This is a genomic window from Moraxella sp. DOX410 (assembly GCF_032248735.1).
GTDB classification, from domain to species: Bacteria; Pseudomonadota; Gammaproteobacteria; order Pseudomonadales; family Moraxellaceae; genus Faucicola; species Faucicola tetraodonis.
The window spans coordinates 574,321-631,991 of the sequence record NZ_CP135138.1; the positions used below are offsets into that span (position 1 = coordinate 574,321).

The 57,671-nt window shown below is 44.4% G+C and carries 56 protein-coding genes (1 of these 56 running past the window's edge); 36 read left to right on the plus strand and 20 right to left on the minus strand.

Features of this window, described 5'->3' with window-relative positions; all coding sequences use genetic code 11:
* Both RNZ41_RS02640 and RNZ41_RS02645 read right to left on the minus strand, forming a co-directional pair.
* Positions 1-157: the beginning of a WS/DGAT/MGAT family O-acyltransferase gene (locus RNZ41_RS02640; RefSeq protein ID WP_314027507.1), read on the minus strand. Its footprint begins 1,202 nt before the window's first position; only the first 157 of its 1,359 coding nucleotides appear in the window; its start codon is at positions 155-157; its stop codon lies beyond the left edge, outside the window.
* Between the two features lie 27 nt (positions 158-184).
* Positions 185-1,036 carry a thiazole synthase gene (locus RNZ41_RS02645; RefSeq protein ID WP_314027508.1) on the minus strand — a complete coding sequence of 284 codons (852 nt, stop codon included), beginning with the start codon at positions 1,034-1,036 and terminating at the stop codon, positions 185-187.
* A 173-nt stretch (positions 1,037-1,209) separates the two neighbouring features.
* On the opposite strand from RNZ41_RS02645, the gene gspE reads away from it, so the two are divergent.
* From gspE to RNZ41_RS02660, 3 genes are read left to right on the plus strand one after another with little or no spacing between them, the layout of a single operon-like run.
* On the plus strand, positions 1,210-2,715 hold the full coding sequence (gspE, locus tag RNZ41_RS02650) for a type II secretion system ATPase GspE (RefSeq protein WP_314027509.1): 1,506 nt from the start codon (positions 1,210-1,212) through the stop codon (positions 2,713-2,715).
* Positions 2,716-2,760: 45 nt separating this feature from the next.
* Positions 2,761-3,027, plus strand: a complete 267-nt coding sequence (locus tag RNZ41_RS02655; protein WP_076776833.1) for a BrnT family toxin — start codon at positions 2,761-2,763, stop codon at positions 3,025-3,027.
* Positions 3,017-3,217 carry a hypothetical protein gene (locus RNZ41_RS02660; protein WP_100270391.1) on the plus strand — a complete coding sequence of 67 codons (201 nt, stop codon included), beginning with the start codon at positions 3,017-3,019 and terminating at the stop codon, positions 3,215-3,217. Before RNZ41_RS02655 ends, RNZ41_RS02660 begins: the two co-directional genes overlap by 11 nt.
* A 10-nt stretch (positions 3,218-3,227) precedes the next feature.
* Here the strand turns inward: RNZ41_RS02660 and RNZ41_RS02665 are convergent, their stop codons facing one another.
* The 3 genes from RNZ41_RS02665 to RNZ41_RS02675 form a co-directional block, all read right to left on the minus strand.
* Positions 3,228-3,542 (minus strand): hypothetical protein, encoded by a 315-nt coding sequence (locus tag RNZ41_RS02665; RefSeq protein ID WP_219333418.1) that lies wholly within the window; start codon positions 3,540-3,542, stop codon positions 3,228-3,230.
* A gap of 4 nt (positions 3,543-3,546) precedes the next feature.
* On the minus strand, positions 3,547-5,013 hold the full coding sequence (miaB, locus tag RNZ41_RS02670) for a tRNA (N6-isopentenyl adenosine(37)-C2)-methylthiotransferase MiaB (protein ID WP_312115554.1): 1,467 nt from the start codon (positions 5,011-5,013) through the stop codon (positions 3,547-3,549).
* A 73-nt stretch (positions 5,014-5,086) separates the two neighbouring features.
* Positions 5,087-5,848, minus strand: coding sequence for a class I SAM-dependent methyltransferase (locus tag RNZ41_RS02675; protein WP_314027510.1), 762 nt, complete (start codon positions 5,846-5,848; stop codon positions 5,087-5,089).
* Between the two features lie 265 nt (positions 5,849-6,113).
* Between RNZ41_RS02675 and RNZ41_RS02680 the strand changes: the two genes are divergently transcribed.
* The 4 genes from RNZ41_RS02680 to RNZ41_RS02695 all read left to right on the plus strand — a co-directional run bounded on the left by RNZ41_RS02680 (position 6,114) and on the right by RNZ41_RS02695 (position 10,907).
* Positions 6,114-8,099 carry a lytic transglycosylase domain-containing protein gene (locus tag RNZ41_RS02680; RefSeq protein ID WP_314027511.1) on the plus strand — a complete coding sequence of 662 codons (1,986 nt, stop codon included), beginning with the start codon at positions 6,114-6,116 and terminating at the stop codon, positions 8,097-8,099.
* A 302-nt stretch (positions 8,100-8,401) separates the two neighbouring features.
* Complete coding sequence (locus RNZ41_RS02685; protein ID WP_314027512.1) at positions 8,402-9,193, plus strand: T2 family ribonuclease; 792 nt, start codon at positions 8,402-8,404, stop codon at positions 9,191-9,193.
* Between the two features lie 227 nt (positions 9,194-9,420).
* Positions 9,421-10,407 (plus strand): malate dehydrogenase, encoded by a 987-nt coding sequence (locus RNZ41_RS02690; protein WP_314027513.1) that lies wholly within the window; start codon positions 9,421-9,423, stop codon positions 10,405-10,407.
* Positions 10,408-10,643: 236 nt separating this feature from the next.
* Positions 10,644-10,907: a DUF2789 family protein gene (locus RNZ41_RS02695; protein WP_099808403.1), complete on the plus strand. Its 264-nt coding sequence runs from the start codon at positions 10,644-10,646 to the stop codon at positions 10,905-10,907.
* A 91-nt stretch (positions 10,908-10,998) separates the two neighbouring features.
* On the opposite strand, the gene htpX is transcribed toward RNZ41_RS02695, so the two are convergent.
* The 4 genes from htpX to RNZ41_RS02715 all read right to left on the minus strand — a co-directional run bounded on the left by htpX (position 10,999) and on the right by RNZ41_RS02715 (position 15,349).
* Positions 10,999-11,889: a protease HtpX gene (gene htpX, locus RNZ41_RS02700; RefSeq protein ID WP_314027514.1), complete on the minus strand. Its 891-nt coding sequence runs from the start codon at positions 11,887-11,889 to the stop codon at positions 10,999-11,001.
* A 170-nt stretch (positions 11,890-12,059) separates the two neighbouring features.
* On the minus strand, positions 12,060-12,824 hold the full coding sequence (locus RNZ41_RS02705; protein WP_050324724.1) for a lytic transglycosylase domain-containing protein: 765 nt from the start codon (positions 12,822-12,824) through the stop codon (positions 12,060-12,062).
* 765 nt (positions 12,825-13,589) lie between these two features.
* Positions 13,590-14,960, minus strand: a complete 1,371-nt coding sequence (gene hflX / locus RNZ41_RS02710) for a ribosome rescue GTPase HflX (protein WP_314027515.1) — start codon at positions 14,958-14,960, stop codon at positions 13,590-13,592.
* A gap of 182 nt (positions 14,961-15,142) precedes the next feature.
* Complete coding sequence (locus tag RNZ41_RS02715; RefSeq protein ID WP_138018593.1) at positions 15,143-15,349, minus strand: hypothetical protein; 207 nt, start codon at positions 15,347-15,349, stop codon at positions 15,143-15,145.
* A gap of 23 nt (positions 15,350-15,372) precedes the next feature.
* Between RNZ41_RS02715 and RNZ41_RS02720 the strand changes: the two genes are divergently transcribed.
* From RNZ41_RS02720 to RNZ41_RS02750, 7 genes are all read left to right on the plus strand, one after another.
* The gene (locus tag RNZ41_RS02720; RefSeq protein WP_314027516.1) at positions 15,373-16,368 is read left to right on the plus strand and encodes a GNAT family N-acetyltransferase; all 996 of its coding nucleotides are present in this window, start codon (positions 15,373-15,375) and stop codon (positions 16,366-16,368) included.
* A 188-nt stretch (positions 16,369-16,556) separates the two neighbouring features.
* On the plus strand, positions 16,557-17,435 hold the full coding sequence (locus RNZ41_RS02725; protein WP_314027517.1) for a lysophospholipid acyltransferase family protein: 879 nt from the start codon (positions 16,557-16,559) through the stop codon (positions 17,433-17,435).
* 450 nt (positions 17,436-17,885) lie between these two features.
* The gene (locus RNZ41_RS02730; RefSeq protein ID WP_007117205.1) at positions 17,886-18,248 is read left to right on the plus strand and encodes a roadblock/LC7 domain-containing protein; all 363 of its coding nucleotides are present in this window, start codon (positions 17,886-17,888) and stop codon (positions 18,246-18,248) included.
* A gap of 88 nt (positions 18,249-18,336) precedes the next feature.
* On the plus strand, positions 18,337-18,831 hold the full coding sequence (locus tag RNZ41_RS02735; protein WP_050324728.1) for a PAS domain-containing protein: 495 nt from the start codon (positions 18,337-18,339) through the stop codon (positions 18,829-18,831).
* Positions 18,831-19,577 carry a phosphate/phosphite/phosphonate ABC transporter substrate-binding protein gene (locus RNZ41_RS02740; protein ID WP_314027518.1) on the plus strand — a complete coding sequence of 249 codons (747 nt, stop codon included), beginning with the start codon at positions 18,831-18,833 and terminating at the stop codon, positions 19,575-19,577. Before RNZ41_RS02735 ends, RNZ41_RS02740 begins: the two co-directional genes overlap by 1 nt.
* Positions 19,578-19,783: 206 nt before the next feature.
* Positions 19,784-20,416: a hypothetical protein gene (locus RNZ41_RS02745; protein WP_314027519.1), complete on the plus strand. Its 633-nt coding sequence runs from the start codon at positions 19,784-19,786 to the stop codon at positions 20,414-20,416.
* Between the two features lie 91 nt (positions 20,417-20,507).
* Positions 20,508-21,185, plus strand: a complete 678-nt coding sequence (locus RNZ41_RS02750) for a hypothetical protein (RefSeq protein ID WP_314027520.1) — start codon at positions 20,508-20,510, stop codon at positions 21,183-21,185.
* Between the two features lie 78 nt (positions 21,186-21,263).
* On the opposite strand, the gene fkpB is transcribed toward RNZ41_RS02750, so the two are convergent.
* From fkpB to ribF, 4 genes are all read right to left on the minus strand, one after another.
* Entirely contained in the window at positions 21,264-21,758 is a 495-nt protein-coding gene (gene fkpB, locus RNZ41_RS02755) for an FKBP-type peptidyl-prolyl cis-trans isomerase (RefSeq protein WP_138018600.1), read from the minus strand.
* Between the two features lie 23 nt (positions 21,759-21,781).
* Positions 21,782-22,330 carry a signal peptidase II gene (gene lspA / locus RNZ41_RS02760; RefSeq protein ID WP_096489257.1) on the minus strand — a complete coding sequence of 183 codons (549 nt, stop codon included), beginning with the start codon at positions 22,328-22,330 and terminating at the stop codon, positions 21,782-21,784.
* The gene (gene ileS, locus RNZ41_RS02765) at positions 22,323-25,724 is read right to left on the minus strand and encodes an isoleucine--tRNA ligase, N-acetyltransferase domain-containing (protein WP_314027521.1); all 3,402 of its coding nucleotides are present in this window, start codon (positions 25,722-25,724) and stop codon (positions 22,323-22,325) included. Before ileS ends, lspA begins: the two co-directional genes overlap by 8 nt.
* A gap of 377 nt (positions 25,725-26,101) precedes the next feature.
* Complete coding sequence (gene ribF / locus RNZ41_RS02770; protein WP_314027522.1) at positions 26,102-27,115, minus strand: riboflavin biosynthesis protein RibF; 1,014 nt, start codon at positions 27,113-27,115, stop codon at positions 26,102-26,104.
* Between the two features lie 125 nt (positions 27,116-27,240).
* On the opposite strand from ribF, the gene RNZ41_RS02775 reads away from it, so the two are divergent.
* A complete protein-coding gene (locus RNZ41_RS02775) occupies positions 27,241-27,765 on the plus strand; it encodes a GNAT family N-acetyltransferase (RefSeq protein ID WP_314027523.1) in 525 nt (174 codons plus the stop codon).
* 70 nt (positions 27,766-27,835) lie between these two features.
* Here the strand turns inward: RNZ41_RS02775 and RNZ41_RS02780 are convergent, their stop codons facing one another.
* Positions 27,836-28,987 (minus strand): PilT/PilU family type 4a pilus ATPase, encoded by a 1,152-nt coding sequence (locus tag RNZ41_RS02780; protein WP_007117195.1) that lies wholly within the window; start codon positions 28,985-28,987, stop codon positions 27,836-27,838.
* A 49-nt stretch (positions 28,988-29,036) separates the two neighbouring features.
* Positions 29,037-30,086: a type IV pilus twitching motility protein PilT gene (locus RNZ41_RS02785; protein WP_007117194.1), complete on the minus strand. Its 1,050-nt coding sequence runs from the start codon at positions 30,084-30,086 to the stop codon at positions 29,037-29,039.
* A gap of 260 nt (positions 30,087-30,346) precedes the next feature.
* Between RNZ41_RS02785 and RNZ41_RS02790 the strand changes: the two genes are divergently transcribed.
* From RNZ41_RS02790 to RNZ41_RS02800, 3 genes are all read left to right on the plus strand, one after another.
* Positions 30,347-31,072, plus strand: coding sequence for a YggS family pyridoxal phosphate-dependent enzyme (locus RNZ41_RS02790; protein ID WP_314027524.1), 726 nt, complete (start codon positions 30,347-30,349; stop codon positions 31,070-31,072).
* A gap of 425 nt (positions 31,073-31,497) precedes the next feature.
* Positions 31,498-32,022: a C40 family peptidase gene (locus tag RNZ41_RS02795; RefSeq protein WP_312523359.1), complete on the plus strand. Its 525-nt coding sequence runs from the start codon at positions 31,498-31,500 to the stop codon at positions 32,020-32,022.
* Between the two features lie 337 nt (positions 32,023-32,359).
* Positions 32,360-33,709, plus strand: coding sequence for a GGDEF domain-containing protein (locus tag RNZ41_RS02800; RefSeq protein WP_007117190.1), 1,350 nt, complete (start codon positions 32,360-32,362; stop codon positions 33,707-33,709).
* A 34-nt stretch (positions 33,710-33,743) separates the two neighbouring features.
* On the opposite strand, the gene truD is transcribed toward RNZ41_RS02800, so the two are convergent.
* Positions 33,744-34,832 carry a tRNA pseudouridine(13) synthase TruD gene (gene truD / locus RNZ41_RS02805; RefSeq protein ID WP_314027525.1) on the minus strand — a complete coding sequence of 363 codons (1,089 nt, stop codon included), beginning with the start codon at positions 34,830-34,832 and terminating at the stop codon, positions 33,744-33,746.
* 161 nt (positions 34,833-34,993) lie between these two features.
* Here truD and RNZ41_RS02810 point away from each other — a divergent pair, with 161 nt between their 5' ends.
* Together RNZ41_RS02810 and RNZ41_RS02815 are read left to right on the plus strand one after the other, a co-directional pair.
* Complete coding sequence (locus RNZ41_RS02810) at positions 34,994-35,125, plus strand: hypothetical protein (RefSeq protein ID WP_314027526.1); 132 nt, start codon at positions 34,994-34,996, stop codon at positions 35,123-35,125.
* 44 nt (positions 35,126-35,169) lie between these two features.
* Positions 35,170-35,754, plus strand: coding sequence for a GNAT family N-acetyltransferase (locus RNZ41_RS02815; RefSeq protein WP_314027527.1), 585 nt, complete (start codon positions 35,170-35,172; stop codon positions 35,752-35,754).
* Positions 35,755-35,989: 235 nt separating this feature from the next.
* Here the strand turns inward: RNZ41_RS02815 and RNZ41_RS02820 are convergent, their stop codons facing one another.
* The gene (locus RNZ41_RS02820) at positions 35,990-37,285 is read right to left on the minus strand and encodes a glutamate-5-semialdehyde dehydrogenase (protein WP_172823581.1); all 1,296 of its coding nucleotides are present in this window, start codon (positions 37,283-37,285) and stop codon (positions 35,990-35,992) included.
* A 231-nt stretch (positions 37,286-37,516) separates the two neighbouring features.
* Here RNZ41_RS02820 and RNZ41_RS02825 point away from each other — a divergent pair, with 231 nt between their 5' ends.
* From RNZ41_RS02825 to RNZ41_RS02900, 16 genes are all read left to right on the plus strand, one after another.
* Entirely contained in the window at positions 37,517-38,311 is a 795-nt protein-coding gene (locus RNZ41_RS02825; protein WP_172460487.1) for an ABC transporter ATP-binding protein, read from the plus strand.
* Between the two features lie 255 nt (positions 38,312-38,566).
* A complete protein-coding gene (locus RNZ41_RS02830) occupies positions 38,567-39,373 on the plus strand; it encodes a transporter substrate-binding domain-containing protein (RefSeq protein ID WP_096489246.1) in 807 nt (268 codons plus the stop codon).
* A gap of 77 nt (positions 39,374-39,450) precedes the next feature.
* Positions 39,451-40,257 carry an ABC transporter substrate-binding protein gene (locus RNZ41_RS02835; RefSeq protein ID WP_314027528.1) on the plus strand — a complete coding sequence of 269 codons (807 nt, stop codon included), beginning with the start codon at positions 39,451-39,453 and terminating at the stop codon, positions 40,255-40,257.
* A 90-nt stretch (positions 40,258-40,347) separates the two neighbouring features.
* Entirely contained in the window at positions 40,348-41,268 is a 921-nt protein-coding gene (locus RNZ41_RS02840) for a transporter substrate-binding domain-containing protein (protein WP_312385983.1), read from the plus strand.
* 229 nt (positions 41,269-41,497) lie between these two features.
* Positions 41,498-42,217 (plus strand): ABC transporter permease, encoded by a 720-nt coding sequence (locus tag RNZ41_RS02845; RefSeq protein ID WP_007117180.1) that lies wholly within the window; start codon positions 41,498-41,500, stop codon positions 42,215-42,217.
* An 11-nt stretch (positions 42,218-42,228) separates the two neighbouring features.
* Entirely contained in the window at positions 42,229-42,954 is a 726-nt protein-coding gene (locus RNZ41_RS02850; protein ID WP_312539383.1) for an ABC transporter permease, read from the plus strand.
* 47 nt (positions 42,955-43,001) lie between these two features.
* The gene (locus tag RNZ41_RS02855) at positions 43,002-43,562 is read left to right on the plus strand and encodes a hypothetical protein (RefSeq protein ID WP_282841318.1); all 561 of its coding nucleotides are present in this window, start codon (positions 43,002-43,004) and stop codon (positions 43,560-43,562) included.
* Positions 43,563-43,612: 50 nt separating this feature from the next.
* Positions 43,613-44,674 carry a tRNA (adenosine(37)-N6)-threonylcarbamoyltransferase complex transferase subunit TsaD gene (gene tsaD / locus RNZ41_RS02860; protein ID WP_138018613.1) on the plus strand — a complete coding sequence of 354 codons (1,062 nt, stop codon included), beginning with the start codon at positions 43,613-43,615 and terminating at the stop codon, positions 44,672-44,674.
* A 20-nt stretch (positions 44,675-44,694) separates the two neighbouring features.
* Complete coding sequence (gene crcB, locus RNZ41_RS02865) at positions 44,695-45,057, plus strand: fluoride efflux transporter CrcB (protein ID WP_314027529.1); 363 nt, start codon at positions 44,695-44,697, stop codon at positions 45,055-45,057.
* Positions 45,058-45,439: 382 nt separating this feature from the next.
* Entirely contained in the window at positions 45,440-46,597 is a 1,158-nt protein-coding gene (pstS, locus tag RNZ41_RS02870; protein ID WP_314027530.1) for a phosphate ABC transporter substrate-binding protein PstS, read from the plus strand.
* A 140-nt stretch (positions 46,598-46,737) separates the two neighbouring features.
* Positions 46,738-47,688: a phosphate ABC transporter permease subunit PstC gene (pstC, locus tag RNZ41_RS02875; protein WP_036593090.1), complete on the plus strand. Its 951-nt coding sequence runs from the start codon at positions 46,738-46,740 to the stop codon at positions 47,686-47,688.
* Positions 47,689-47,705: 17 nt separating this feature from the next.
* Entirely contained in the window at positions 47,706-48,575 is an 870-nt protein-coding gene (gene pstA / locus RNZ41_RS02880) for a phosphate ABC transporter permease PstA (protein WP_095355920.1), read from the plus strand.
* Between the two features lie 61 nt (positions 48,576-48,636).
* Positions 48,637-49,392 carry a phosphate ABC transporter ATP-binding protein PstB gene (pstB, locus tag RNZ41_RS02885; RefSeq protein WP_219299031.1) on the plus strand — a complete coding sequence of 252 codons (756 nt, stop codon included), beginning with the start codon at positions 48,637-48,639 and terminating at the stop codon, positions 49,390-49,392.
* A 205-nt stretch (positions 49,393-49,597) separates the two neighbouring features.
* Complete coding sequence (gene efeO / locus RNZ41_RS02890; protein ID WP_314027531.1) at positions 49,598-50,500, plus strand: iron uptake system protein EfeO; 903 nt, start codon at positions 49,598-49,600, stop codon at positions 50,498-50,500.
* 79 nt (positions 50,501-50,579) lie between these two features.
* Positions 50,580-51,920 carry an iron uptake transporter deferrochelatase/peroxidase subunit gene (gene efeB, locus RNZ41_RS02895; RefSeq protein ID WP_159676588.1) on the plus strand — a complete coding sequence of 447 codons (1,341 nt, stop codon included), beginning with the start codon at positions 50,580-50,582 and terminating at the stop codon, positions 51,918-51,920.
* 51 nt (positions 51,921-51,971) lie between these two features.
* Positions 51,972-53,768 (plus strand): FTR1 family iron permease, encoded by a 1,797-nt coding sequence (locus RNZ41_RS02900; protein ID WP_314027532.1) that lies wholly within the window; start codon positions 51,972-51,974, stop codon positions 53,766-53,768.
* A gap of 124 nt (positions 53,769-53,892) precedes the next feature.
* Here the strand turns inward: RNZ41_RS02900 and rsfS are convergent, their stop codons facing one another.
* From rsfS to pta, 3 genes are all read right to left on the minus strand, one after another.
* The gene (gene rsfS / locus RNZ41_RS02905) at positions 53,893-54,294 is read right to left on the minus strand and encodes a ribosome silencing factor (RefSeq protein ID WP_050324756.1); all 402 of its coding nucleotides are present in this window, start codon (positions 54,292-54,294) and stop codon (positions 53,893-53,895) included.
* Positions 54,295-54,438: 144 nt separating this feature from the next.
* Positions 54,439-55,191: a nicotinate (nicotinamide) nucleotide adenylyltransferase gene (nadD, locus tag RNZ41_RS02910; protein ID WP_314027533.1), complete on the minus strand. Its 753-nt coding sequence runs from the start codon at positions 55,189-55,191 to the stop codon at positions 54,439-54,441.
* A gap of 294 nt (positions 55,192-55,485) precedes the next feature.
* Entirely contained in the window at positions 55,486-57,630 is a 2,145-nt protein-coding gene (gene pta, locus RNZ41_RS02915; RefSeq protein ID WP_314027534.1) for a phosphate acetyltransferase, read from the minus strand.
* Positions 57,631-57,671: the final 41 nt, after the last annotated feature.

Here is a 57,671-nt window from a genome sequence, read left to right on the forward strand (position 1 = left end):
GCGTCTTTTGCGTGACCATCTGCTGCACCAAATCACTGACAAAGGTATCGCTTGCGCCATCGGGAATCTCAAACAAGAACAGCCCACCAATGTGCATCGGCTGATTGCGATTTTCAAGTAAGATAAATAACTGGTCAATGGCGGTGAGCAGACGCATGGGATGTCCTTATCAATCAATAAAAAATTAGCGGAAAAAATAGCCAGTCTGTGGCGAGCTAGCTTGTGCCATATAACGTGCTGGCATACGACCCGCCAAGAAGGCTTCACGTCCAGCCATCACCGCATGTTTCATGGCAGACGCCATCAACACAGGGTTTTGTGCATGGGCAATCGCGGTGTTCATGAGCACACCATCACAGCCCAATTCTAAGGCAATGGCGGCATCACTGGCGGTACCGACGCCTGCATCCACCAAAACAGGCACTTGGGTTTGCTCAATGATGAGACTTAAAGTATGGCGATTGAGTAATCCCAAACCTGAGCCAATCAAACTGCCCAATGGCATAATCGCCACACAGCCCATGCTCTCTAGTTCTTTGGCAACAATTGGGTCATCTGAGGTATACACCATCACATCAAAGCCATCATCAATTAAGGTCTTAGCGGCTTTGACAGTTTCGATGACGTTGGGATACAAGTTTTTTTCATCGCCCAATACTTCAAGTTTGACAAGGTTGTGCCCATCCAACAATTCACGCGCTAACTGACAGGTACGAACGGCGCTAGCCGCGTCAAAACAGCCAGCGGTGTTAGGGAGAATGGTGTATTTTTCGGGAGAAATCACATCGAGTAGATTGGGTTCATCTTTTTTCTGCCCGATATTCACGCGGCGAATGGCGACAGTGACGATTTGGGCGCCACTGGCAGCGATGGCTTCGCCTGTTTGTGCCAAATCTGTATATTTGCCAGTACCGACAAGCAAACGAGAGGTAAACGTGCGCGAACCGATGTGTAGCGGGTCGTTTGCGGTTATCAGCGTATTTTGGCTTGAAGGATTTTGGGTCGCAGGATTTTGAGTTAAAGTGGTTTGGGTCATTGTCATCCCTTTTTAAATTTTGATTGTCATGGTTATCAATCAGTAAAAAATGCTTTAGTATAACAAAATATAGCCTGACTCAGGGTCTTTTTGTGCGCCTTGGTAGGATTTGTCTTGTTGATAAGCTACAATGGAACGCATCTTTTCTTGGCTTATTTCATTTGATAATCCCTATGCTAAATCCGATTGCCTTGCCGTATAGTTTTGCCAAACGTCATCAACTGCTGTTGCAATACTCGCAAGATTTGACTGCCCCGCCGACGTTGTTGATGACGGCGGATACCCCTATGGAAGCCATCAACGAAGCCAACCGTTTTGCCAGTCAAGCAGGGGTACCGCTGCCATTGAATTTTGCCATGGCGCAAAGTGACGATTTTGAAAGGCAGTTAGCCGCTGTCTATGCAGGCAATACAGGGGAATCTCAGCATATTGCCGCTGGGCTTGAAGACCATCCCGATTTGATGAGTCTGGCTGACAGTGTCCCTGAGACGGAAGACTTGATGGACCAAGAAGATGACGCGCCCATCATTCGCCTAATCAACGCGCTACTGTCCGAAGCTATCCGCCTAAACGCCTCAGATATTCACATCGAAACCTTTGAAAAACGCCTATCGGTACGCTTTCGGGTGGATGGGGTGCTTAAAGAAATCGTCAGTCCAAAACGGGAACTGTCACCACTACTGGTGTCGCGTATTAAAGTGATGGCAAAACTCGATATCGCTGAAAAACGGGTACCGCAAGATGGACGCATCTCATTACGTCTGGCTGGGCGAGAAGTGGATGTGCGGGTGTCGACCTTGCCATCAAATTTTGGTGAGCGTGTAGTGATGCGGCTTTTGGATAAACAAGCGGGTCGGTTAAATATGACCTATTTGGGTTTGTCAGACAGTGATTATAGCGAGCTTAAACGCTTAATTCATCGCCCGCATGGCATAATTCTTGTCACAGGTCCGACAGGTTCGGGCAAAACCACGACGCTGTACGCGGCTTTAACGGATTTGAACGATAACACCCGTAATATTTTGACCGCTGAAGACCCAATTGAATTTCAGCTAGATGGTATTGGGCAAACCCAAGTCAATAATAAAGTGGATATGACCTTTGCCCGTAGTTTGCGAGCCATGCTACGCCAAGACCCTGATGTGGTGATGGTGGGGGAGATTCGCGATTTAGAGACCGCAGAAATTGCGGTGCAAGCGTCACTCACAGGTCACTTGGTACTCTCGACCCTGCATACCAATACGGCGATTGGTGCGGTGACGCGGCTACAAGATATGGGGGTTGAGCCGTTTTTGCTGTCATCGAGCCTCATTGGCGTGGTGGCACAGCGACTAGTGCGCACCTTGTGTCCGCATTGTCATACATGGACAGCCGCCGATGGCTATCAAACGCAGATTTTTACTGAAATAGGTGAAGTCGGGGAGATTAAACTGCCAAAACCCGTGGGCTGCGAGAAATGCAATCACTCAGGATTTCGGGGACGTACTGCGATTTATGAAGTAGTGCCTGTCGATGACAAATTGCGACAACTGATTCATAGTCAAACAGCCGAATTTGAGTTAGAAGCGTATGCCCGCAGCAAAACACCGTCAATTCGTGCCGATGGACTCAAAAAAGTGTTGGCAGGGAAAACTACATTGGAAGAAGTATTACGTGTCACTAAAGAAAAAGAGATGTGATATATTTTTCTAGTGTTAATGAAAAAATGAATATAGGTCGCTAAATTGATACAAATAACTTTTGACCAAAATAAAGCTGAAAGTAATAAAATCAAACATGGTGTAAGTTTTGATGAAGCAAAAATTGCATTACTTGACCCGAATGCGCTAGTACGTGAAGATTTTGACCACGATGAACCAAGATTTGTATTATTAGGCATGGCAAATCGCTTGTTAGTTGTTGTCTATTGTTATGTGGATAATGATGATATGATTCGGTTAATATCTGCACGAAAAGCAACCAAAAACGAGGAAAAACAATATGCAAACTGAATACGATTTCTCAAATGCTCAAAGAGCGACACAAATTTCCCATCTTAATCGGTTGCGAGAACAACAGCATTTGCTGGATAAAGATGTGAGTGATTGGCTTGTAACCCAAGATGATGATACTAAAAAACATATCAGTGAAATGATTCGCCAAGTAATGGCAATTAAAATTCACACACAATCTACTGTTTAAATTATGTGTTTTAGTCACTGATGCAATGAATAACTTGCATTTTTTCAATTGACAAACGGATAAAGTTTTCGATTTTCTGACAGTGAGTGATAGATTGCTTATGGTTATTTTTCGCAAAATAGTCTGCCAAATTATTTAATTCAACGACCAGTGATTTAGCAACATTCGGATAAATCACTGGGTCATTATAGAAGTTATCTAGTAGCCAAGTAAGCGTTGAAAAGTTAGTGTTACCTTCGGCTAAACGTAAAATACGTTCGTCCTCATGCGAAATTTGACAATTAATTTTCTCATTGTCACAATCAAACCACATGTCAAATGCCATTATCTTAACCTAAAACCTCCACCAACTCACCTTCCACCAAATGCGGACTCATGGCTCGCGTGACTTTTACCATCACCAGTTTACCAATCAACGTGTCATCGCCTTTGAACAATACCGTTCGCGTATTATCTGCCGTTCCCATCAAAAATTCAGGATTGCGGTCGCCATGTTGCTCCACCAGCACACGCACGGTTTGACCCACCATGCCTTGGGTTTTTGCCCAAGTCGAATCGACAATCACCTTTTGAAACTCAGCCAAACGGGCTTTTTTGGTTGCTATATCGATATTGTCGGGCAAGTCTGACGCAGGCGTACCTGGACGCTTGGAGTAAATAAAGCTATACGAATGGTCAAAATCCAAATCTTTGGCAAGATTGAGCGTATCTTGGAAATCTTGGTCGGTTTCATTGGGAAACCCGATAATAAAATCGCTTGATAAATACATATCAGGGCGCACCGCGCGCAGTTTGCGGATTTGCTCAATGTAGATATCAATGGTGTGGTTACGCTTCATGGCAGCTAGGATAGCGTTGGAGCCACTTTGCACGGGTAGGTGCAGGTGGGATACCAGTTTTGGTATTTTGGCATACGCTTCAATGATATCATCGCTAAATTCCAGTGGATGGCTGGTGGTATAGCGAATACGCTCAATGCCGTCAACGTGCGCCACATAATGCAATAACTCACTAAAACGGCAAATTGTGCCATCGTGTTTTTCACCGCGGTAGCCATTGACGTTTTGCCCCAATAGCGTTACTTCACGTACCCCTTGGCTAGCAAGGCTGTCAATCTCGGCAAGTACATCATCGAGTGGGCGCGAGATTTCTTCGCCTCGGGTGTAAGGCACCACGCAAAATGAGCAGTATTTTGAGCAGCCTTCCATGATGGATACAAACGCCTTAAACCCTTCCACTTTGGACTCGGGTAAAAAGTCAAATTTTTCGATACTTGGGAAAGACACATCGACGACGCCGATACGGTTTTTGGGTTTGACATCCAGCTGTTTGGTGGATTGGTCATACAGTTCTGGCAGGCGATGCAGGGTTTGCGGTCCAAACACCATATCGACATGCGGGGCACGGCTTTGGATTTTATCACCTTCTTGTGACGCCACGCAGCCACCCACACCGATGACCAAATTCGGGTTTTTCTCTTTAAGCTTTTTCCAGCGTCCGAGTTCAGAAAATACTTTTTCTTGCGCTTTTTCACGAATCGAGCAGGTATTCATGAGCAGCACATCGGCTTCTTCAGGATTGTCCGTTAGCACCATGCCATGGGAGTCGCCTAGCACATCTGCCATTTTTTCAGAGTCATACACATTCATCTGACAGCCTTGGGTCTCGATAAACACGCGTTTGACACGAGTATCCGCTGGTAGCATGGTGGGTTCAACACTCGCCGCTAGCGTTGGCGTTACCAAATTTTGAGTTTTGGAAATCTGTGCTTTTGGGTCAAAAGTAGTAACTGTCATGACTACACCTAAATGTTTCGCCTAAAATAAACCCTCAATTATAACAGATTTTTTTGGCAAGATGCGGTAGTGATTATTTTGACAGCACTAAATAAATGACATCGGTGCTAAAATTGCCAGCCTCATCTATCTCAAAATATTGTCTAACAGGCGCGGCACAATTTTTTTGTAAGCCTCGTATCACTTGTATGCTGGTATCAGGGGTATGCATACGGGCGACCCAACTGTCAAAATTTAACGTCAGTTTTTGCATCTCGACAGTCGTCACGCTAAAGCCGGTGATTTCTGCAAAATACAACCACTCGGCAAGACTATAATCTTTGACATGACTGGGATCGCGGATGGTTTCAATGGTCTGTAAAAAATTATTGAGCACGGGGTTGCTATTGCCCAACACATCGACAATCACCACTTTGCCACCGTCAGCTAGGGCGCGATGCATCTCAAATAGCGCTTGTGGTACATTTTGCCAATGGTGCGCAGAATAGCGCGTGATAATGGCATCAAATTGCTGGTCGGCAAAGGGTAATTTTTCTGCTGTACCGATTTGTGTGGTGATATTGGTTAAGCCGCGTGCTTTGGCTTGGCTGGCGACAACTTCGGTCATCGTAGGGGTAATGTCATAAGCAATCACTGATGTGGCAACAGGAGCCACCTGATAACTGACGTGCCCACCGCCACAGCCCAAATCCAATATATGCGCAAGCTTGTGCGTCTCAATCAACTGCTTTATTTTGTCGAACTCAGCGCCTTGCGCATGGACAGCGCTATTGAGGTAGTTGTGGGATTTGTCTTGGTATTGTTGAATATTTAGGGCGTGTTGGGTATGGGTCATGGCTTATCGCATTTAGTTAGCTAATAATAAGCTTATCATAAGCCAAATAATATATAATTTATAGTTAATTAAGTTTAAAATTGGAAAACTATTGGTTATATAAAATACGCTGCAACATTTTTATACAATTAGTTGAGATTTGGGTAAATTTTTTTTAGTCGACAATCGTTATAATCGCTTCAGCAAGGTTAACCAATTTTTACATTACTTTTGTCATTTTTTGCCTATTTATCTTATTTCTTATTAAAGGTCTTACCAATATATTATGAAAAATCTCAAGCTTTCGATGATTTCATGCGGTGTGATTGCTGTTTTTGCAGAGTCTGCTTGTGCAAGTAGCTATTCTGTAGGGACGCCTAGCACGGCGGATAGTTATTTTAACCAAGCCGAACGTGAAGCTAGCCGTGGCAACTTATCGCAAATGGGCAACTATCAGCAAATGATGGCGGGTGGCAGTCTAGCCATGTATCCAGAATATTGGCAGCTTAATAAAGACTTAGACGCCGAGCCTGCATCAGCGATTGTGAGTTTTGCCAACCGTTATCCACAAACAGCGATGGCAGAAAAATTGGCAGCGGATTATGCGGAAACCAAAGCGCGGATGGGTGATTATGATGCGGTTAGACAAGTGGCGAGCTATGTAACCAATCCTGATGCCAGTGAAGCTTGTGCCATTGCGTTAGGCTTCAATCATGGTGGCGATAGCATGCGCGCTTATACCGAAAAAGGTAATGTTTGGCTCAACACGGATAAAAAACTGCCGCAGCTTTGCCAACAGTTGGCGACAGAGCTCAATGGCAATCGCATGGTTAGCAATGATGACCGTGAGCAGCGACTGTACCGTATGCTACGCACGGGCAACAATGGTGACATCGTGCAGCTTGCCAGCCGATTGGGCGTGCAGATGAGCTACAATCAGCTCATGAGCATCAGTAGCAGTCCCAATGCGTTTTTCTCACAAATCGGAAGTATGCCAGCGACCGCCAGCAATCGGTATTTATATTTATATGGCTTAGGGCAACTTGCCAAAAAATCTGTCAGTGAAGCGGCGATGCAGCTCAACTATGATGTGGGGCGAAACCCGCAGTTTTTTGATGCCAAAACTCGTCAATATGCCTACCGTACCTTGGGTGTGGCAAGGATGGGCGTCAATACCGATCAAGGGTTTAGTAGTGACGCGGTTGATTGGATGCAAAAAAGTCTGGGCGTACCATTTAATAATGAAGAAGCCGAAAACTATGCCCAAGCAGCGATACGCTATAGCCGATGGTCAGATTTGGCACAAGCCATTGGCGCAATGGACTATAAAAATCAGCAGCAACCGATATGGCAATATTGGCTTGCCAAAGCCTACAAATTGGGCGGCACTAACCAGCAGCGTCAACAAGCCAATCAGCTATTTAGTCAATTGGCGCAAACCAATGACTATTATGGACTGCTCTCCAAAGACCAACTGGGGCAGCGTTTTGACCGCTTACCGACCAATCCACCGGTGAGTAATAGTGATTACTCACGCCTCGCAAACGATAGTTTCTTTAATCGCGCATTTACCCTCTATAAACTTGCCGCCAATCCCAGCTATACCAACCGTGAATGGAACTGGGCGGTAAAAAAAGCACGAGACCGTGGTGATGAGACGATGATTTTGGCAGCGGCGCAAACCGCATCGGACATGGGATGGTATGACCGTGCTATCTACGCGTTGGAGTCTACCAAAACGATTCCAAATTCGGCACTGGCATTCCCAATGCCCCATCAGTCTAGTGTCGTGCAATACAGCCGCCAAGCGGGAATCGATCCTGCCTGGGCGTATGGCATCATGCGTCAAGAAAGCCGTTTTAATATCGGCGCGCGTTCGGGTGTTGGGGCGGGGGGGTTGATGCAAATCATGCCAGACACCGCGCGCTATATCGCACGTAAATTGGGCGAACCGTATGAACCATCTCGCGTCGCAGGGGGTGATACCAATATCCGCTATGGTACGTATTATATGGGCGATATTTTAAATAAATTGGGCGGTCAACCTGTATTAGCCACCGCGGGCTACAATGCAGGGCCAGGTAAGGCCAAAACTTGGCAACCTGAGAACGGTAGCCTAGCGGCCGATCAGTATGTTGAGACCATTCCTTATTCAGAAACGCGCAATTATGTCAAAGCCGTGATGGAAAATGCGACCAATTATGATGTGCTGCTTGGCGGCAGCAACCAACCGATTACTCAGCGTATGGGTACTATTGCTGCTAAATATTAAATTAATCTGAATTAAATAAACCTGCTAAATCCGCTAAAACAACAGCTAATTGATTGATAATAGTCAATAAATTACTGTTGTTTTTTAGTATATACAGGGTTTACAAATTCTGACCTAATCAGTATGATTTCAAAAAATTGACATGACTCATCAAGGTTAGTTGCAATGGGAAAAAATTAAGTTTTTTCAAGCAAAAAATTGATAGGTCAACAACCCCTGCTGTCACTTCTATTTTAAAAGCTCACTGTAAACGTTAAAACAACCTGCTTGTTTTTAATCACCAACTATTTGGTTTAATTGTTATGCTGTCATCTTGTCTAAAAACGTTACTCGATTTTACCAACTTGCACGCGGCATCACACGCCGTGAAATGGGCATTGTTACAGTTTCCATTACAGTTTAAAGATGATAAGGCGGCGGCAAATTTAGCTAGTTTAGTTATCAACTCAAGTCATCAAAAAAGGGCAAAGTTTAGCGGCTATTTGTCACTTGGCTACTTACTACTTGGCTGCTTGGCGGTGATGGGTACTATAGCAACCCCAGCTGCCCATGCCGACAGTGTTTTAGGGGTGGAATTATCCCCTGCTGTCTGCAAGCTCAACCCATACATGGGTAATCTTCGCCAATGTATCGAAGGCAATCCGATGACGGTGAATTTTTATCGGGTGGCGAACCAGTCTTGTAGTAATAGCCGCTACAGCATGTCGCCACTGCAAGAAAAGATCACCTCAAAAGTCATTCCAGACGGTAATATTCGCAAAAATATTTGGCAGCAGTATGGTCGCTGCAGTGGTCTAAGTACCCCTAATTATTTTCGCACCATTACCTCACTTGCCAGTCAATTAAAACTTCCAAAAGAACTCAGTAGCGGTCGCAGTTATCGATTCACGTCCAGTGGCTTGAGCCACCAATTATTATCTTTAAACCCTGGCATGAAGCCAAACTCGTTTAATTTTTTCTGTCAAAAAAATAGTGCAGGTCAATCTGTATTGACCTATATTAACGTGTGCTATGACAATAACGGACGGTTTGCCCAATGTGCCACCCGCTCTTACGCCTGTCCTAGTCAATTTTTGATTGATGGTAATTATTGAGGGATGGCGGTATCAATTTTTGCCTAGTTTTAAGCGTTTTTTATTTTGTTCTTTGCCTTACTTTAACCCATAATTGTCAAGCTCACCCGACAATTGACCCCATAAATTTATGGTCTTTGATGGTGACAAGTGATAAACTAGGCAAGCTTTTTTAGACAACTTTTTCTGCTTTTTTCACTGCCTTGCTTTTGCAAAGGATCTTGTACTTATCATAATAGGAGCTTTCAATGAAACAGCCTGTTCGTGTTGCGGTGACTGGTGCTGCTGGTCAAATCAGTTATTCATTATTATTTCGTATCGCATCGGGTGATATGTTAGGTAAAGACCAACCTGTCATTTTACAATTATTAGAAATCACACCAGCCTTAGAAGCTTTAAAAGGTATGGTAATGGAACTTGAAGATTGTGCATTCCCATTGCTAGCGGGCGTCGTACAAACTGACGACGCTAACGTTGCGTTCAAAGATGCGGACTATGCCCTACTGGTAGGTGCCCGTCCTCGTGGCCCAGGCATGGAGCGTAAAGATTTGCTCGAAGCCAACGCCGCCATCTTCTCTGCACAAGGTAAAGCCTTGAACGACAACGCTAGCCGTAATGTCAAAGTATTGGTTGTGGGTAACCCAGCCAACACCAACGCCTTAATCGCACAGCGCAATGCCCCAGACCTAGACCCACGTAACTTTACAGCGATGACACGTCTTGACCACAACCGTGGTATGGCGCAATTGGCTGAAGAAACTGAAACTACTGTGAATGACATCAAAAAAATGATCATTTGGGGTAACCACTCTTCAACCCAGTACCCAGATTTGACTTTCACTACGGTAAAAGCTCAACCTGCCCTAGAGCAAGTACAACGTGACTGGTACGAAGGTACTTATATCCCTAACGTACAACAACGTGGTGCTGCCATCATTAAAGCACGTGGTGCCTCATCAGCGGCATCTGCGGCAAACGCTGCCATTGCGCACATTCGTTCATGGGCACTAGGCACCGACGAGAATGATTGGGTATCTATGGGTGTTTACTCAAACGGTGAATATGGCATCCAAAAAGGTCTTATCTATTCATTCCCATGTACTTGCCAAAATGGCGACTGGAAAATTGTTGAAGGGCTAGACGTTTCATCGGCTTTCTCACAAGAAAAAATGAAAGCCACTGAAACTGAATTGGCTGAAGAGCGTGATGCAGTAAGCCATTTATTACCTAACTAATTAGGTTACAATCTTTTAACTTCACAAAAAAACCAGTCTCATTAGGCTGGTTTTTTTACATGAAATAACCACACTATACAATCAAATCACATTTTTTTTACTCAATTTTGGCTACAATGGTCTAACGGTAAGAATAACCCATGGCACTTTTTTGATAATTTTGAATAAAATGAGTGCTAAACAATAATGACATTACAATAACCATTGATACTTTTTAGAGTACTAGGAGAACCACAATGATGATAGATGGCGAAAGAAACATTAATATGTTGTTTGAGCAAATGGGCATGGACAGCGATGATGCATCCATTGAAGCTTTTATCCAAAATAACCAACTGCCACAGTCAGTAAAGCTTAGTGATGCGACCGTTTGGACTGATAACCAACGCAAATTTTTAAAAGAAGAATATCATGCAGATGCAGGTTGGATTGAAATTATCGATGAATTAAATACCCGTCTGCATAAAGATGCCATGGATGCGGCGAATCTAACCAAATAATTGACTTAGTCAGTTAATTTTTTGATACAAGATCAGCACTAAAAAACCCAATCAAACGATTGGGTTTTTTAGTGCTCAAATACTCAAATGTTTAGTTAGCCAATTTTTGTAAATGGGTAATACGGTCATCAAGGGAGGGATGGCTGGCAAATAACTGGGCAAAACTAAACCCTCCTTTACCTTCATTAATCGCAAAGGCTTTCATGCCTTGTGGCATATAGTCAGGATGCTGGCTGGCAGGTTTTAACGCTTCTAAGGCAGCAATCATGTTGTATTTACCTGCCAAACGCGCGCCTGCTTCATCCGCACGGTATTCACGGTAACGAGAGAACCACATGACCACCGCTTGTGCAGCAATACCAAACACAATATCTAATACCATACTGGTAATGTAATAGCCCATGCCAGGTGAATTGCTCTCGTTTTTAAAGACCGCCTGATCTACAAATAAACCCACAATACGCGCAAAGAACATCACAAAGCTGTTAACCACACCTTGAACAAGCGCTAAGGTCACCATATCACCATTGGCAACGTGACCAATTTCATGGGCAAGTACCGCTTCGACTTCTTCTTGGTTCATCGATTGTAGTAGCCCAGTCGATACCGCAACCAAAGCTTTGTTTTTATTCCAACCTGTCGCAAAGGCATTGGGTGATGGATTATCAAAGATACCCACTTCTGGCATATCAATATTGACGTTTTGCGCCAAACGGCGAACCGTTTCGACCAGCCAAACTTCCAACTGGGTAGCAGGCTGTTCAATAACTTGCGTACCTGTAGAGCGTTTGGCGAGCCATTTTGACATCAACAGCGATACAAAAGACCCTATCATACCGTAGATGAAACACATCACCAGCAGGCTAGTGGTGCCTGTGCCACCCAAATTGAACCCTAGCATTGGCGCGATGACGTTCATGACGATACCAAACACCACCATCACCGCTAGGTTAGTTAAAAGAAATAAGCCAATTCGTAACATGACGGTTTCCTAAAGACAATCAAACGATTAAATATACTTATCAACAATAAGTTGACTATGATATTTAATATAATAGCGTTTAATGCAACAAATTAAAGGGAAAAGTGGCATAAATTTGTAACATAAAAAAAGCCAGTATTAAACTGGCTTTGCGGTGATAGACACGCTTGCTAGCGGACGATAGTATAAGAGTTAGCGGAATTGTAGCTAACATTTTGAAAGCCATTGCTGCTAGTACTAGAGCGCAGATTGGGGTCATTGCGATATAAGTTGTTGTAGCGGCTTAATACACGTTGTACGTAGTCACGGGTTTCACGAAATGGGGGAATACCGCCGTATTTACTGACATTGCCTTCACCGGCATTATAGCTCGCTATCACATGCTGAACATTACCAAAACGGTTTTGTAAAAATTTCAAATACTTTGCCGCGCCTTCGATGTTCTCGGCAGGGTTCCAAGCGTTATACACACCAAACCGCCTAGCCGTCGCAGGCATTAATTGCATTAACCCCTGTGCCCCAACAGGTGAGCGCGCGTTGGGATTAAAACCTGATTCAGTATGCATCATCGCTTTCATCAATGCAGGGTCGACACCATGACGCAGCGCAGAAGCCACAATCATACTATCGTAGCTATTTTTGTTGCCACGTGCACTGGCAGCTACTGCAGCTTCATTGGCGCCCCAATTGCTATAACTATGCACATTGGTATCCGCGTAATAAGTCACTTTGACTTTTTTAGTAAAGTTTTGGAAATTATTTCCTGCAGGGCGGTTGTTGCTGACTACATTGGTCAACAGTACCTGACCGTTGCTATCTTTAAACACATACATATTGCCAGCGTTCGCTGCATCCATACTTGCCAAACCACCCAATGACAATAGGGAAGCCGATAGCAAATAGGGTAGGCGAGTTTTCTTTGCAAACAATACCATAAATATACCTATGTAAAATTTTTGACAATACGTCACGGTAAAGCACATGACTATAAAATTTGAAGTTAGCGTAATGCTTTAAACCGACATAAAAAGATAAAATTCGTTATGTTTCAATGACATTTGATAACAATATTATAAAACAATTGGCATGAAATATACCATAAATCTGTCAAAAACTGGTTAAAGTTTACAAAAAATCAGATAAGGGGAAATAAGGGAATAAATTGCCAAAAAACTTGTAGACCTTTTGGGTTGGATACGAAGGATTAGAAAAACAAGGGCTCAAAATTTTTAGCCATAAAAACTATCAAATTTTCAAGCCTTAAATCTTAAAAAAAAAGTAAAATTTTTTGCTTGCACTTTGCAAAAAACTATAACTCTATGATTTATATAAATAAAATAATTGGTTAAAAAATGACCAATTTAGAGATAACCTATAGCGATATGCGGTTTATTGTTGTCAAGTCATAAGTTATCCACATGGTTATCCACATAAATTGGGGAAAATAACCTAAATGTTTGATATTGATAAAAAATAAAATGAAATAACCCCCAAAATAACTGAAAAAAATCTGATAGCGCAACGGGCGACATGACAAAAGAATGACAAATTGACGAATATATTTTTAAGATTTAATCAACTTATGGTCAATAAGCGCAGTTTATCGCGTGGTATGGTCATTTATTCAGCCAAAAAAAACCTGCACCAACTTAAATTTTGATACAGGTCTACTATTGTTATATTGTTAAATGGCTAACAAGTTATGTCTCGTCGGCAGTATCCAATGGTTGCTGCTGTAGCAATTGTTCAAATGGCTCAAGCACTGGCGCAAGCAGTTTGGCTTGTTCTTGCGACAACACTTCCTCAGGTGCGATACCAAATTCACCCAACAACTGCTTAAGCTTGTCCACCGACATCATGGCAGTCAGTTTAGTTTGACCTGTTTCATCGTAGCTGAGGTCTTCAATCACTTCTAACTTATGCAGTTCGTGTTGCAATTGTCCAAAATTGGCGGGTAAGATTAATTCAAACCGCTGTAATTGACCCACCAATAGTTGCTGCACGGCAAGGGTGAGTTGCTCAATTCCTAATTGCTCATGGGCAGAGACATACACCCGATTGGGCTTGGCTTTATCACTATAACCGATATGCGGCGGCTCACCTGTGAGATCAATTTTATTAAACACATTTAGCACAGGCACTTGATTATCAATTTCCGCTAACACAGATTGTACTGCAGCGATTTGCTCATGCATGTCTTCACGGTGACTATCAATGACATGCAGCAACAAATCTGCCTCTAAGGTTTCTTCTAGCGTGGCATGGAAGGCTTCCACTAGCTCATGCGGCAAATGGCGGACAAAACCGACCGTGTCGACAAGTACCACCTTACCCACGCCCGACCATGACACACTCCGTAGCGTCGGGTCAAGCGTCGCAAATAGCTGATTGGCGGCATAGATGTTTTCATGGGTCAGGGTATTAAACAAGGTAGACTTACCCGCATTGGTATAACCGACCAGTGAAATTGTCGGTACTGATGATTTTTGGCGTTTGGCACGACCTTGTGCGCGGGTTTGTTTGACCTTATCAAGCTTGGCTTTGAGCTGCCCGACACGCACCTGTAACAAGCGTCTATCGGTTTCAAGCTGGGTTTCACCTGGGCCGCGCAGACCAATACCGCCTTTTTGGCGCTCCAAGTGCGTCCAGCCGCGTACCAAGCGAGTCGCTAAGTGATTAAGCTGGGCAAGCTCAACTTGCAGTTTACCTTCATACGTTCGAGCACGCTGGGCAAAAATATCCAAGATAAGACCCGTTCTATCAAGCACACGGCACTGCACCAAGCGCTCAATATTGCGCTCCTGCGATGGGGTCAAACTATGGTTAAAAATGACAATATCTGCCTCGTATTGCTTGACAAGTTCCCCGATTTCTTCAGCTTTACCCGTACCCACAAAGTATTTAGCGTCAGGCTTAGACCGCGTACCTGTGACCAAGGCTTGTTTTTGCGCCCCAGCCGAATCCACCAGCAATTCAAATTCTTCCAAATCGTCTGGGTCATTGAGATGGGTAATATTTAAATGGACCAAGATGGCTTTTTCACCACCTTCATAACGCTCAAAATACTCCAATGATTTATCCTTTCGTTGTGAGTGTAGAAATGTGTCTATATCTAAATATATTATCTAAGTCTATTAAGTTAAACATTCGCTTAAATAGTCGATAGCTGCGTTAGAAAAAGCGCTAGACACGATAGAGGGATTATGTATATCAATATAAGGTTTTTTTGCAGAACTTTTAGTCAAATTTACAATTAGTAACTTAAAACGGGGGTAAAGGCGCAGGTTTGGTCATGGTTTTGCCATGAAAACGTCATTGAAAAGACACGGGTGTCACGCATACTGACCTTATACAGACTGGCTGACCACCCAATCAGATGATGGCGGCTTTGTAGCTTTGACAATGAGTCAGTGACAAGCAAAGGCATTTTTCGCTCAGCAGCTAGCCAATGCCATAGCAAAAACCACCATAGGTAACAGTAAGATGACTGATTTTGTAGAAACTAATGTTGTAGAACAAAATAACCGCGCCAAATTATACGAAGATATCGCCACTTATCCTGTTGATAGTCTTTTTAATACCCAGTTTGTTGCGCAGTTGCTGGCACATAATTTTGCTGATATGCCAGTGGTAGAGACCCTAGCCCCGCTGGTCAAGCCAACGATTAGCCGCCCAAGTACCCGCCAACGCCCGTTATTTAAGTCAGTGATTATTAACGTGAGCGAGGATAAGTTTTCGCTACAAACCGAGCAGCATTTGCTCAATGCCCAGCGCCTACGCACTTTGACCTTTACCCAAGCGTTTTCAGTAAGTTTTGCGGGATTTCATCCAAGCTCAGAGCGGCCGCTAGATCGGGATGATTTTGATAATTATTGCACCCATGTGGTGGTGTATGACGAAACCAAGCAAGATAGCTTTGGGCAGCCACTCGCGGTGGCAACCACCCGATTATTGGATAAAAACGGCGCGATAAAAGCTGGGCAGTTTTATAGCGAGCATGAGTTTAGACTGGGTCGCTTGCTCGATGATTACCCGTATAATGTGCTAGAAATCGGTCGCACCTGTGTGCACCCAGATTACCGAGGTATTACCACAATTAATCATTTGTGGGAATCCATCGCGGCAGTCGCCAAAGCTTACAATGTCAATGCGTTTATGGGCTGTGCCTCAGTTCCGATGGAAGAGGGCAATGTGCAAAACTGGTTAGATCATCAGCTTGATAGTACCAAGTTAGATGTCAAAGTGACCCGTAAATTGCCAGAAGACAAATTATCCGCTATCGACTTGGCGCAAGTGGCTGATGTGGACTTGGCAAATCCGCAAAATTTCGCTTTGCCAGCGCTATTGAAAATGTATGTCAAAATGGGCTGTAGTCTTGGCGCAATGGCTTGTTATGACCCTGAGTTTGATTGTGCCGATGTGTTTGTTTGGTTGCCGTTTGAACAGGTCAAACCGCGCTATCAGCACTATTTGCACTAACTTGTTTATTGATAAAGGCAAAGATGCTAATCTTGACCAATATAAACCGGGTTTGGTTACTGTTATTGAGTGATTGATACTTACGGATTGCTATTGGGTTATTGCTAAAACTCAAACAGACCTAGTAAGCCGTGTGCCCAATAATTTGCTATACTACATCCACAATTTTTCACTCACATATTTACCTTATGCAAAAATCTGACTCTAACCTCGCCCCATCTGTGCTGACGATCAGCAGCCTACTAAGCGAAACGGCAAAACAACTGCGACAACCTGCTACCTACAGTAAAAAGAATTTGGCGACCCAGTGGCAACGTAGCAAGCGCGTTGTGAGCTTAATGGCTGCGATTCAAACAGGGGTTGGCTATGCGTGGCAGATTAGCCGCACACCGAATCCCGATAATCAGCAAATCATCCAACAGATTCAAAAATTCTGTAAAAAATCGCTTAAATCGTTAGGCATTGAGGTGATTGCACTTGAGCCAATACCGACACATCACGCGCTATGGGCGAGCAACCATATCTCTTGGCTCGATATCCCTGTGGTGGGTAGTATTGTACCGACCTTCTTTTTGTCCAAAGCCGAAATCGCGCATTGGCCGGTGATTGGTTGGATGGCGACCACCGCCCACACTTTATTTATCCAGCGCGGTTCGGGCGATACCAGCAAAATCAGTGAGCAGATGAGTGAGTTTTTATCACAAGGCTCACCCGTGGTTTTCTTCCCAGAAGCGACCACCACAGACGGTACAGCGATTAAACGTATTTATGGCAACTTGTTGCAGTCTGCGATGGACAGCCAAGTGCTCATTCAACCGATTGTGATTTGCTATGTCAACCAAGATGGCGAACTTGACCAAAACATTCCGTATTATGGCGATATTGGGTTGATAGATAGCGTCAAACGTGTACTCGATAACCGCCCTGCCAAAGCCTATGTGTTGCCGTTACCAGCCATTGACCCTGCGGGTAAAACCCGAAACGAAATTACCGCCATCTTGCAGCAGCGCATGGTGGATGGACTGGCGCGCTTGCATGGGCAAGTGCTTCACCCTAAACAGCCTTAATCGTTACGACTATAATTAAGTAGAAAAGCCAAGCTGCCATCACCTTGGCTTTTTTTTATCATGTGAATATCACAGACGCTCACTAAATTTTTTCAGTCAAATAGCATTGTAATAAAAGGTAAAAATTTCACCAAATCTGTTATTATGTACGTAACAAAACGTTATATGACAATCACTTGCGATTAAATACTCGCTACAGCGGTTAAACCGTTAACCTGCATCAATTACCCATGAGCCACGCTTAATCGAACCGTCACTGGACAACGTTTCTTATCTATTTTTTTGCACGACTATTTTATACGATTATTGTTGCACCGTTATTTTTACACTTTGCCCACCACAATGATGAATGAGTTTAATACCGATTGGATGAGCGCAAGCTTGTGGTTATTTTGCCCCGTAAATTTTTTCACTACCCCTCTAAATTTGTTTACTAAAAAGGTTCTTGATATGCGTACCGATATGTTCCAACAAATCTTAAATGACCTAAACAGCTCTTCAGCAGACGTAGAAGCCTCTGCGCTGATTTCAACCGATGGTTTGATGATTGCGTCAGCCTTGCCAGCGGGCATTGATGAAGACCGTGTCGGTGCGATGTCAGCCGCGCTACTATCGCTCGGTGACCGTGCAGGTCGAGAACTAGCGCGTGGCAGTATCGAGCGCGTCATGGTGCAAGGCGAAAAAGGCTATGTGATTATGTCGGCATCGGGTACAGAAGCGGTATTGACCATTTTGACCAAACCAAATGCCAAATTAGGTCTGGTGTTCTTGGATATGAAGCGTGCGGCTGAAGCCTTATCAAAACTTATCTAAAACTTATAAACATTAAAAAGTTTCCCCTTTTCAGCCAATCACTAATATTAGCAACCGTGACTCAATCAAAAATTTATAAGGAGAGGTAATGAAATCTGTACAATTACCCGATATGGACAAACCGGCGGGCGATGCCACAGCGCATCGTCTGACTTACTCAGATGGCTTAAGTCGTGTCGTTTATACCACCGAAAACGAGCTACCTTACCCAGATGGCAAACTTATCGTTTCACGCGTGGATTTAGATGGCATTATCACCCACGCCAATGACGCCTTCGTGGATATCAGTGGCTATAGCCGTGATGAATTAATTGGCGCGCCGCATCATATTTTGCGACATCCACAAATGCCAAAAGCCGCCTTTAAAGACTTGTGGCAAACAGTCGAAACAGGCAAAAAATGGCATGGCTATGTCAAAAACTTGTGCAAAGATGGCAGCTACTACTGGGTGTATGCGACAGCTGTGCCCAATATCCGCCATGGCGAAACGGTTGGCTATACGTCAGTACGACGCAAACCATCACGCAGCAAAATCGCACAAGCTGAAGCACTGTATCGCAAAATGCTAGAGGAGCAAGCCTAATGACAATTAATTTACTCATTGCGCCTGACTTCGCGCCTGAGCGTTTTGCAGGGTGGCATATGCTCAATACACTGCTACAAAAAAAATCCGGCATTCACATTCACTTACTGACACCCGCGTCTGCGCATGAACAAAACGACTTAATCCAAGCGCAAAACGTGGATATTATCTATGCCAATCCCTTTGACGCAGCGACAATGATTCGGGAGCAGGGTTATCGCGCCGTGGCTCGTCCACTGGGCAAATCTGATGAAATGGTGATTGCTGCAAAAGCCGATAGCGGCATTGTAGCACTTGATGATTTAAAAGTAGGCTGCACCATTGCCATGGCAGATAACCGTGATGTCAAATTGATTGGGCTTCGTCTGCTTGAAGCCGTGGATTTGTTAGAAGCTGACATTACTTGGAAAGTTACCGAGACTTACCAAGCCGCTGCGCGTAATTTGATTAAAGGCGAAGCTGATGCGGCATTCTTTTTATCTGAAGTTTATGATAGTTTGTCACGCTTGACTTTATCGCAGATGCAGGTATTGATTGAAAGTGATTTGAGCGATATCAGCCATGTGTTGCTGGTTAAAGAGAGTTTTGCCGACAGTGAGCCATTTATCGATGCCTTATTAAGCTTAAAAGACACCGCAGAGGGCGAACAAGTATTACAAGAACTGGGGATGAGCGACGGTTTTGAGCCGATGACCCAAGAAGACGGCGAGTTTATGATTGATTTGATGGATACCTTATTGGATTAATCGGTCAAGCTTGTCTTCTTGCCCAACAGCGCAATTCATGTTTAGATGAAGTTGCGCTTTTTTTATGCTGAAGCGTTTTGATTGCCATCGGGTTTAATAGTATAGTAGGGGATAAATGCGGCATTTTTTCACAGCAATAGTCATTAATACCTCACCCTTGTCACATAACTTTTTATATAATTAGGCTAATTTTTTGAGGAATCAGCATGTATTCATTGTCGAATCGTAATCGTAGAAAATTTCAAAAACATTGGCTTAATTTTCGTCTCTATAGTCGCCAAGTGATTGACCAACCGATGAATATGGATATCCATACCAGCCGCATCATGGCAGCGATGGAGCTTGATGAAAAAGAGCCGTTGCAAGGTGCATTAGCCGATATGTTTTATGGTTGTTGGTTTGACGTGCCCTATTTTGGTGACCGTATCCTCAACCAAGTCAGAGAAAAACTAACGCCAACACTGCTACAAGGGTTTGATCAATGCGTCAATCATGGTGAGTATGTGTTTAGCGTCAGCAATCTTGCCACGCGCTGGAGCGTATTGGTATCGCCTTCAATGAACACTTATCAACACCAACTACGTGTGTCCACTGATGACTCAAAAGTAGTGGCACAAATGACGATTGCTTCGCTATTAGATATCATGGAAGAAGAAGACGATCCAGAAGACCAAGCTGAGCAAATTGCCGAAATCGAGGAAGAGTTCTTTAACCATTGTGTTGTTTGTCATGACCGATTGGCATTTAGTATGGTTTGGTGGGAAATGTCAAAAAACAAATGGGATTTTAATGACAAATGGCTTGAGACCAAAGAATATTTTGCCAAGCAAGCTGCTTAACCTTAACCGAATCGATGAATGAGCTTTTGCATTCACCAACGCTATCATACAACATTACCTTCGCCGTCTATCAAAATTTAAGGAAAACACCATGCCAGAACAAAACGACACCTATGTAATTTTAACGCCTGCCGGGGTATTGCATAGTTTTTCAAGCGCCAATCCCTCAGAGCAGCAACTAGCCTTACAAGCGGTGCTCGCCCCTGAACAAAGTATGACGGCACGGGAATGGGGTGAGCGTTATAGTGACACTTGGCTAGATATGTTTATTGAAGAAGGTTGGATTGAAACCATTGAAAAGCGGGTGGTCGCTCCGCACGTGCAGCTAGATAATTTCTTAAAATATGTAGCAGCGAGCCTATCGGGTAGTCGCCGTGTCGTAATTGCATCAGATCAAGGCTTTTGTCTAGCAAAAATGGGCTTTACCCAGCAAGAAGCAGAGACGCTGTCGGTAGCCGCCGCCGATTTTTATGGCTTTTTAGAGCGCCAACAGCAGCGCGGTTGGGCGGTACATGGCTATGGGGTGTCATTTTTTACCAGTATTGATATGTTGATGCCCAATACCAGTATTGTGTTTTTATGGATCAACAAAACGGGCTATTTCTTGATTATTGAAGATGAGCCGCTCATCAATAACCGCGCTTTTGTGGAATTGGTGTGGGGTATTAAAGCGACGGGCGAACGTTTTGAGCAGCGTGCAAGACTGGCAGAACAATCAGACGCAAAAGAAGGTGATGCGGCAGACGATGATACCCAAACAGTTAATTGATAGACAATAAAAAACCGCTGAGAGTTAATCAGCGGTTTTTTATTAAAAGCTTCCATTTAGCTTAATGCCAGTTGAATATCAGCTTAGTGTGATACCTTTACTATCTTTTGGCGTCACTCTAAAAATCTGCACTTTAAACAGTATATTTTGACCTGCCAATGGATGGTTAAAATCCACTTTAATGGCATCTTCATTGACGTCATTGACCACACCCACGAGCGTGGTTTTGCCTTTATCTTCAAATTCCATCATGGTGCCGACTTCAGGCAGATTGCCCGTCACGGCAAACTGGGCGTGACTAAAAGTCTGTACGTTATCAGGGTTCCATTGACCAAACGCTTCGTCAGGCGACAGCGAGGCGGTGCGCGTGTCACCCGCTGTCAAGTTGATGAGTACCTTCTCAAACCCTTCAAGCAGGCTACCATCACCCACCACCAAGCGAACAGGTTCGCCACGCTCAAAGGTTGAGTCGATGACGGTGCCATTTTCTAAGCTGACCTCAAAATGCAAATCAACGGTTGAGTCTTGAGTGATGCGGGTTTGTTCATTTGGCGTAATAATGTCATGATTCATGCGGTTGTTCATCCATCTAAAAATTAAAGGGTGTTACGTTTGGATTCTAATAAAAACGCATCGATTAAAATCAACGCAACGCCAATATTAATCGCCACATCAGCTATATTAAAAATCGGGAAATGCCATGCATTGCCATAGTGCACATGCAAGAAGTCAATCACATAGCCCAAACGTACCCGATCAATCAAATTGCCCAAAGCGCCCGCCATCACCAATGACAAGCCCAACGCCAATAATTTGGCTTGTTGGGGTATTTTGCGTAGATACGCCATGATGCCAAGGGAAACAGCCAGTGCCAGTCCGCTAAACAGCCATTTTTGCCAGCCGCCTTTATCTGCCAAAAAACTAAACGCCGCGCCATGGTTGTGGGCAAGGGTAAAGTTAAAAATCGGCTCAATAATCGCCGTGGTTTGGTACAGCTGGTAGTTGTGCTCAAAGTACAACTTGGTGAGTTGGTCGACAATTATTGCTAAAACCGCAATACCATACCACATCATGGCTTTATTGCCGTTGATGGGTAGGGTAGTGGATGGATGAGTGGCAGCAGTCGTTGCCTGTGTATTAGGCATAATGACGCACCTCGCCTTGACCTTCGACATTCTCTACGCAGCGACCACAGATTTCTGGATGGGCAGGATTGATGCCGATATCCTCGCGAATGTGCCAACAGCGGATACATTTTTCACCCGTGGCAGGCTTGACCACTACCGCAACTTGGTTATTCGAATCAGTGGCTTCATCGGTATAGGTCACATCGCTTGGTTGGTTGGTTAATGCCGCTACATTGGCTTGGCTTGAAATCAACACAAATTTGAGTTCATCGCCTAATCGATTGAGTGAAGCCATGGTAGTATCTGGTGCATACACAGTGACATTAGCCGATAAATTGGCATTAATCACTTTGTCAGTGCGCGCAATTTCGTAGGCTTTGTTAACAGTTTCTTTGACATTCAAAATCGCTTGCCAATCCGATTCGCTCACGTCATCCAATACCACTGGCGGGAATTCATACCATTCTTCGGTAAAGATGTAGCCATTGCCATTGCTTGTATGGGGACCTTTTAAGATTTCCCACGCTTCTTGTGCGGTAAACGACAAAATCGGTGCAATCCAGCGCAGTAACGCATGGGCAATATGATAAATTGCAGTTTGTGCTGAGCGGCGCGCTTCACCATTGGCTTTGGTGGTGTATTGACGGTCTTTAATGATGTCTAAATAAAAACCGCCCAAATCTTGTGAACAAAACCCCACCACCGCTTGACACACTTGGTGAAAATCCATGTTGGTATAAGATTGGCGAATATCAGCTTGCACCGCCTCAGCGCGTTTTAAAATATACTTGTCAAGGCTGACCATATTGCTAGCATCCACCATGTCGGTGGCTGGGTCAAAGTCGTCTGTATTCGCCAGTAAAAAACGAATGGTGTTACGAATACGGCGATACATATCAGTGGTGCGCGCAAAGCCTTCAGTCGATACCGCCATCTCGTAACGGTAGTCACTTGAACCGACCCATAGACGCACGATATCAATACCATATTTATTGGCAAGTTCTTGCGGCTCAAAACCTTTGGTATTGCCTTTGGATTTTGATAATTTATAGCCTTTGGCATCTACGGTAAACCCGTGCGTCAACACTTGCTTGTACGGTGGACGACCATAAATCGCTTCACTCACCAAAAGCGACGACTGGAACCAACCCCGATGTTGGTCAGAGCCTTCAAGGTATAAATCCGCAGGATTGGCTAAGTCGGGACGATTGGCGAGCACGGCAAAATTGGTTGACCCTGAGTCAAACCACACGTCTAGCGTATCGGTCGATTTTTGATACGCTTTAGCATCATCCCCAATAAAGTCTTCAGCCGCGGCATCAAACCATGCTTCCACACCACCTTGCTCAATCACTTGCGCGACTTTTTCCATCAGCTCAGCCGTATTTGGGTGCAAATTGCCCGTGTCTTTATGGATAAAAAAGGCAATCGGCACGCCCCAAGTACGTTGGCGGCTGATACACCAATCTGGGCGACCATGCATCATCGATTCGATGCGATTTTGTCCCCAATTTGGCGTCCATACCACCTTTGGAATATCGGTCAACGCCTGCTCACGCAGACCTTGGCTTTCCATGTTGATAAACCATTGTGGCGTTGAACGGAAAATAATCGGCGTTTTGTGTCGCCAGCAATGCGGATAGCTGTGAGTAATCACGTCATGCTTGAGCAAATGGCCACTGGTTTTGAGCGTTTCGATAATTTTTGGTTGCGCTTTATAAATATGCTCGCCGACAAAAACTTTGGCTTCAGGCAAATACACGCCATTACCTGCGACTGGGTTTTCGGTAGGCAAGTGAAATTTTTGCCCGACCATATAGTCATCGACGCCGTGCGCGGGCGCAGTGTGTACCAAACCCGTACCGCTATCTGCCGTCACGTGGTCGCCTGTGATAATCGGCACTTGACGCTCGGCAATCAGTGGGTGCTGGGCTTTAAGTACAGTTAATGCATCGCCTTTCACGGTCGCCAACACATTGTATTCTTTGGCGTTAAACACACTCATTAAATGCGCAACTAAATTGTAAGCGACAATTAAATGGCTGATTTTTGCCTGTGGTTTTTCGCCTGCCATTTGATAAAACAAGCGCTCGCCCAAACCGTTGTCAGCGGTTTTTTGATAAGTTGCGCCAATTTTTTCTAACGCTTTAGCCGAACGCTGATTATCGGGGGCAACATGAAACCAAATCGTTTCTCGCTGCGGTTGGGCGTGACTTAGCATAACCGATTTAATTTCGGCATTTGCCCCTGAACCCCAATAATTACGGGTCAAAAAGGTATAGCCAATGGCAATCGAATTTTCTGCAACATTATCATCATAAAAACGGGTTGTGCCGATAATGTTATTGGTTTTTTTATCGACAATCGCAAAGGCTTTTTGCTCAACGGCTTTTTTGAAATACGGCTCAAATACGGCAGGTTCGTGGCGTTTTTCCGGTAACGATTCCCAAATCAAAGGGTCAGATGCACTTGCCTGTAAAGCGGTTTTATCGTCTTTGGTTAAACGGCGAAGTAAATAATTAGGCGTGTCTAGGGTGGTAGGAATAGCAAACGCTTGTTTGTTAAACGTGACTTTTACCACGGAGTACTCTAGCTCAGAGCTTGCGGTAATCGCCTGATTGGCAGGCAACGTCCAAGGCGTGGTAGTCCAAATCACCGCCTGTAAAGCGCCATCAATCGCTTTAGTCGCCGCTAATGCTTCACGGTTGACGATATCAAAACCGACATAAATCGCATCGGATTTTTTATCTTCATATTCCACTTCCGCTTCCGCGAGTGCCGAACCACAATCCAAGCACCAATTCACCGGCTTCATACCGCGAGTAATATGCCCTTTTTTGTAGATTTCTGCCAATGCGCGGACGGTATCAGCTTCTTGCTTGAAGTTCATGGTCAGATAAGGATTTTCCCAGTCACCCAATACGCCCAAGCGTTTAAAGTCGACCATTTGCAGGTCAATTTGGCTTTTGGCATAGTCACGGCAAGCGCCGCGAAACTCGGTTGACGTCACGATGGCGCCGTTTTTACTTTTGTCTTTATGGGGTTGACCCACTTTACCGACAATGCCTTCTACCTTTTGCTCAATCGGCAGCCCATGACAATCCCAACCCGGTACATACGGCGCGTCATAACCGTCAAGCGTCTTGTATTTGACAATCATGTCTTTAAGCACTTTATTCACCACGTGACCCAAGTGAATTTGACCGTTGGCATAAGGAGGGCCGTCATGCAATACATACTTTTCACGACCTTGGCGAGCGCTACGAATTTGGGCATACACATCGTCGGCAAACCATTGTTCTAGCCATTTAGGTTCGCGTTTGGCAAGGTCGCCACGCATGGGAAATACGGTATCGGCAAGGTTTAGGGTGTCTTTATAGTCGATTGATTGATTGTCAGTGTTGTCGGTCATGTAACTCTCGGTATTCTATAAAAAGTGCAAAAGGTAAAAAATTGATAACAGGGTATTATATGTTAAAATTGGCAGATTGACAAAGCGTGGTTTGGCTTATCTCATGCTTGATTTTGGTAAGTCTGTCATAAAAAAATTTCACTCACCAAAATAGCTATAAACGCTAAATATAGTTGAAAACGCTAAAGGATAGTTGGGAAAGGATACAATTTTCCATCAGCCTACAAGGGTTGCCCCACCTACTGTTAATGGCAAGTGGCAACGCAGGGTATAAGGAAGTGTAGGCAGGTTATTTTTGACCCTGCCGACTCAGAAAATTGGGTAAGCCTAGTATGTTGCTTAGGAGTAGCAGTGTAGATGCTGACACGCCAAAGTCATTAAGGGATTGATTTTGCAAAGGCTTGCTGCTCACGCCAGTCAAGTAAATCCACCACGTCTTGGGCAATGCCTTGTTTTAATGCGTCAAGCCCAGCATAATTTTTTTCCCCATGCAAAAAATGCAAAAACGTCACCGTCAGTTCTCTGCCGTACAAATCCCCATCAAACTTCGGAAAATTGACTTCCAGTCGCCATTCTACCCCATACTTATTTTTTAGCGCAGGGCGAGTACCCACATTGCAAGCGCCAAACAAACTGCCTTTGGTGAGTCCTTGCACGCCTGTTTGACTGTTTCTCCCCAGTGTTGATAAATCTGTGCCATCGGTAGCGGTCACCGATACCGCAAAAATCCCATGCAGGGCAGGCTTGATGCGGTTTAGGGCAATATTGGCGGTGGGAAAATCAAGTGTGCGACCGATTTTATCGCCATGTTCCACCATGCCAGTAATCGCATAATCTCGCCCTAGCAGATGCTTTGCCGTTGCCAAGTCCCCTTGCTGCAAACAGTGTCGAATGCGCGTTGAGCTGACACGCTCATCTTGATGCGCATGGTCGGTCACAGTATGCAAAATCTGCACAGGCAAGCCAAACGCACGCAAAAACTCACTATCGCCAGTGCGGTCATGCCCAAAGCGAAAATCATCGCCCAATACCAGATGCTTTACGTTTAATTTGACCAACATTTTGGCAAAATCGTGTGCCGATAAATTCCGAAAGTCATTATCAAAATTTGCCACAATCAAGCTATCGATACGATGTTCAGCAATCAATTGGGTTTTTTCTGCCAAATTGGTGAGCCTTGCAGGGGCGGTTTGCGGGCTAAAAAACTCACGCGGCTGTGGTTCAAATATCATCACCATACTGGCAAGTTGCTGAGATTTTGCCAAAGATTTGGCTTTATCCAGCATCGCTTGGTGACCCAAATGTACCCCATCAAAATTACCAATCGTCAGTACCGAATCAGGTAATAGGGTTGGACTTTTTAGCCAGTCAGATAAGTCAATCACGTTCATAGGCATCGCAAACTATCAATTTTATGAAATCGCTTATTATAAAGTAAAAATGTTGCTAACATACGCGCTAATAAGATTTTTCGGCAAATTTTAGCCGCATTTTTTGGTTCAATTTTGGAGTACCCATGTCTGCAGCGCATCACAACCTTTGTATTCGCCTAGCTGCGATTGATGATTTACCGCGCATCGTTGAAATTTATAACCAAAGTATTGCAGGTAAGCAAGCCACGGCAGATTTACAGCCTGTGAGCGTGGCAGATAGGCAAGCGTGGTTTGACGCTCATACAGGCAATCGTCCGTTGGTGGTTGCCCAAACTAGCTCCGAAACTAGTTTAGGTGAAATCATCGGTTGGGGTAGTTTATCTGATTTATACGCGCGTCCTGCCTATCATATCAGTACTGAAATCAGTATCTATGTGGCAGATGAAGCCAAAGGGCAAGGCGTGGGCAAGGCGTTGGTCAATTATTTAATCGAAGTTGCGCCAAGTTGTGGCGTGCAGCAAGTTGTTGCGCTGATTTTTGCCCATAACACACCAAGTCTTGAGATGTTTGGTAAGCTAGGATTTGAGCCATGGGGCAAGTTTAAGCAAGTTTGTGATATGAACGGATTTATTGCTGATGTGGTGATTTTGGGAAAAAGTGTAGCTTAGATAAACAAGGCGCATGTTGAGCCTTGTTTGTGTTACAAAATTATTGTTACTAGCAGACGATTACGTATTATTAGGATATTGCATTGTCATTGGCTGCGCTATTATCATCAGATTGCAGTGAGAGCTCCAGCTCGCTTTCCTCGGTTTTATTGGCCGATTTACTCTCTAGCTTAATAAGTAGGCGTAAATCGTTGGGTGAATCAGCGTGTTGGATGGCATCGCGGTAAGTGATGTCGCCATTTTCATACAAATCAAACAACGCTTGGTCAAAGGTTTGCATCCCAATTTCACGGGAACGTTTCATGACAGGCTTAATTTCGTGGATTTCCCCTTTACGGATGTAATCACCAATCAGTTGCGAATTGAGCAAAATTTCAATCGCAGGGCGGCGACCTTTGCCATCAGGGGTAGCAATCAATTGCTGCGCCACAATGGCTCGAAGGTTTAATGATAAATCCATCAAAATCTGCTCGTGATGTTTTGCTTCAAAGAAGTGAATAATACGCTCAAGCGCTTGGTTGGCATTGGTGGCGTGTAGGGTGGCAAACACCAAGTGTCCTGTTTCAGCATATTGAATGGCATAATCCATGGTTTCGCGGGTACGAATCTCGCCAATCAAAATCACATCAGGTGCTTGACGTAGGGCGTTTTTTAATCCTGCTTCAAATGACTTGGTATCAATGCCAACTTCGCGTTGGGTGATGATACAGCCTTTATGTTCATGCAGGTATTCAATCGGGTCTTCGATAGTAATGATATGACCGCGCGAATTCTCGTTGCGATACCCCATCATAGCTGCCAGTGTGGTAGATTTACCTGTACCTGTCGCGCCGACTAGTAGCACGATGCCGCGTTTTTTCATGGCAATTTCATTCAAAATCGGTGGTAGATTGAGTTGCTCTACCGTTGGGATTTTGGTTTCAATTTTACGTAGCACCATGCCCGCACAGTCTTTTTGGACAAAGGCAGAAACACGAAAGCGTGCGGTTTGGTTTTTGTCAACAATGGCAAACTGGCATTCTAGGGTGTCGTCAAACTCTTTGCTTTGAGCAGGCGTCATCACGCTTTTGACCAGCGTCATTGATTGCTCTGGGGTCAGCGCTGACTTGGTGACTGGCGCGATAGTACCATTGACTTTCATTGATATGGGCGCATCGGCGGTGATAAAAAGGTCGGAGCCGTTTTTTTGTATCATTAGCTGCAGTAATTTATCAAGATCCATAACGCGTCTCTCGCATTGGTTTTATAAGATTGTTTCTATCAAACAGTTATCACATAAAATTTTCAGGTTGTTTGGCATATTGGCGCGCCGATTCTTTGCTAATCACGCCCTTATTGACCAACTCACGAAGGCTTTGATCGAGTGTGGTCATACCATCGCCTGCACTGGTTTGGATGGCAGAGTACATTTGGGCGACTTTGTTTTCACGAATCAAGTTACGAATCGCAGGCGTGCCAATCATAATTTCATGCGCGGCGACACGACCACCCGCTTGGCGTTTGAGTAGCGATTGCGAGATAACCGCTTGCAGCGACTCAGATAACATCGCTCGAATCATGTCTTTTTCGGCGGCGGGGAACACGTCGACCACACGGTCAATGGTTTTGGCAGCAGATGAGGTATGCAATGTCCCAAATACCAAGTGTCCTGTTTCAGCAGCCGTCAATGCCAAGCGGATGGTCTCAAGGTCACGCATCTCACCGACAAGAATAACATCAGGGTCTTCACGTAGGGCAGAGCGCAGCGCAGCATCAAAGCTTAAGGTATCACGGTGGACTTCACGTTGGTTGATGAGGGATTTTTTTGATTGATGCACAAATTCAATCGGGTCTTCGATGGTTAAGATATGTTCTTTACGGGTTTCATTGATATAGTTAATCATCGCCGCAAGGGTTGTTGACTTACCCGAACCTGTTGGACCTGTGACCAGTACCACGCCGCGTTTGTAGTTAGAGATTTTCTCAAAAATCGGTCCCATACCAAGCTGCTCCATCGTCAATACCTCAGATGGAATAGTACGAAATACCGCACCTGCGCCCCGGTTTTGGTTAAAGGCATTGACACGAAAGCGCGCCACATTGGGAATTTCAAACGAAAAATCGGTTTCAAAAAACTCTTCATAATCGGCACGTTGTTTGTCGTTCATGATGTCATAAATCAAACTATGCACTTTTTGGTGATCAAGCGGTGGCATGTTGATTTTGGTAATTTCACCATCTACCCGAATCATCGGCGGTAAGCCTGCTGAAATGTGTAAGTCAGAGGCTTTATTTTTGAATGCAAAACGCAACAAATCGTCAATCGATAATTCCTTTGCCATGATAGCGAATCCTACAGGTGGGTAATGAAAATACAAAAGCAGCAATAGAAAAAAGCCGCGGGAAAAAAAGATAGTTATACTATAATCATCCGTCCACAAAAAAAACAGAAAAAACTGACTAGGCATCATAGTTTTTTGTTGATTTTAGCTTATGCTAAACTTAAATTTAAAAATCAGCGGCACCAGTGCGAAAAAAACCAAAAACATCATCTTAACTCGCAAACAGTCAGCCAACCCCCTATCAACAGGAAAAGTTAACCATGCAAACATTCGATGAACAACAGCCAGTGGCGACAAGCGCAACAGATGCTGAAAACCAAGCCTTGATAGCGCGTTGGCAACAGGTGAAAACTGACGTTGCTAGGCTCAATCCAACTGTCAAACTGCTTGCGGTATCCAAAACCAAACCCAACTGGATGATTCGCACGTTAGCGCAGCAAGGTCAGCAAGATTTTGGTGAAAACTATGTGCAAGAAGCGGTGGCAAAAATCGCAGCACTCAAAGACGTTACTGCCAACGAGCAGCCATTGGTGTGGCATTATATCGGTCATATCCAGCGTAACAAGACCAAAGAGTTGGCGGCGCATTTTGATTGGGTGCATGGGGTCGATCGCTTAATTATTGCCCAGCGTCTCAATGGGCAAAGGGGTGAACACCTTCCGCCACTCAATATCTGTATCGAAGTCAATATTGACGATGAAGCCAGTAAATCAGGCTGCCAGCCAAACCAGTTACCCGAATTGGTGACAGAGATTAGCCAATTACCCAACTTGCAATTACGCGGACTGATGATTATCCCTGCCAAAAATTCAGCCGCTGCCTTTGTCAAAACCCAGCAATTATTTGAGCAAAACAAGCGCTATCATGCGCATCCTGAGCAGTGGGATACTTTGTCAATGGGCATGAGCGGCGATATTGAACAAGCCATTGCCGCGGGCGCTACCATCGTTCGTATTGGCACCGCCATTTTTGGGGCGAGAGATTAGTGCGAATGATGGGGTAAAAAGACAGCAATTTAACAATTTTTAGCCTTTTTTGCTCAACTATTAAGCAGGGTCAGTTACACATTGCCCCTGCTTTTTTTACCTTGCACCAAAATAAATACGGGGTAATAGGTAGTTATTTAGCCCAATGTTGTGTTAAATCAACGATTTTCTTACCCAATTATTGCTGTATGCTTTCTATAAGCTTTCTGTAAGCAAATTAGCTTACATTGTAATATTTTTTAACATTTTCTGGATAAAAGATATCTACATTCGAAAAACTTTATTGGTATGATGGCGTTGTTTTACAGAATGTAACCAGTACAATAGTTATGTAATTTTTATCCGTATATCAACTTTTTAGCTTCTAGCAATCAATTTTGATATAGCCCATATACGGATAAAAGTTCTGAACGGATTAAAGCCCTATGAACTTTCTTCAAAAAACTTTATTAACCGCTCTACCTTGTGTCTTGTTCAGCCTAGCGCCAACCGCTGCCAATGCCGACAATGGTATCACAGAATATTTCGGTAGCTTTAACTCAAGCGTTTCTCAAAATCCAGAAGGTGGCTCAAAAGTAGATAGCCTCATTGCAAAAGCCAAAAACTTTATCGGCTTACCTTACCGTTGGGGTGGCACCAGCCCAGCCAGTGGTTTTGATTGTAGCGGCTTTATGCAATATGTTTATAAACAAACCGCCAACATCAATCTGCCACGCACCTCAGGCAGCATGGCGCAAGTTGGTGAACGTATTAACCGTAGTGAGTTAAAACCAGGCGATATGGTGTTTTTCTCTCAAGGTGGTGGTCGTATCTCTCATGTGGGCATGTACATCGGTGAAGGTCGTTTTATTCATTCACCATCAACCGGCAAAAGTATTTCTATTACAAGTTTAGATTCTGGCTATTGGGCAAATAAATTCGTGACAGCGCGCCGTGTATTGGACGCTTGAGTGTAATCAAGAACGTTACTATTAAAAAATATTGTTGAAAAAACCAATAAAGTTAAAACTCTGTAAAATGTTGATCAAGGTAAGCTTAGGCTTGCCTTTTTTATTTGGTCGAGGAAATTTTGATAAAAATAGATAAGTCAAGCCTCATTAAAAAAAATTAAACATTTACCCATTGGTTATTAATAAAGTATTAGAATGAAGCAACAATACCTTATATAATCTTTAGGGTAAGTTAAATGCAAACGACTAAAACTAATCAATGACTGACATAACCGGCTTGATTTGTTTAATGCGTAACGCCCTTTTTTAATAGATTTATTGATTTTGCAATAATCCTATGACCCAAACCGCCTTGCCAAGCTTTAAAGAACAATTGCAACAAACGCTAAAATTTTTTAGCTTTAAACCTTCGCTATATATCAATTCGCCAAGAGTCAACGATACCAATAAATTCATGCTGTTTATTATATTGGCGTTGGTTGAGACATTTTTTCATTTAATTTGGTATGCGACAGTTCTTGTCATCACATCGCCCCTAGATATCTTTCCTTTTGCTCAGACGTTCAATCAAATTTTTAATCGCGGCTTGATGATAAATATCACCTATTTGGGACTGGCGATGGTGTTGTTTTGCGGGTATTCACTATGGGTCATCACTCGCATTCCTGAACAGTCAAGACTTTGGCGAGAGTACCAAATCTTTTTTGTAATCATCTATTTGATTTATGAAAATCTTTTTATTGTCTGGATTGGCAACAACAGTGCGCTTGAAGGTGTAATGCTGATTAGTTCCACCGGTCTTGGGATGGTGCTATTAAGATGGCGACTGGTCTGGGTGTCGTTTGTCAGTTGTATTGTTGCGTTATTTATTTTTAATATGAGTAATAGCATGAATTGGTGGCAATTGCTGCCTAGGTTGTATCCAAGTTTAGCAGCGCGTAGTCATTGGCTTTGGGGATTGTCTTTTAGCTTTTTGGTAACCGCCAAGGCAACAGTCACGCTGTATTGTATTTTACAGGGCATGAAAGTCATGAACTTTCAGCGCCGCAAGATTTATGATTTGCTAGAAGCTGATGCGCTCACCAATATTGCCAATCGGCGTACCATTTATAGTTTTTTGAGTTATTTATGGCAACGTAAAAGCGATTGGAATACGCTTAGTGTGATTTATATTGATTTGGACAAATTTAAACATATCAATGATAAATATGGTCATGATGCGGGTGATGCGACGTTGATTTGTACCGCGAATACCTTAAAAAACTTCTTACCGACAGGGACGATGTTTGGACGCGTGGGTGGGGAAGAATTTTGCATCATCTTGCCTAATATGGGGATTGAGCAAGCCTACGATATGGCAGAGCAGCTGCGCCAGGCTTTTGAAAAGCAAGTGGTGAGATATGGCATCTTTGATACAGAAATTCAATTTACCGCAAGCTTAGGTATATCCAGCCTTTATCAAAATCATGGGAGAGATAGCGAGCGTGCGATTGATAATCGCAGTTTTATCGAATATATGCGCGAGTATATGCATAGTTTACCAACCATGCCTGCACTGCCACCTGCCCTTGAGCGCATTATCAAATTCTCCGATTTGGCAATGCAGCAAGCCAAAGCCAATGGTCGCAACTGTGTGGTCAAAGGTCAATGTTATTTATTGATGACGCCAATCAATCAGCATTCATAACTTAGCCTTTATAACCCAGCCTTTAACTGGGCTTTCATGACGTAGTCGTGAGTAGCGAGCTTGCAACAAGCGTATCAATCATCGTCGTTGCAAAACTGCCTGCCGGTAATTCAAAATCTAACACCAATGTCTCACCGTCTTGCCAAACCCATTGTAAGTTACTGGGCAGCATACGCAGGGAGCGGCGCTGCTGCTTTAAACCAAACTCAATCAGACCTTGACTTAGCTGCTGATAAATGGGATTGTCAGTGATGACTGATAGTTCTAATGCGTTAACCTTACCACTGCTTTTTAACTCACCCGCGCCCCACATGGGTGCAGTCAAATGGATATCGCCACTTTGTAGCCTTGATATCGTGGTATCATCTATATGCTGTGCCACAAAGATACTGTTTGAACCCGCCAAATTCATCACATCACCATCAAGCGGTTGGTTCCAAATGCCCAACGCGATACGTTTTGCCAAGATGGCATTGAATAATTCGCTACGCGCTGCCGACAGATACAGACTGATTTTATCTTGGTCAAATTTGCGATGAATTTTTTTACCCCTAATTGTATGATGGGTAAATAGTTCGATAGCGGCATCAATATTATTGGCATCTTGCCCAAAGCGCTGCTCGCCAAAATAATTGGGAACGCCTTGGGTTTTGATGGTCGCAAGTTGTTGCTCGATGGCAGCTTTCTCGCCCACTACGTTGCGTAGGGTGATGATAAACTGATTGGCCTCATGAGTACCGCGACCCAGTTTTTTATGATGCCAATGCTGTGCCAGTATTTCTAGGGTTTCATCGCTAGCTAATTTAGTTTGGACAAATTGCTCAAAGTTTTGTTCAGGGGCAATTTTTTTTGGCAAGCGAAGACTAAACCATTGCGTCGTCAGCGCATGACGATCTTTGAGACCCGAATATCCCACATCCTTGAGTGGGATGCCTGCCCATTGTGACAGCAACTTTGCCACAAAATTGGTATTCATTCGGGTTTTTTGAATATGAAGCCAAAGATGTTCGCCTGTATGGCTGCATTCAATGCCAAGTTTTTCATGGACAATAAAATCAGTGGGTTGTTGTTTATAAATAGCGGACTCAATCGCAGGGGTATAGGGTGAAGGCAGTTTTGGCATGCTAGTACTACTTGTAAAAGGTTTATTTTAACAAACGGATGATTGATAAACCACCTCGGTTACGGATTCGATTATAGCAGCGCTTAATTATAGCCATGCTTTATTGTCTTATGCTAATAGGTTAAAAATATGAAGGCAATGAAAATGAGATCAAATACGGCTTGAATGCCAAAGCAATTGCCAATAAAGTAACATTCAATCAACTGATCTTCAATAAAGTAACAGTGCTTAATTTAGGTGGGTTGGGTGCATTGGGTGGCAAAATCGGTCAGCTGACTTGGCAAAATGTTTAATGTATCCTATGTTTAGCGAATGTGAGTATAAAAAGAGAAAAAACATGAAAAACCCTGATAGCGATATCGATAAAAACGCTGTGCAATTACGCGTTGCCAGGCAACCAGACGTCGAAAATTTGGTAACTTTGCTCAATCGCTGTTACCGCTCAGATGAAGGCTGGACCAATGAAGCGGCTTTGATTGGCGGGATTCGTACCACGCCCGAGGAAATGACCGCCATGATAGACAACCCCAACGTTTATCTGTTCGTGTTTGAAAATCCGCACGATAGCGATGATTTGCTCGGGTGTATTTCTGTGGATTTCTCACCCATTAACCATCAGCCAGCGGCGTATATTGGCACTTTTGCGGTTCATCCTGCTATGCAAGGTAGAGGCATTGGCGATACCATGTTGTCTGCGGTAGAAACGTTTGCTATTAGACACGCCCACGCCAAAAACTTAACCCATTTACCTTTAACCCATCTATCTATGTCGATTTTAAGTCATCGACCAGAGCTGTTAAGTTATTATCAGCGCCGCGGTTATTCACTGACAGGGGAGAGGATGGCATTTCCTAGAGACGGCAACAATGGCGACCCCAAACGCGATGAGGTATTTTTAGAGTTTTTGCAAAAACCCATTTAAGCAAATAAAGCGTCCGTCAACACTCAATGGACAATTTAAACTGACCGAAGATAGCAAAGGCACACCGATGTTGACGGTTACCAGTGTAAATCAAATCAGTATCTTTAAAACTAGTATCTTTAAAACTAGTATCTTTAAAACTAGTATCTTTAAACCTGTAGCTGCGTAATTTGGCAGTTTAATAATTAAAAAAAAGCCCACATCAATCAGTGGGCTTTGTGGTGGTAACTAACGATTATTTTCTCACTTCCCCATGCCCAAACACAATCCATTTTTGCGATGTTAAACCTTCAAGACCGACAGGGCCGCGCGCATGGATTTTATCAGTAGAGATACCAATCTCTGCACCCAAACCATATTCAAATCCATCGGCAAAGCGGGTTGATGCATTGACCATCACGCTACTAGAATCAACTTCACGCATGAATGTTAACGATTTTGAGTAGTTTTCGGTGATAATCGCATCGGTATGGTGTGAGCCATGGGTATTGATATGGGCAATGGCTTCGTCGATATCGGCGACTACTTTAATCGCCAAAATTGGCGCCAAATATTCGGTATCCCAATCTGCCTCACTCGCCGCTGACAGATGAGCGGTTAATTCAGCGGTATCGCTCAAGATAGCTAAGGTTTTTGCACAGCCGCGTAATTGCATGGCACTGTCTGCAGCGACAATGGCGCTGGCGATTGGCGGCAAGGCTTGCGCAGCGATTTGGCTATCAATCAGCAGCGTTTCCATGGTATTACAAGTGCCGTAGCGGTGAGTTTTGGCATTGACGCAAATATCGGTTGCCATACTCAAGTTTGCATCGCGATCGATAAAGGTATGACAGTTACCATCTAGGTGCTTGATGACAGGGACGCGCGCTTCATTGCTGATACGCTCAATTAGGCTTTTACCACCTCGCGGTACAATCACATCGACATAGCGATTCATGGTGATGAGTTCCCCCACTGCCGCACGGTCGGTGGTTTCGACCACTTGCACGGCGGCCTCTGGCAAACCAACTGCCTGCAAACCCTGTTTGACACACGCAGCCAATGCTTGGTTAGAATAAAACGCTTCTGAACCCCCACGTAGGATAATCGCATTGCCAGATTTTAATGCCAAAGACGCAGCTTCAATCGTCACATTGGGGCGAGATTCATAAATCATCCCGACCACACCCAGCGGCACGCGCATTTTACCTAGCTGAATACCCGATGGACGAAAGGTCATATCCGTGACCTCGCCAATCGGGTCAGGTAACATGGCGACATCTTTTAGCCCTTGTAACATGCCTTCAAAACGCGCATCGGTGAGCGCTAATCGGTCAAGTAGGGCGTCATCCAGTCCTTTTTGTTGACCGTTTTGCATATCGGTGGCATTGGCAGCCAACACGTGTGATTTGGCTTGTTGCAGGGCGTCATAGATAGCGAGTAGGGCGCTATTTTTGAGCGCGGTGTCTGCTTTTGCCAAAATTGCTGAAGCAGCGCGCGCTTGCCGTCCCACGGTTTGCATATAATGTTTGGTATCAGTCATGGTTTGCATAGTCAGTCCCTAATATAATCATCGCTTCATCATAACAACTTCAATCCAAAAATGGAATTTAGAAAGTTTTGACAGACAAAAATTAATGGTTATGACTCAATCTAAAAACCAGTGCTAAAGACCGGCGCCATGAAATAAAGTTAAATGAGAGAAAAAGTTGCGTTTTAGTAGCGTTTTAAGCGAAAATAGACAGTTTTTTTTCACCTATCGTCAAATTTTGGATTGAATATCATGTCAGATGCTATGCCAAACTTACAGCGTCCTGTAGCCTTGCAACTTAACAATATCCACAAGAACTTTGGATCGCTTGAGGTACTAAAAGGTATATCGTTGACCGCTTATGATGGCGATGTCATCTCAATTTTGGGCTCGAGCGGTTCGGGTAAATCCACCTTGCTACGCTGTATAAATTTGCTTGAAAACCCCTCGCAAGGGGAGGTTTTCCTGGGCAGTGAAGCATTGGTACTAAAACCGAATAAATCAGGGGATTTGGTTGCCGCCAATCAGCGTCAGCTTGAGCAGTTTCGCTCAAAAATGGGTTTTGTGTTCCAAAACTTTAACCTATGGCCACACCGGACTATTTTGCAAAACATCATTGAGGGGCCGACCCAAGTCCTAAAAATCGCCAAAGACCAAGCCATCAGTGAAGCCGAAGTGCTACTAAAACGCGTAGGACTACTGGATAAAAAAGATGCTTACCCAGAAAACTTATCGGGTGGGCAACGCCAGCGTATCGCCATCGCTCGTGCGCTAGCGATGAAGCCCCAAGTATTGCTATTTGATGAGCCAACCTCTGCCCTCGACCCAGAATTGGTCAATGAAGTATTAGCGGTGATGAAATCGCTTGCTGAAGAAGGTCGCACCATGCTGATTGTGACCCATGAAATGCGTTTTGCGCGCGATGTATCAAGCCAAGTGGTGTTCTTGCATGAGGGACGTATCGAAGAAATAGGCACACCAGAGCAAGTATTTGACAATCCGCAATCAGCGCGGGTGAAAGACTTTATGGCAAGCCATCAAAAATAATCCAATCAGCCTATCAGCCGTCAATCGCCATGCGATTGGCGGTTTTGTAGTTTTAGGCATCAGAAAAAATTTATTTGATTTAATTGTTGCTGCAAACGTTTTTCACTTGCAAAAATGTTAATTTATGTTAATTTTAACTAAATTGTAAACTCGCATTTATTTTAGTCGCATTGATTTTAAATATTGAAATCGCTGAAAGCGAAACCTGATATTAAATCGCTTTTTACTCAAAAATTTCATTTGTAAGGAACATCCATGCAATCAACCTTGAATTCAACCTACTCAAAACTCGCCTTGGCAACGGTATGCGCAGTTAGCATGGGATTAACTGCCTGTCAAAAACCTGCTGAAAAAACAGAAGGTGCAGCCGCCAGCCAACCCGCTGCCAGTGCCAGCACAGGCAAAAAAATTCGTATTGCCACTGAAGGCGCCTACAAACCATTTAACTATACCAATGCCGATGGCACGTTAGGTGGTTATGACGTGGATGTTGCCAAAGCCTTGTGTGCCCAAGCGAAACTCGACTGCGAAATCGTAGCGCAAGATTGGGACGGTATTTTGCCAGGCTTGATGGCGAGAAAATACGACGCGGTTGCCGCGGGTATGTCAATTACCCCAGAGCGTTCAGCGCAAGTGGATTTCACCACGCCTTATTTTAAAAACACCATGGTTTGGGTCGCTGCCAAAGGTGGCAAATTCAACCCACAAGCGATTTCAGGGCTAAAAATTGGCGGTCAACGCTCAACCACCATGGCGCAGTACCTTCAAGATAAACTGAGCAAAACCAACGAAATCAAATTGTATGACAACTATGACAACGCCTACATTGACCTAAAATCAGGTCGTATCGATTCAGTGCTGTCTGAAAAAGTAACCGCTAGCGAATGGCTAAAACAAAACAGCAACTACCAACTCGTAGGCAGTGAGATGGATAATGGTGACAACATCGCAATGGCCATTCGTAAAGGCGATCCACTAAAAGCAGAATTTGACAAAGCCTTAGGTGCGCTACAAAGCAATGGCGAGTTGGCAAAATTACAAAAGCAACATTTTGGTAATTAATTGACGTTGCATCGAGCGATTTAATATTTACACAATAGATGTGGGTGACCCTCAAATTTTGACAAAAAGGTGTTGTTATGAAACAGTTATCGGTTTTGGGTGTATCGTCGTTAGCCATTTTGATGGGAGTAACCGCCTGTCAAAAACCTGCGGAAAAACCGGCAGACACGGCAGCAGCAAGTAGCGCTACCACGTCAGCAAACGCAGATATGCCACAGATTCGTATCGCTACCGAATCAAGCTTTGTCCCCTTTAGTTATAAAGATGCCAATGGCAAATTAATCGGCTTTGAGATTGATTTGGCAGATGCGTTATGTAGTGAAGCCAAACTCAAATGTGAAGTGATTTCCCAAGATTGGGATGGTCTGATTCCAGGACTACAAGCACAAAAATACCATGCCATCATGGCGGGGATGTCAGACACCGCAGAGCGTCGCCAAGTGGTGGCATTTAGCGACCCATACTTTACCAATAACCTCGTTGTGATTGGCAAAAAAGGGGTAGAAAAAGGCGCTGATGATCTAGCGGGCAAATCTGTGGGCGCGCAGCGTTCAACAACTGCCGCTGAGTACTTAGCCAAAAACTTCCCAAAAGCAACCCCAAAACTGTATGACACCCAAGATAATGCCTATCTTGACCTAGAATCGGGTCGTACGGATTTGATGATTTCTGACAGCGCCCCAGCTTTATCATGGTTAAAAACTGCCAAAGGTCAAGGCTTTGAAGTCAAAGGTCAACCGATCAATATTGATGACAAAATTGCCATTGCCCTTCGTCAAAATGATCCATTGATTGGCAAATTCAACACCGCACTGGCGGCGTTAAAAGCCAATGGTACTTACGATAAAATCAGCCAAAAATATTTTGCAGATTTGCCGAAATAAGCCGTTAAATAACTGATTAAGTGTTCGTTTTCTTACAACTCACAAGTAAAATTTTGTCATGTGTTAGACGTTAAAAATTAGGAGTATCAGGTGAAAGCAAATATTTCATTATTGGGTAGCTTGGCAGTGGCAGGTCTAGCGCTAGTGGGTTGTCAAAAACCTGCAGAAAAAACGGCGGCAACAACGGGTAGCACAGCCGCTTCTACAACGGCCAGTAGCAGCACTGAGACATCGAGCAGTATGGCAGGCAAAACCATTCGCATCGCCACCGAAGGCACCTATAAACCCTTTAGCATCACCAAAGCGGATGGCAGTTTGACAGGTTTTGATGTGGATTTTATTCGGGCCTTATGTGCAGAAATGAAAGCCAACTGTGAAATCAAGCCACAAGATTGGGATGGTTTATTACCAGGCTTGATGGCAAAAAAATATGACGTGGTAATTGATGCCATGTCTATCACCCCAGAGCGTCAAGCGCAGGTCGATTTTACCGACCCCTATTTTACCAATACGTTGGTATTTTTGACCAAACAAGGTAGTCCTATCAATCCGGATGACCCTGCCCAAATTGACAGCCATACAGTTGCGGCGCAGCGTTCAACGCTATCGACCCAGTGGATGGAAAAAAATCACCCAAAAGCCCAGCTAAACCTGTATGAAGGTTTGGACAATGCTTTTATGGACTTGGCAGCAGGGCGTTCGGATCTGATGATTTCGGATAAAGCCCCGGCCGCTTATTGGCTGACCACGCCAGAAGGTAAAGGGTTTGAAATCAAAGGTAAAGAGATTGATGTTAATGACAAAATGGGTATCATCGTCCGTAAAGGCGACCCACTGCGTTTAGAATTTAACAAAGCGATTGCCACGTTAAAATCAAATGGCACGTATGACAAAATCTATAACCAATATTTTGGTAATGCAACCACTACAACGGCGGCGGCAAGCAACGTGGCCGTTACGGTCTCTAGCAGTACAACGACCACGACGACTGTGGCAAGTACGAGCAAGTAACTCAACCAAGCGCTTGGGTTCAGTCAAAAACTGGGTGAAAAGTCACTCAGTTTTTTGTTTTTTTGATGGTTTTTGATAGGGCAATCACGTAAAATTGCACCCTGCAAAAAACAAAGCAAAAGGTTATATCCGTTATCACCTTTTGTCTATGCGCCGGTAAAACTGCGTTTTAAGCATTTTTTGGGTAATAGGTCAACAAACAGAGTTAAAAAGACAGGGTATCAATATTGTGTTAGATCTACAAGGTTTTGGGCAGCTATTATTAAGTGGCGCTTGGGTCACCATCAAACTGGCATTGACTAGTTTGGTCATTGGGCTGATTTTGGGATTATTGGGCGCGACTGCTAAGATGTCACGGTTTAAAGTGCTCAACGCCATCGCCACCGCTTACACCACGATTATCCGTGGTATTCCAGAACTGCTGTCAGTCATGTTTATTTACTTTGGCGGCTCGATGTTGATGGGGCTTATTCTATCGCAATTTGGCAATACGGGATATGTGGATGTCAGTCCGTTTTGGGCGGGGGTTACGGCGCTGTCTGTGGCATTTGGTGCGTATGCGACCGAAACTTTTCGTATGGCATTTCAAGAGATTCCAAAAGGTCAAGCCGAAGCGGCGCAAGCGATTGGCATGAAAAAATTTCAAATCCTTTGGCGAGTGACGTTGCCACAAGTCTGGCGTATTGCACTGCCAGGACTGGGTAATTTGTTTTTGGTACTGCTCAAAGATACCGCGTTGGTTTCTGTGGTCGGGCTTGAAGATATCATGCGCCACGCCAAAACGGCAGCGACTTCCACGCAAAGCCCGTTTACTTTTTATATGGCAGCAGCATTGTTGTACTTGAGTCTGACCGTCATCATCACCGGTGTGATTATGTGGTTAGAATGGGTCAATAACCCAGCAGAGCGTTATGCAAAACGCCTACAAAAAATTGGCATGGCAAAATAGGGGATTCATCAATGAACTGGAATTGGCAAATTATTATTGATAGTATCCCAAAACTGCTGCAAGGTAGTATTATCACCATTGAGCTTGTGGTGTTGTCGGGTTTATTGGGGTTTATATTGGCAGTGCCGCTAGCCTTGGCTAGGCTGTCGAAAAAACCTTGGGTACAGGCATTGCCGTTTGCGTATATTTTCTTTTTTCGGGGTACGCCGCTACTGGTGCAAATCTTTTTGATTTATTATGGATTGTCACAATTTAAATGGGTGACGGAGTCCGTGCTGTGGAAATCGGGTGTGTTAGCGAGCCCATTTTGGTGCGCTATCATCGCTTTTACCCTCAATACGGCAGCTTATATTGCCGAAATCATCCGCGGTGCTATCAAGTCAATACCCAAAGGCGAGAATGAAGCTGCCGACGCCATCGGCATGTCATATAGCCAAAAATTGCGCCGAATTATTTTTCCTCGCGCCTTTGGCATCATGCTGCCGGCTTATGGCAATGAAGTGATTTTTATGCTCAAAGGCAGTGCGCTGGCATCGACCATCACTTTGATGGATATCACCGGTGTGGCAACGACGATTATGTCAAAAACTTATACTGTTTTTGAATTGTTCTTTGCCTCAGGTATCATTTATTTGTTATTGTCTTGGCTATTGATTGGGATGTTTCGATTGGCTGAAAAACGCATCAATCGTCATCTGTCTTATCAGCCCATCAGTAATGGGGGCGTCACTGCCTAAGCTAGGCTAAGCTAGACAAAGAGTTTGGATATATTGGAGGCGTGCCAATGAAACAAGCAGTTATGATATCAAGTTTGCTGATAGGTGGGGTGTTACTCTCGGCTTGTCAACCTGCCAGTGATAACAAGCCACAGCAAAACAGCACAGCAAGTGCCACAGTAGCTAGTATTCAGAGTCCACATCACGTTGCCAGTGTAGCTGCTGCCAGTACCGTATCCCCCCAAGCCGCCCAAAACGGTGCGCCCAAACAAATCAACTGGGCATTGGTGGATTCGGGCGTTAAGCCAGTCGATAAGGCTAGCTTTAAATATCCCTTTGCGCTCGATAGTGAGCCTGTCAAAGCCTATGCCGAGATGTATCATGTGGATAATGAAACCTCCCGCTACAACTTAACGGTGGGTATGGCAGTCAATGAAGTCTTATCCAAAGTGCTCGACCAGCTGGGGACTGCCTATGTGTCACATGAACTCACAGCCGGCAAGAACAGCGCGTTTGTCATCCATACCACCCAGCAAATTGCCCCGAGTCAATACACTTATGTCTTTGCCGAGCCCTTTGCCAAAGGGTTAACCATTCCTGTCAAAATTATCAATGATGGCAAAAAATAACTAAGTTGCCATCGGTATATTGACGTTTATTTATCGTTTAAGGAAATACCATGCGTGTGCTAGGACTGGAAACATCCTGCGATGAAACGGGATTAGCCATTTTTGATAGTGACCAACGTCACCAACCCAATCAAGGTTTGGTCGGGCAAGTGCTATATAGTCAAATCGCGCTACATGCGACATATGGTGGGGTAGTCCCTGAACTTGCAAGCCGCGATCACATCCGTAAATTAGTGCCCTTGTTGCAGCAACTGCTTGATGACTGCCAACTCAAAAAAACCGATATCGATGCCATTGCCTTTACCAAAGGTCCTGGACTGGTGGGCGCGTTGATGACAGGGGCATTGTTTGGGCGCAGTTTGGCGATGGCGCTTGATATTCCTGCGATTGGTGTACATCACATGGAAGGACATTTACTCGCGCCGCTATTAGGCGCCAATCCGCCCGATTTTCCGTTTGTCGCGTTGCTCGTGTCGGGTGGACATACTATGTTAGTGGCGGTCAAAGGCATCGGGCAATATGAAATATTAGGTGAATCTATTGACGATGCCGCAGGTGAGTGCTTTGATAAAGCCGCTAAAATGCTAGAGTTACCTTATCCTGGTGGACCTAATATTGCCCGCTTGGCGCAAACAGGCAATCCATTAGCCTATGAATTACCGCGCCCGATGCTCGGCAAAGGATTGGATTTTTCTTTTAGTGGTATGAAAACCGCCGTGCATAATTTGATTAAAGACCATCCAACCGATAGCCATAATCCTGAGCATGCCCAGACGCGCGCCGATATTGCGGCAAGTTTTCAATATGCGATGGTCGATACGTTGGTGAAAAAATGCGTTAAAGCCTTGCAGCAAACAGGCATGAGACGCTTAGTAATCGCAGGCGGGGTGAGTGCCAATCAACAACTACGAGAATCGCTAGCTGAGGCATTAGCCAAAATCAACGCCACCGTGCATTATGCACCGCCTGCCCTGTGTACTGACAATGGCGCCATGATTGCCTTCGCCGGGTGGCAGCGCTTGAACGCCGGCCAACACGATGAGCTAGCGGTTAGCTGCTTGCCGCGTTGGGACATGACAATGCTGCCTGCTGTCAATCCAGCTAACCCATAACCATCTATAAGGACTTGAAGATGCCATGGCTGTGGATAGGACTGGGGGCTGCATTTGGGGCAATGCTGCGCTGGTGGTTATCGAGAATCAACAGCGTACATTCTTGGTTGCCCTATGGCACACTATCTGCCAATGTATTAGGCGGGCTGTTGATGGGATTTGCCTTGATACTTACCCAAAAGATGCACCCAAACTTACGACTGTTTATCACCACAGGTTTTTTGGGGGGACTAACAACGTTTAGTACGTTTAGTGCCGAAGTGTTTACTTTGTTGAATAGCGGCAAGGTAGTGCAAGGTTTAGGCTTGATTGGCATCCATGTGTTTTTAACCTTGGTTGCGACTGCCATTGGGTTTTATAGTCTTAAATTGTTAAATTATTGATAACTTTTCAACTTGTTAATTTTTTCACCTTTTCACTTCTCATTCACCGCTAAAGGTTGTAAAGCTGCTCAAGGCTTTGTGAATCGATAAGCGAGTTAAATCTTAAATCCCCTTATCGCGTCTCACCTATAGCAGCGTGTGCCATCCGTCAGCCATTAAACTGTCATGATACTGTCACATTTCTTTGTAATCATATACACAATTTTTATACAAACCGAAATATGGTTATTATCATGACAGTTAAATCGGTCAGCTGTGAGTTATATCAGCATTGAGCTATCATAGTGAAAATAACCAGAAAAGTTAAATCGTACCGTTGGTGACATTTATTTCATTCAGGCAGTTTCATCGTAAACTCAAAAAACGTTTTTAGGAGCTATCCATGCGTTATTCATTATTAAGTGTTGTCGTAGCATCGACCTTAGCGTTAACCGCTTGTGGCAACAAACAAGCAGACAATCAAGCAGCGGGTGCCTCAGCAACGTCAAGCACTGCGACAGGCGCGGCAGGTAGCGACAAAAACGCCGTATTTACCATCACAGGTGCAGGCGCCTCTTTCCCACAACCTATCTATGCTAAATGGGCAGGTGAGTTCAAGAACGCCACTGGCGGTCAAGTGAACTACCAATCAATCGGTTCATCAGGTGGTATCAAACAAATCCAAGCCAATACCGTTGACTTTGGTGCGTCGGATGCGCCTTTAAGCAAAGAAGAGTTGGATAAAAGCGGTTTAATCCAGTTCCCAACCGTTATCGGTGGAGTTGTACCGGTTGTTAATATCGATGGTGTTGCACCAGGTCAATTAAAACTAGACGGTGCCACCCTTGCCAATATTTACTTGGGTAAAATCACTAAATGGAATGACCCAGCGATTACCGCATTAAACCCAGGCGTGACACTACCAGATGCGCCAATCACGACGATTTTCCGTTCTGACGGTTCAGGTACAACCTTTAACTTTGCAAGCTACTTAGCGGCTGTATCACCAGAATGGAAAGCAGGTCCAGGTGTAGATAAATCCATTAAATGGCCAACCGCTGCGACAGGTGCAGGTGGTAAAGGTAACGAAGGCGTGGCAAGTAACGTCGCTCGTGCCAAAAACTCAATCGGTTATGTTGAGTACGCTTACGCAAAACAAAACAAAATGTCGCATACACAGCTTAAAAACGCGGCGGGCAACTTTGTACAACCATCGGCTGAAAGCTTTGCCGCTGCAGGTAATGCAGATTGGAAAGGTACACCAGGCTTTAACATCGTATTGACTAACCAAGCAGACCCAAATGCCTGGCCAATCTCTGCGGCAACATTCATCTTAATCCATACTAAACCAACCAACCCAGAAAACGTCAAAAATACCCTTAAATTCTTTGACTGGGCGTATTCAAGCGGTGATGAGCTAGCAAAATCCTTGGACTTTGTACCATTCTCAGCAGAAAGCAAAGCTATCTTCCGTGACGAGTGGAAAAAAGTTGTAGGGGCTGATGGTAAGCCACTATTTAGCTCAGATGCTGCCACAGCAACTGCGTCAGCGGCAAAATAATCTCATGATGATGGTTAACAGTTAACAGGGTTAGGCATGTCAAACGATACGTAGAGCAATAAACTAGTTAATGCTCTACGTTTTTTTTTCAAATTTCTAGAATTAGTAAACTAAAACTATTTTTTGATGGCTGGGTTCTTATGTCGGATTTACACGCAAAACTCGCAAAGCAAAAACAATTAGACTGGTTGTTTGTCAACGCGACTCGTCTTTTTGCGTTTATCGTGCTGTTGTTGTTAGGTGGTATCTTAATCTCACTATTTCTTGGCGCATTGCCAAGTATGAAAGCGTTTGGCATTAACTTCTACACCAGTAAAGACTGGGATACAGGGATGGATGTATACGGCGCACTCGCACCAATCTATGGGACGCTAGTGACTTCTGTCATTGCCATTTTGATTGCGGTTCCTGTAAGTTTTGGTATTGCCATGTTTTTGACAGAGCTTTGCCCCAATTTTTTAAAACGTCCTTTGGGTATTGCCATTGAGTTGTTAGCAGGTATCCCTTCAATTATCTATGGTATGTGGGGATTTTTCGTATTTGCGCCTTGGTTTTCAGAACATATCCAGCCCTGGCTGATTGACCATTTGGGTGATGTGCCTTATGTGGGTCGTTTATTCCAAGGTGCGCCGATGGGTATTGGTCTGTTCACCGCAAGTTTGATTTTGGCAGTCATGATTATCCCGTTTATTGCATCGGTCATGCGTGATGTTTTCTCCATTACGCCAAAAATGCTTAAAGAATCTGCCTATGGTTTGGGTTCAACCACTTGGGAAGTGATGCGATACGTGGTGTTGCCTTATACCAAAGCCGGTGTGATGGGCGGTATCATTTTGGGATTGGGTCGCGCATTGGGTGAAACGATGGCAGTCACCTTTGTTATTGGTAACGCTTATAACGTCAGTCCAAGTTTGTTCCAGTCAGGGGTGTCAATCACTTCGGCATTGGCAAATGAATTTGCAGAGTCTGAAGGCTTGCACCAATCATCGCTATTACATTTAGGTTTCTTACTATTTATCATTACCTTTATTGTACTGGTGATTTCAAAATTGATGCTCAGTCGTATGGATAAAAATGCGGGTACGAAATAAGGACGCTGGGAAATACTATGACTACTATCAACATGAATCGTAATAACGCCATTTACAAACGCCGCCGTCTAAGCAATGCTTTAGGACTGATATTTGCCGGTTTGTCCATTGTATTTGGCTTGACCTTCTTAGGTTTAATTTTATTCAAATTGTTTTTATCAGGCTCGCATGCGTTATTGACCATGCCCATTTTTACTCAAGACACCCCATCGCCAAACGAAATTGGCGGTCTTCGCAATGCGATTATCGGCTCAATCATGGTGACAGGATTAGGGCTTGTAGTCGGCACACCGATTGGTGTGATGGCAGGTATTTATCTTGCTGAATTTGCCGAAAACAGCTGGCTTGGTAAAGTCACCCGTTTTATGAACGACATTTTGCTATCCGCACCCTCCATTGTGATTGGTCTATTTATTTTTGCGTTGATGGTACAAGGCCGTAACTTCTCAGGTTGGGCAGGTGCAATGGCTTTAGCGCTATTGGTTATTCCTGTGGTGGTACGTACCACTGAAAATATGCTGCGTCTAATCCCCAATACATTGCGTGAAGCGGCTTATGCGTTAGGGACGCCAAAATGGAAACTGGTAACATCGGTTACTTTACGTGCTGCCAAAACTGGGGTATTAACAGGTATCTTACTGGCATTTGCGCGTATCTCGGGTGAGACTGCACCCTTACTATTTACCGCGCTTAATAACCAATTCTTTAGTACCGATATGGGTCAACCCATTGCCAACTTACCAAACGTGATTTATCAATACGCCAGCCAACCATACCCTATTTCAAACCAATTGGCTTGGGCAGGTGCGTTACTCATCACCTTGGCGGTATTAACATTGAATATTTTGGCACGTGCGCTAAGTGGTAAAGAGCAATCATCACATTGATGATCAATAGAAGATTAAAGCTATTTGCTAGTATCAAACAAATTTTATTAAGGTATTCATCATGACCGCAAAAATGCAAATTCGTAATTTAGATTTTTATTACGGTAAATTTTTAGCCCTTAAAAATATCAACATCGATATCGCTGACAAAAAAGTTACCGCGTTTATCGGACCTTCAGGCTGTGGTAAATCAACGTTACTGCGTACTTTCAACCGTATGTATGACCTATATCCCGGCATGAGTGCCACGGGGGAAATCAACCTAGATGGACAAAACATCTTGGATAAATCGGTGGACGTCAACTTGCTGCGTGCTCGCGTGGGTATGGTATTCCAAAAACCAACGCCATTTCCGATGTCAATTTATGACAACGTGGCATTTGGTGTGCGTCTGTACGAAAGCTTAAGCCGCGCTGAACTAGACGAGCGCGTTGAATGGGCGCTCAAAAAATCGGCACTGTGGACTGAAGTCAAAGATAAACTTAAAGCATCGGGTCTGTCATTGTCGGGTGGTCAGCAGCAGCGTCTGTGTATCGCCCGCGGTGTGGCAACCCGTCCTGAAGTATTGCTACTAGACGAACCCACCTCGGCACTTGACCCTATCTCAACAGGCTCAATTGAAGATTTGATTTCAGATTTAAAAAATGATTACACCATCGCCATCGTCACTCACAACATGCAGCAAGCGGCACGGGTGTCTGACTATACCGCGTTTATGTACTTGGGCGAAATGATGGAAATGGGGGATACTGATAAAATGTTCACAAACCCAGACCGTAAAGAAACTGAAGAATACATCACGGGTAAATTCGGCTAGGTTATTTTGTTATTAGGCGATCTGCGCGTCATTTAGTCAATCACAATACCTCGCTACTTTGCTGCTGCGGGGTATTTTTTTGCCTAAACTTCTCGGCACAATCAACGTAAAATAAATATTGATAACGATTCTCATTTACACTATAATTCGCCAATTGTCATTATTTTTTTTATTATTTATTCGTGTTTACTTTTAAGGATGTTTTATGTTGAGCCGTACTTTTACCTTATCAATATTACCTCTAGCGATATCTGCATTACTATTGACGGCTTGCCAAAAAACCGAACAAAAAACAGAGGTAGCGCCTGCTGCAAGTAGTGCCGCAACAGCGCCTGCAACGACTAACGCTTCTGCAGTCACAGCATCAGCACCGGCAGCAGTGGATATGAGTAAAGAAACGGCGGAATATAAAGCTTGGGTACAAACCCAAATTGATAGCTTGCTTACCGATACCCAAAAATTTGTCGCACTGCTCGAAGCGGGTAAATTAGAAGAGGCGAAGGCGTTATATCCAAAAGCGCGCATGTATTTTGAGCGATCAGAGCCGATTGCTGAAAGTTTTGGCGACCTTGACCCGCGTATCGATAACCGTGAAGCCGACCTTGAGCCCAATGAAGTATGGACAGGCTTCCATGCGATTGAAAAAATCTTGTGGACACAAAATACCACCAAAGGCACCGAACAACTGGGCAAACAACTGATTGCAGATGTCAAAGAATTGCACGCCAAAATTCCAACAGCGGAGGTCACAGGCGACTTGATGGTGCAAGGTTCAGTAGATTTGCTCAATGAAGTATCAACAAGCAAAATCACCGGCGAAGAAGAAATTTTTTCGCACACAGACTTGTATGATTTTAAAGCCAATATTGAAGGTGCCGAGAAAATATTTGCCATTTTAAAACCAAAAATCCAAGCCAAAAACCCAGCTTTAGTCACGGAGCTTGAGCAAAAATTTGGCGCAGTCAACCAACTACTTGCCAAACACCAAGTCGGGCAACAAGACTATAAATCCTATAAAGAGTTAACCCCTGCAGATACCAAGGCACTAGCCGAAGCGGTGAATAAACTCGGTGAACCCTTAGCGCAGATGGGCATTGTATTGCAATAAGTCAAAGGTGAAGCAAAAAATTGCTTCACTTTACGGTTTTAGGGTGGCATAAAAAGGTCAGTACGGTGTTAGGGGCAGTATGAAACATAGTAAATTAGATAAGCAAGCGCAAGAAACAGGGATGGGATTAAAAACGTCAAATCGTCGCAGTTTTTTACGCCAATTTGGTGCGCTCAGTATCGCAGGCGCAGGTTTAGCCGTGTCAGCCTGTCAGCAAAAACCAAGCGAAAACTTACCTAACTTGCAAGCTTTGGATGGCAATCAGTCCAAAGATAGCGATAAAAACGAAAATCCTAAACATGCTGGTAGTGATGCCAATACTACCAAAAATAGTTTTGCCGATGTCAAATATGATTTTTATGGCGAACACCAAGCAGGCATTACCACGCCGTCACAGCGTAATATTTATTTTTTGGTGATGGATTTACATACCGACAAGCTCGACGATGTCAAACAGATGTTCAAAGACTGGACAACCTATGCGGCCAATTTGACGCAAGGTAAAAACATCAAAGCGTATGAAAAAAACCCGTTTGTGCCCCCGACCGACACAGGCGAAGCAGACAGCATGGGCGCGTACGGATTGACGTTGACCTTTGGTATTAGCCCAAGTTTTCTCAAAAAAATGGGACTTGCCCATAAGCAGCCCAAAGAATTCCAAGACTTACCCAAGTTCCCACGCGATCAATTACGAGAAAACTTGACGGGCGGTGATATCTGTATTCAAGCCTGCGCCGAAGATGCCCAAGTGGCATTCCATGCGGTACGGCAACTGGTTCGCCAAGCGCGTTCTAATATCACCATGCGTTGGAGTCAGTCAGGTTTTGTCGGGTTTGATACCGGCAACCATACGCCCCGTAATTTATTCGGTTTTAAAGACGGCACCGCCAACCAAAGCACCATCAAAGCTGCGGACAAAAACTTATGGGCGGATGCGCCCGATTGGATGAAAGGCGGCACTTATTTGGTCACCCGTGTCATCCAAATGCATCTTGAAACTTGGGATCGCACCTCGCTTAAAGGTCAAGAAGACACCTTTGGTCGACATCGTGATAGCGGTGCGGCGATTGGACAAAAAGGCGAATTTGACACCTTTGATGTGCACGCCAAAGACGCGCAGGGTAAAGCAGTGATACCTGAAATTTCCCACATGGGACTGGCAAAACGCACAGGCGTGGAGATGCTACGCCGTTCGTATTCTTACAGTAGCGGCATTAACCCAGCCACGGGGCAGTTTGATTCGGGGCTGCTGTTTATTTCATTCCAAAAATCGCCCGAACAATTTATTATTATCCAAAATGCCCTAGGTCGTCTTGATAAAATGAATGAATACACCACCCACATTGGCAGTGGGCTATTTGCTTGCTTCGGTGGTATCCCGCAGGGTGGCTATATTGGACAAGCATTATTTGAAGCTTAAGGTTAAAATGCAACCTGCATCAGTTAAAAACAGACGGTTAAAAAGTTACTCATGATAAATATCACCCAAAAAACCTTGCTAAATTTTGGCCTAGCAAGTTCGCTGCTCATCACCAGTCAAGGCTTACAAGCGCAGCAACCAACGCCTGCAAGTGCACAGATAGCGACGCAAGCCAGTCAACCAGCCAGCAAAAAGCTGAATTTAAGCCCTATTTTTATCAAGCTATCAGACGCGATGGCGGCAATTAAAGCCAATGATACGCTAAAAGCCAAGGACACCCTTGCGCAAATTCAAACAGCCTTTGATGCCATAGATGCAACGGCAAAAAATTCCACGCTTGGGCAACAGACAAGCCAAGCGATTGGGCAAGCCATCAGTAATCCCACAGAAACCAATTTATCAGCCGTGTCAAATGCGTTATATGCCTTTGAAAAAGAACAAAATCCTGTAGATTACAGTGCGAAGCGAAAAGAGTTTGCCAAAAAAATGGTACCTGCGTATGACAATCTTAATCAAGTCATACAACGGGCAGCAGCGACAGATGTCGAAACATTACGGGCGGCTTACAACCAGTTTAATGCAGTTTGGCTAGGTAATGAGCGGGTCGTACGCAATACCAGTATGGGACACTATGGCAAAATCGAAACATCCATGGCGCTGATGCGAGTGGCGATTGAAACCCAACCCATCAATATGGCGCAAATCAAAACCCAATCTGCTGCGCTAAAAGACGCCATCGACAGTTATAACAAAGGTGACGTAGCCGCTGTACAAACCACACAAACTGTCACTCTGGCGGATAGTATCCAGTTACTGCGCGATGGTTTACAGGCGTTTAAAACAAACGACGCAGCGATTGGTCAAGCAAAATTAGGCGAGTTTATTAGTATTTGGCCAATGGTCGAAGGCGATGTTAGTACGCGTAACCCCAGTCTATATAATCGGGTGGAAAGTCAAATTCCGTTAGTCATGGCGAAGGGACAAGACCCTAAACAGCAGCAAACACTGCAATCGATTATCAATGAATTGGCAGCAATTAATCCAACAGCTCAATATACTGCGGTTGACTCGATGCTGATTTTGCTTCGAGAAGGGTTGGAAGCCTTATTGATTGTCATCTCGCTGTTATCAGCTTTAACCGCTGCCAAACAAGTCAAAGCCAAAAAATGGGTGTATGCTGGTGTCGCTTTTGGCTTACTTGCTAGTATCGCAGGCGCGATGGCATTACAGCTATTATTCCCTGCAGTGACTTCTGCCGCCAATCGTGAGATGTTTGAAGGGGTGATAGGCATCGTTGCGGTGATTATGATGATTGGCATTGGGGCGTGGCTGCATAGCAAATCATCCGTCCAATCATGGAACGCTTATATCAAGCGTCATATGGGACAAGCCATGACGGCAGGTAGCTTTGTGTCGTTATTTGGATTGAGCTTTTTATCCGTATTTCGAGAAGGCGCAGAGACCATATTGTTTTATGTCGGTATATTACCCAATATCAGTATGAGTAATTTTTTAACCGGGATTGGTTTAGCGCTTGTAGCACTGGCAGCAGTGGCTTGGGTGATGCTAAGAACCTCGGTCAAATTACCGATTCCACAGTTGTTTAAAGTCTTAACTTGGGTGATTTACCTACTGGGCTTTAAGATTTTAGGTGTCAGTCTGCACGCGCTGCAATTGACAGGATATCTACCGATGACCGCCATGAGCCGCTTGCCCGCCATTGAATCGTTGGGATTCTACCCGACGCTACAGACATTTTTGGCACAAATCGGCTATGTCATTATTGTAATCGGTATCAATCTTTGGATGAAAAACCATCAACGTCAGCAAACGGCTGCATTGGCATAACTTTTAATCAAAGATAATTAACGCCATAAAAAAATGGGTAAAACTTGTTTACCCATTTGGTTTTGGCGTCTAGTTCATAACGCATAGTTTGCATGACATAGTCTAAACTAAGCTATAGACTACACTACGCCGTTTTTTCCATACGCTCGCGCTGCGATTGACCTTGCCATAAGCCTTCTAGGTCATAAAACGTGCGGGCTTGTGGCATCATCACATGCACCACCACAGCGCCCAAATCAATCAAGGTCCAATCACTGGTGCCTTGACCTTCCACACCAATAGGGTTAAACCCTGCTTGCTTCGCTTTCATCGCGACATGGTCGGCAACTGCTTTAAGGTGGCGGGTAGATGTCCCTTCGGCAATCACGATACGCTCCATGACTTCAGTCATATCAGCAACATCGAGTACGGTAATGTTTTTGGCTTTTAAATCATCCAAGGCATCTTGAACGATGTCAAGGCAAGTGGTTAACTGTTGGTGGGCAGGGTGTTGATTGACTAAACTAGCAAATTGGGTATCGGTCATAAATGCGTGGATTCCATGAATTGGGTCATAATGATTGGGTCATAAGGGTAGCTTAAAATAGGATCATGACAATCCTAAAAAAAGTGCGCTATTTTAACAAAAATCTAACGCACAAGTTATCAAAAAATGTAAATCAATATCAGGCTAAACGTGTGGGGCATATAACTGATGCTCAACAATATACCGATAAACCTGACTCGGTAAACTTAGCCGCGCTTGCTGTCGTTGCCGAGCTTCTGTGCTGTATAGCCAAGCTCTGATATCACTACTGGCGATATCAGGCACGACAAACTTATCAATATAAATATGGTTAGTGGTTTGATTTATCAAGTCTTTTGGCGAATGAATGATAAAAGGCACTAACCGATTATCAATATTTATATTAGGGGGTTTATCCGTATTGGCCAAAGCATTTTGGTTTAAGTTTTGGTGTAAATTGTGGCTTAAATTGTCGCTAGGGGCACCCAAGGCAGGACGGGGTAGCACCCATAGATTGGTCAGCGAAAGCAGCTCAAAGCCGCGATACCATTTATCAAGTTGTTCAACACTGTCTTGCCCAAGGACAAAAATCAGTAGGTCATTGGGATAACGCTGTTTAAATTCACTCAAGGTATGAAAGCTATACACAGGCGGCTGACACTGCAGCTCAGTCTTATCAATCGACAAAAAAGGCACATCGTCAATCGCAAGCGCAAGCATTTCAAGGCGCTGGTGGTTGGAAGTTGGCTGGGTTTTTAGGGGCGAACCTGCGGTAGGCAATAATTTGGCGATGATATCAACGTTGGGGAAGGCGCGCATGAGCTCATGGTACACATGCGCAATCATCTGTAAATGCGCCAAATGTACCGGATCAAATGAGCCACCCAACCAGACACGAATACAGCGAGGCATTGTCATAACCACAAGCCCAATAAAAGTTTAGGGTAAAGAAAACTAACATCCTTCATCATCACTGACACATCTTACGGTTGGTTTGGCGGTTCATCGGTTGGTACATTGCGCACAAAAATCACTTTATGCAGAATTTTACCATAAAGCAATTTTTGGGGATAACAGATTGTGGCGCACTAGCCTAGTGGTGGAAAAGTAGCCTTGCATTGCATTTAAGCTGATATTCTGTGTGACAGGCAATGGTAACAGACAACAAAAAGGCGAGTGTCACACTCACCTTTTTTTAAACATAAAAAACGCTTAAAACTCACTGCTATCTGCTTGAACGGCTGTGAGCGCAATGGTATAGACAATATCTTCAACCAAGGCGCCACGCGACAAGTCATTCACAGGCTTATTTAAGCCTTGCAGCATAGGACCGACGCTCACCACGTTGGCAGAGCGCTGCACCGCTTTATAGGTGGTATTGCCAGTGTTCAAATCTGGGAAGATAAACACATTGGCTTGACCTGCCACTAGCGAGTTTGGCGCTTTTGATTTTGCCACGCTTGCCACACTGGCAGCGTCATATTGTAACGGACCATCAATGAGCAAATCAGGCGCTTTAGCTTTGGCGATTTCGGTGGCTTGACGCACTTTATCCACGTCTGCGCCTTCACCTGATGACCCTGTCGAGTAACTAATCATGGCAACTTTGGGTTCGATACCAAACGCTTTGGCAGATTGGGCGGATTGTAAGGCGATTTCAGCCAGCTGTTCTGCGGTAGGGTCTGGGTTGATGGCACAGTCACCATACACCACCACTTGCTCAGGCAGTAGCATAAAGAAAATAGACGATACCAGTGAATACTGCGGCGCTGTTTTAATTAACTGAAACGCAGGGCGGACGGTATTGGCAGTGGTATGTACGGCGCCAGATACCAGACCATCGACTTCACCCAAGTGCAGCATCATCGTACCCAGTACGACGGTGTCTTTGAGCTGTTCATGGGCTTGCAGTTCATCGAGTTTGCCTTTACGGCGCTCAACCATAGGCTTGACGTACTTGTCAATCAAGGTATCTGGGTCAAGAATCTGCAGGCCTTCAGGTAGGGTGAGCCCCAAGTTCTTGGCAACCTCTTCGACCTCACTGCGTTTGGCAAGTAAGATACAGTGGGCAATACCACGAGTCTGACAGATGACCGCCGCTTCAACGGTACGGGGCTCATTGCCTTCAGGCAGTACGATGGTTTTTTTGGCAGCTTGGGCTTTTTTGACCAAGGTATGACGAAAAGCCGAAGGCGAGAGTTTGCGGTTGTTGTTGCCTTGACTAAAAGTGGTTTTGATCCAGTCCAAATCCAAATGCGCGGCGACAAAATCGGTGACTTCACTGGCGCGAGTGGTATCATCTGCGGGGATTTCATGGCTGATGTGGTTAAGTTTGGTGACGGTATCAAAGCTGTCAGTGTCAACCAGCATCACAGGAATCCCTGTTTTTAGAGCGGGGCGACACAGATTGATAATTTTTTGGTTCGGCACGATACCGCCTGTCAGAATAAGACCTGCTAGCGGTACACCATTCATGGTGCTAAGCGCAGTCGCCAAAATCAAATCGTCTCGGTCGCCTGCCGTCACCAGTAAGTTACCACGGGTGAAAGAATCTTCAATATTGGCAACGGTACGCGCAACCAGTAAAGTATTGAGCACACGGCGGTTTTTGGCGTCGCCTTCATTGAGCCATTTGGCATCAAGCTCACGAGCCACGTCCCAGGTACGGGGCACACTTAAGGTATTGCTAAAAGGCACTACGCCAATCAAGCGAAATTTATCGGAGTCAAAATAAGGAGAGTGGGATTTAATCGCCTGTAATTGCTCAGCTGCCAAATCAACTTTGGCTTTACCAGGGGCGACGGGTGCTTCGTCATAGTGGTTGTCCACATTTTTGACGCGCATCAAAATCGTGCCTAACGTGCGCTCGCTTGCCATACCGCCAAAATCACGGGCAAAAATATCTAACTTGTCCACCAAACTATCCGGGTTTGCAATATCGCCACTACTGACCAAGATGACTTTGGCATCTAGCGCGTTGACGATGGCTAAATTCACCAATTCCGCATAACTTGAATCATTGTCGGCAGCCAGACCTTCACAGACGATAACGTCATATTGCTCAGCCAATGCTTGGTGTTTGGCAACCACTTCTTCCATCAAATCATCTAACTGACCATCCCCAATCACACGCTCTAAGCGGCTACGATCAATGGAGGGTGGCGGGTTTAAGTTAAAGGCATGTTTTGCAAGCACGCTTGAGCTGTCATCACTCTCATGATTGGCGGTGGTATTTTGGCTAAAGGGTTTTAAAAATCCTGCTTTTAGCCCGATATAATCGAGTGCACGGATAAAACCCAAACAAGCTGAGGTCAAGCCAATGCCGCTACTGGTAGGCACAAATAAAATAGTTTGCATGATAGTTCCTATTTGTTATTTTATTCAAACTAAAAACCCTG

Excerpts from the sequence above, each read along its gene's own strand:
- RNZ41_RS02645 (WP_314027508.1), bottom strand. The coding sequence starts at position 1,036 with ATGACCCAAACCACTTTAACTCAAAATCCTGCGACCCAAAATCCTTCA.
- gspE (WP_314027509.1), top strand. The coding sequence starts at position 1,210 with ATGCTAAATCCGATTGCCTTGCCGTATAGTTTTGCCAAACGTCATCAA.
- RNZ41_RS02660 (WP_100270391.1), top strand. The coding sequence starts at position 3,017 with ATGCAAACTGAATACGATTTCTCAAATGCTCAAAGAGCGACACAAATT.
- RNZ41_RS02665 (WP_219333418.1), bottom strand. The coding sequence starts at position 3,542 with ATGGCATTTGACATGTGGTTTGATTGTGACAATGAGAAAATTAATTGT.
- miaB (WP_312115554.1), bottom strand. The coding sequence starts at position 5,013 with ATGACAGTTACTACTTTTGACCCAAAAGCACAGATTTCCAAAACTCAA.
- RNZ41_RS02675 (WP_314027510.1), bottom strand. The coding sequence starts at position 5,848 with ATGACCCATACCCAACACGCCCTAAATATTCAACAATACCAAGACAAA.
- RNZ41_RS02680 (WP_314027511.1), top strand. The coding sequence starts at position 6,114 with ATGAAAAATCTCAAGCTTTCGATGATTTCATGCGGTGTGATTGCTGTT.
- RNZ41_RS02685 (WP_314027512.1), top strand. The coding sequence starts at position 8,402 with ATGCTGTCATCTTGTCTAAAAACGTTACTCGATTTTACCAACTTGCAC.
- RNZ41_RS02690 (WP_314027513.1), top strand. The coding sequence starts at position 9,421 with ATGAAACAGCCTGTTCGTGTTGCGGTGACTGGTGCTGCTGGTCAAATC.
- RNZ41_RS02695 (WP_099808403.1), top strand. The coding sequence starts at position 10,644 with ATGATGATAGATGGCGAAAGAAACATTAATATGTTGTTTGAGCAAATG.
- htpX (WP_314027514.1), bottom strand. The coding sequence starts at position 11,889 with ATGTTACGAATTGGCTTATTTCTTTTAACTAACCTAGCGGTGATGGTG.
- RNZ41_RS02705 (WP_050324724.1), bottom strand. The coding sequence starts at position 12,824 with ATGGTATTGTTTGCAAAGAAAACTCGCCTACCCTATTTGCTATCGGCT.
- RNZ41_RS02720 (WP_314027516.1), top strand. The coding sequence starts at position 15,373 with ATGACTGATTTTGTAGAAACTAATGTTGTAGAACAAAATAACCGCGCC.
- RNZ41_RS02725 (WP_314027517.1), top strand. The coding sequence starts at position 16,557 with ATGCAAAAATCTGACTCTAACCTCGCCCCATCTGTGCTGACGATCAGC.
- RNZ41_RS02730 (WP_007117205.1), top strand. The coding sequence starts at position 17,886 with ATGCGTACCGATATGTTCCAACAAATCTTAAATGACCTAAACAGCTCT.
- RNZ41_RS02735 (WP_050324728.1), top strand. The coding sequence starts at position 18,337 with ATGAAATCTGTACAATTACCCGATATGGACAAACCGGCGGGCGATGCC.
- RNZ41_RS02740 (WP_314027518.1), top strand. The coding sequence starts at position 18,831 with ATGACAATTAATTTACTCATTGCGCCTGACTTCGCGCCTGAGCGTTTT.
- RNZ41_RS02745 (WP_314027519.1), top strand. The coding sequence starts at position 19,784 with ATGTATTCATTGTCGAATCGTAATCGTAGAAAATTTCAAAAACATTGG.
- RNZ41_RS02750 (WP_314027520.1), top strand. The coding sequence starts at position 20,508 with ATGCCAGAACAAAACGACACCTATGTAATTTTAACGCCTGCCGGGGTA.
- fkpB (WP_138018600.1), bottom strand. The coding sequence starts at position 21,758 with ATGAATCATGACATTATTACGCCAAATGAACAAACCCGCATCACTCAA.
- lspA (WP_096489257.1), bottom strand. The coding sequence starts at position 22,330 with ATGCCTAATACACAGGCAACGACTGCTGCCACTCATCCATCCACTACC.
- ileS (WP_314027521.1), bottom strand. The coding sequence starts at position 25,724 with ATGACCGACAACACTGACAATCAATCAATCGACTATAAAGACACCCTA.
- ribF (WP_314027522.1), bottom strand. The coding sequence starts at position 27,115 with ATGAACGTGATTGACTTATCTGACTGGCTAAAAAGTCCAACCCTATTA.
- RNZ41_RS02775 (WP_314027523.1), top strand. The coding sequence starts at position 27,241 with ATGTCTGCAGCGCATCACAACCTTTGTATTCGCCTAGCTGCGATTGAT.
- RNZ41_RS02780 (WP_007117195.1), bottom strand. The coding sequence starts at position 28,987 with ATGGATCTTGATAAATTACTGCAGCTAATGATACAAAAAAACGGCTCC.
- RNZ41_RS02785 (WP_007117194.1), bottom strand. The coding sequence starts at position 30,086 with ATGGCAAAGGAATTATCGATTGACGATTTGTTGCGTTTTGCATTCAAA.
- RNZ41_RS02790 (WP_314027524.1), top strand. The coding sequence starts at position 30,347 with ATGCAAACATTCGATGAACAACAGCCAGTGGCGACAAGCGCAACAGAT.
- RNZ41_RS02795 (WP_312523359.1), top strand. The coding sequence starts at position 31,498 with ATGAACTTTCTTCAAAAAACTTTATTAACCGCTCTACCTTGTGTCTTG.
- RNZ41_RS02800 (WP_007117190.1), top strand. The coding sequence starts at position 32,360 with ATGACCCAAACCGCCTTGCCAAGCTTTAAAGAACAATTGCAACAAACG.
- truD (WP_314027525.1), bottom strand. The coding sequence starts at position 34,832 with ATGCCAAAACTGCCTTCACCCTATACCCCTGCGATTGAGTCCGCTATT.
- RNZ41_RS02815 (WP_314027527.1), top strand. The coding sequence starts at position 35,170 with ATGAAAAACCCTGATAGCGATATCGATAAAAACGCTGTGCAATTACGC.
- RNZ41_RS02820 (WP_172823581.1), bottom strand. The coding sequence starts at position 37,285 with ATGCAAACCATGACTGATACCAAACATTATATGCAAACCGTGGGACGG.
- RNZ41_RS02825 (WP_172460487.1), top strand. The coding sequence starts at position 37,517 with ATGTCAGATGCTATGCCAAACTTACAGCGTCCTGTAGCCTTGCAACTT.
- RNZ41_RS02830 (WP_096489246.1), top strand. The coding sequence starts at position 38,567 with ATGCAATCAACCTTGAATTCAACCTACTCAAAACTCGCCTTGGCAACG.
- RNZ41_RS02835 (WP_314027528.1), top strand. The coding sequence starts at position 39,451 with ATGAAACAGTTATCGGTTTTGGGTGTATCGTCGTTAGCCATTTTGATG.
- RNZ41_RS02850 (WP_312539383.1), top strand. The coding sequence starts at position 42,229 with ATGAACTGGAATTGGCAAATTATTATTGATAGTATCCCAAAACTGCTG.
- RNZ41_RS02855 (WP_282841318.1), top strand. The coding sequence starts at position 43,002 with ATGAAACAAGCAGTTATGATATCAAGTTTGCTGATAGGTGGGGTGTTA.
- tsaD (WP_138018613.1), top strand. The coding sequence starts at position 43,613 with ATGCGTGTGCTAGGACTGGAAACATCCTGCGATGAAACGGGATTAGCC.
- crcB (WP_314027529.1), top strand. The coding sequence starts at position 44,695 with ATGCCATGGCTGTGGATAGGACTGGGGGCTGCATTTGGGGCAATGCTG.
- pstS (WP_314027530.1), top strand. The coding sequence starts at position 45,440 with ATGCGTTATTCATTATTAAGTGTTGTCGTAGCATCGACCTTAGCGTTA.
- pstC (WP_036593090.1), top strand. The coding sequence starts at position 46,738 with ATGTCGGATTTACACGCAAAACTCGCAAAGCAAAAACAATTAGACTGG.
- pstA (WP_095355920.1), top strand. The coding sequence starts at position 47,706 with ATGACTACTATCAACATGAATCGTAATAACGCCATTTACAAACGCCGC.
- pstB (WP_219299031.1), top strand. The coding sequence starts at position 48,637 with ATGACCGCAAAAATGCAAATTCGTAATTTAGATTTTTATTACGGTAAA.
- efeO (WP_314027531.1), top strand. The coding sequence starts at position 49,598 with ATGTTGAGCCGTACTTTTACCTTATCAATATTACCTCTAGCGATATCT.
- efeB (WP_159676588.1), top strand. The coding sequence starts at position 50,580 with ATGAAACATAGTAAATTAGATAAGCAAGCGCAAGAAACAGGGATGGGA.
- RNZ41_RS02900 (WP_314027532.1), top strand. The coding sequence starts at position 51,972 with ATGATAAATATCACCCAAAAAACCTTGCTAAATTTTGGCCTAGCAAGT.
- rsfS (WP_050324756.1), bottom strand. The coding sequence starts at position 54,294 with ATGACCGATACCCAATTTGCTAGTTTAGTCAATCAACACCCTGCCCAC.
- nadD (WP_314027533.1), bottom strand. The coding sequence starts at position 55,191 with ATGACAATGCCTCGCTGTATTCGTGTCTGGTTGGGTGGCTCATTTGAT.
- pta (WP_314027534.1), bottom strand. The coding sequence starts at position 57,630 with ATGCAAACTATTTTATTTGTGCCTACCAGTAGCGGCATTGGCTTGACC.